Origin of the sequence: Parazoarcus communis SWub3 = DSM 12120 (assembly GCF_003226565.1) — a bacterium.
GTDB classification, from domain to species: Bacteria; Pseudomonadota; Gammaproteobacteria; order Burkholderiales; family Rhodocyclaceae; genus Parazoarcus; species Parazoarcus communis.
In genome coordinates this window covers 1-57,671 of the sequence record NZ_QKOE01000014.1, presented here as the reverse complement: position 1 = coordinate 57,671, position 57,671 = coordinate 1, and the positions used below count along the sequence as shown (strand labels likewise).

Annotated in this window: 49 protein-coding genes and 1 riboswitch (1 of these 50 running past the window's edge); of the genes, 27 read left to right on the top strand and 22 right to left on the bottom strand. The window is 62.1% G+C overall.

What is annotated here, in order from left to right:
* The 6 genes from ettA to DNK49_RS16810 all read right to left on the bottom strand — a co-directional run.
* On the bottom strand, positions 1-1,564 hold the 5' portion of the coding sequence (gene ettA, locus DNK49_RS16835; protein ID WP_110527087.1) for an energy-dependent translational throttle protein EttA. Its footprint begins 101 nt before the window's first position; only the first 1,564 of its 1,665 coding nucleotides appear in the window; the start codon lies at positions 1,562-1,564; the stop codon falls past the left edge of the window.
* 56 nt (positions 1,565-1,620) lie between these two features.
* Positions 1,621-2,880, bottom strand: a complete 1,260-nt coding sequence (locus DNK49_RS16830; protein ID WP_110527084.1) for a YfiM family lipoprotein — start codon at positions 2,878-2,880, stop codon at positions 1,621-1,623.
* A 66-nt stretch (positions 2,881-2,946) separates the two neighbouring features.
* Positions 2,947-3,429 (bottom strand): glutathione peroxidase, encoded by a 483-nt coding sequence (locus tag DNK49_RS16825; RefSeq protein ID WP_110527081.1) that lies wholly within the window; start codon positions 3,427-3,429, stop codon positions 2,947-2,949.
* Positions 3,430-3,715: 286 nt separating this feature from the next.
* Complete coding sequence (locus DNK49_RS16820) at positions 3,716-6,376, bottom strand: EAL domain-containing protein (RefSeq protein WP_243632414.1); 2,661 nt, start codon at positions 6,374-6,376, stop codon at positions 3,716-3,718.
* Positions 6,373-7,404: a cytochrome-c peroxidase gene (locus DNK49_RS16815; protein WP_110527078.1), complete on the bottom strand. Its 1,032-nt coding sequence runs from the start codon at positions 7,402-7,404 to the stop codon at positions 6,373-6,375. Before DNK49_RS16815 ends, DNK49_RS16820 begins: the two co-directional genes overlap by 4 nt.
* Before the next feature lie 103 nt (positions 7,405-7,507).
* On the bottom strand, positions 7,508-8,284 hold the full coding sequence (locus tag DNK49_RS16810; protein WP_110527075.1) for a ferredoxin--NADP reductase: 777 nt from the start codon (positions 8,282-8,284) through the stop codon (positions 7,508-7,510).
* 117 nt (positions 8,285-8,401) lie between these two features.
* Between DNK49_RS16810 and DNK49_RS16805 the strand changes: the two genes are divergently transcribed.
* The 3 genes from DNK49_RS16805 (at position 8,402) to DNK49_RS16795 (ending at position 11,904) form a co-directional block, all read left to right on the top strand.
* Positions 8,402-9,328 (top strand): LysR family transcriptional regulator, encoded by a 927-nt coding sequence (locus DNK49_RS16805; RefSeq protein WP_110527072.1) that lies wholly within the window; start codon positions 8,402-8,404, stop codon positions 9,326-9,328.
* Positions 9,329-9,362: 34 nt separating this feature from the next.
* Positions 9,363-10,697 (top strand): SLC13 family permease, encoded by a 1,335-nt coding sequence (locus DNK49_RS16800; protein WP_243632413.1) that lies wholly within the window; start codon positions 9,363-9,365, stop codon positions 10,695-10,697.
* Between the two features lie 64 nt (positions 10,698-10,761).
* Positions 10,762-11,904 (top strand): methyltransferase, encoded by a 1,143-nt coding sequence (locus DNK49_RS16795; RefSeq protein WP_110527066.1) that lies wholly within the window; start codon positions 10,762-10,764, stop codon positions 11,902-11,904.
* 73 nt (positions 11,905-11,977) lie between these two features.
* Here DNK49_RS16795 and DNK49_RS16790 read toward each other — a convergent pair whose 3' ends face one another.
* Positions 11,978-14,590, bottom strand: a complete 2,613-nt coding sequence (locus DNK49_RS16790) for a glycosyltransferase family 2 protein (protein ID WP_110527063.1) — start codon at positions 14,588-14,590, stop codon at positions 11,978-11,980.
* 256 nt (positions 14,591-14,846) lie between these two features.
* Here DNK49_RS16790 and DNK49_RS16785 point away from each other — a divergent pair, with 256 nt between their 5' ends.
* Positions 14,847-15,248: a hypothetical protein gene (locus tag DNK49_RS16785; protein ID WP_243632412.1), complete on the top strand. Its 402-nt coding sequence runs from the start codon at positions 14,847-14,849 to the stop codon at positions 15,246-15,248.
* Here DNK49_RS16785 and DNK49_RS16780 read toward each other — a convergent pair.
* The 4 genes from DNK49_RS16780 to gcvT form a co-directional block, all read right to left on the bottom strand.
* Positions 15,186-16,799 (bottom strand): glycoside hydrolase family 17 protein, encoded by a 1,614-nt coding sequence (locus DNK49_RS16780; RefSeq protein ID WP_110527060.1) that lies wholly within the window; start codon positions 16,797-16,799, stop codon positions 15,186-15,188. The genes DNK49_RS16785 and DNK49_RS16780 overlap by 63 nt on opposite strands.
* 103 nt (positions 16,800-16,902) lie before the next feature.
* A complete protein-coding gene (gene gcvP, locus DNK49_RS16775) occupies positions 16,903-19,797 on the bottom strand; it encodes an aminomethyl-transferring glycine dehydrogenase (protein ID WP_110527058.1) in 2,895 nt (964 codons plus the stop codon).
* A gap of 99 nt (positions 19,798-19,896) precedes the next feature.
* Positions 19,897-20,280: a glycine cleavage system protein GcvH gene (gene gcvH / locus DNK49_RS16770; protein ID WP_110527055.1), complete on the bottom strand. Its 384-nt coding sequence runs from the start codon at positions 20,278-20,280 to the stop codon at positions 19,897-19,899.
* Between the two features lie 103 nt (positions 20,281-20,383).
* Positions 20,384-21,475, bottom strand: a complete 1,092-nt coding sequence (gene gcvT / locus DNK49_RS16765) for a glycine cleavage system aminomethyltransferase GcvT (protein ID WP_110527052.1) — start codon at positions 21,473-21,475, stop codon at positions 20,384-20,386.
* Between the two features lie 180 nt (positions 21,476-21,655).
* Positions 21,656-21,745, bottom strand: a riboswitch (glycine riboswitch).
* A gap of 205 nt (positions 21,746-21,950) precedes the next feature.
* On the opposite strand from gcvT, the gene DNK49_RS16760 reads away from it, so the two are divergent.
* Positions 21,951-22,688: an S-methyl-5'-thioinosine phosphorylase gene (locus DNK49_RS16760; protein WP_110527049.1), complete on the top strand. Its 738-nt coding sequence runs from the start codon at positions 21,951-21,953 to the stop codon at positions 22,686-22,688.
* A gap of 60 nt (positions 22,689-22,748) precedes the next feature.
* Complete coding sequence (locus DNK49_RS16755) at positions 22,749-23,261, top strand: TIGR00645 family protein (RefSeq protein ID WP_110527045.1); 513 nt, start codon at positions 22,749-22,751, stop codon at positions 23,259-23,261.
* 75 nt (positions 23,262-23,336) lie between these two features.
* Here DNK49_RS16755 and DNK49_RS16750 read toward each other — a convergent pair whose 3' ends face one another.
* Positions 23,337-25,910 carry a [protein-PII] uridylyltransferase gene (locus DNK49_RS16750; protein WP_110527042.1) on the bottom strand — a complete coding sequence of 858 codons (2,574 nt, stop codon included), beginning with the start codon at positions 25,908-25,910 and terminating at the stop codon, positions 23,337-23,339.
* Positions 25,911-25,929: 19 nt separating this feature from the next.
* Positions 25,930-26,748 carry a type I methionyl aminopeptidase gene (gene map / locus DNK49_RS16745; RefSeq protein ID WP_110527039.1) on the bottom strand — a complete coding sequence of 273 codons (819 nt, stop codon included), beginning with the start codon at positions 26,746-26,748 and terminating at the stop codon, positions 25,930-25,932.
* A gap of 279 nt (positions 26,749-27,027) precedes the next feature.
* On the opposite strand from map, the gene rpsB reads away from it, so the two are divergent.
* The 17 genes from rpsB (at position 27,028) to DNK49_RS16660 (ending at position 42,477) form a co-directional block, all read left to right on the top strand.
* Positions 27,028-27,783: a 30S ribosomal protein S2 gene (gene rpsB / locus DNK49_RS16740; RefSeq protein ID WP_110527036.1), complete on the top strand. Its 756-nt coding sequence runs from the start codon at positions 27,028-27,030 to the stop codon at positions 27,781-27,783.
* Between the two features lie 81 nt (positions 27,784-27,864).
* The gene (tsf, locus tag DNK49_RS24440) at positions 27,865-28,770 is read left to right on the top strand and encodes a translation elongation factor Ts (RefSeq protein WP_110527033.1); all 906 of its coding nucleotides are present in this window, start codon (positions 27,865-27,867) and stop codon (positions 28,768-28,770) included.
* Between the two features lie 12 nt (positions 28,771-28,782).
* Entirely contained in the window at positions 28,783-29,499 is a 717-nt protein-coding gene (gene pyrH / locus DNK49_RS24435) for a UMP kinase (RefSeq protein WP_110527030.1), read from the top strand.
* 19 nt (positions 29,500-29,518) lie between these two features.
* Positions 29,519-30,076, top strand: coding sequence for a ribosome recycling factor (frr, locus tag DNK49_RS16725; protein WP_110527027.1), 558 nt, complete (start codon positions 29,519-29,521; stop codon positions 30,074-30,076).
* Positions 30,077-30,127: 51 nt separating this feature from the next.
* Positions 30,128-30,916, top strand: coding sequence for a polyprenyl diphosphate synthase (gene uppS, locus DNK49_RS16720; protein WP_207807017.1), 789 nt, complete (start codon positions 30,128-30,130; stop codon positions 30,914-30,916).
* Entirely contained in the window at positions 30,909-31,736 is an 828-nt protein-coding gene (locus DNK49_RS16715) for a phosphatidate cytidylyltransferase (protein ID WP_110527023.1), read from the top strand. Before uppS ends, DNK49_RS16715 begins: the two co-directional genes overlap by 8 nt.
* A gap of 10 nt (positions 31,737-31,746) precedes the next feature.
* Positions 31,747-32,946, top strand: a complete 1,200-nt coding sequence (ispC, locus tag DNK49_RS16710; protein WP_110527021.1) for a 1-deoxy-D-xylulose-5-phosphate reductoisomerase — start codon at positions 31,747-31,749, stop codon at positions 32,944-32,946.
* Positions 32,946-34,310: an RIP metalloprotease RseP gene (gene rseP, locus DNK49_RS16705; protein WP_110527018.1), complete on the top strand. Its 1,365-nt coding sequence runs from the start codon at positions 32,946-32,948 to the stop codon at positions 34,308-34,310. The genes ispC and rseP overlap by 1 nt, the downstream gene beginning before the upstream one ends.
* A gap of 9 nt (positions 34,311-34,319) precedes the next feature.
* The gene (gene bamA / locus DNK49_RS16700) at positions 34,320-36,647 is read left to right on the top strand and encodes an outer membrane protein assembly factor BamA (protein WP_110527015.1); all 2,328 of its coding nucleotides are present in this window, start codon (positions 34,320-34,322) and stop codon (positions 36,645-36,647) included.
* Between the two features lie 34 nt (positions 36,648-36,681).
* Positions 36,682-37,182, top strand: coding sequence for an OmpH/Skp family outer membrane protein (locus DNK49_RS16695; RefSeq protein WP_110527012.1), 501 nt, complete (start codon positions 36,682-36,684; stop codon positions 37,180-37,182).
* A 15-nt stretch (positions 37,183-37,197) separates the two neighbouring features.
* Positions 37,198-38,223 carry a UDP-3-O-(3-hydroxymyristoyl)glucosamine N-acyltransferase gene (gene lpxD / locus DNK49_RS16690; protein WP_110527009.1) on the top strand — a complete coding sequence of 342 codons (1,026 nt, stop codon included), beginning with the start codon at positions 37,198-37,200 and terminating at the stop codon, positions 38,221-38,223.
* A gap of 5 nt (positions 38,224-38,228) precedes the next feature.
* A complete protein-coding gene (gene fabZ / locus DNK49_RS16685) occupies positions 38,229-38,666 on the top strand; it encodes a 3-hydroxyacyl-ACP dehydratase FabZ (RefSeq protein WP_110527006.1) in 438 nt (145 codons plus the stop codon).
* Positions 38,663-39,433, top strand: a complete 771-nt coding sequence (gene lpxA / locus DNK49_RS16680; protein ID WP_110527003.1) for an acyl-ACP--UDP-N-acetylglucosamine O-acyltransferase — start codon at positions 38,663-38,665, stop codon at positions 39,431-39,433. The genes fabZ and lpxA overlap by 4 nt, the downstream gene beginning before the upstream one ends.
* Positions 39,434-39,437: 4 nt before the next feature.
* Entirely contained in the window at positions 39,438-40,595 is a 1,158-nt protein-coding gene (gene lpxB, locus DNK49_RS16675; protein ID WP_110527001.1) for a lipid-A-disaccharide synthase, read from the top strand.
* Positions 40,582-41,193, top strand: a complete 612-nt coding sequence (gene rnhB / locus DNK49_RS16670; protein WP_110526998.1) for a ribonuclease HII — start codon at positions 40,582-40,584, stop codon at positions 41,191-41,193. Before lpxB ends, rnhB begins: the two co-directional genes overlap by 14 nt.
* Entirely contained in the window at positions 41,190-41,645 is a 456-nt protein-coding gene (locus tag DNK49_RS16665) for a CopD family protein (RefSeq protein ID WP_110526996.1), read from the top strand. Before rnhB ends, DNK49_RS16665 begins: the two co-directional genes overlap by 4 nt.
* Positions 41,646-41,676: 31 nt before the next feature.
* On the top strand, positions 41,677-42,477 hold the full coding sequence (locus tag DNK49_RS16660) for a TrmH family RNA methyltransferase (protein WP_110526993.1): 801 nt from the start codon (positions 41,677-41,679) through the stop codon (positions 42,475-42,477).
* Here DNK49_RS16660 and bioD read toward each other — a convergent pair.
* From bioD to bioA, 5 genes are read right to left on the bottom strand one after another with little or no spacing between them, the layout of a single operon-like run.
* A complete protein-coding gene (bioD, locus tag DNK49_RS16655) occupies positions 42,455-43,138 on the bottom strand; it encodes a dethiobiotin synthase (protein ID WP_110526990.1) in 684 nt (227 codons plus the stop codon). The two genes, DNK49_RS16660 and bioD, sit on opposite strands and share 23 nt — an antisense overlap.
* Positions 43,135-43,944: a malonyl-ACP O-methyltransferase BioC gene (gene bioC / locus DNK49_RS16650; protein ID WP_110526987.1), complete on the bottom strand. Its 810-nt coding sequence runs from the start codon at positions 43,942-43,944 to the stop codon at positions 43,135-43,137. Before bioC ends, bioD begins: the two co-directional genes overlap by 4 nt.
* Positions 43,937-44,677, bottom strand: a complete 741-nt coding sequence (locus tag DNK49_RS16645; protein ID WP_110526985.1) for an alpha/beta fold hydrolase — start codon at positions 44,675-44,677, stop codon at positions 43,937-43,939. Before DNK49_RS16645 ends, bioC begins: the two co-directional genes overlap by 8 nt.
* The gene (bioF, locus tag DNK49_RS16640) at positions 44,674-45,837 is read right to left on the bottom strand and encodes an 8-amino-7-oxononanoate synthase (protein WP_110526982.1); all 1,164 of its coding nucleotides are present in this window, start codon (positions 45,835-45,837) and stop codon (positions 44,674-44,676) included. The genes DNK49_RS16645 and bioF overlap by 4 nt, the downstream gene beginning before the upstream one ends.
* The gene (gene bioA / locus DNK49_RS16635) at positions 45,834-47,168 is read right to left on the bottom strand and encodes an adenosylmethionine--8-amino-7-oxononanoate transaminase (RefSeq protein WP_110526979.1); all 1,335 of its coding nucleotides are present in this window, start codon (positions 47,166-47,168) and stop codon (positions 45,834-45,836) included. Before bioA ends, bioF begins: the two co-directional genes overlap by 4 nt.
* A 183-nt stretch (positions 47,169-47,351) precedes the next feature.
* Between bioA and yaaA the strand changes: the two genes are divergently transcribed.
* A complete protein-coding gene (yaaA, locus tag DNK49_RS16630; protein ID WP_110527229.1) occupies positions 47,352-48,137 on the top strand; it encodes a peroxide stress protein YaaA in 786 nt (261 codons plus the stop codon).
* Between the two features lie 61 nt (positions 48,138-48,198).
* Complete coding sequence (locus tag DNK49_RS16625) at positions 48,199-49,326, top strand: M14 family metallopeptidase (RefSeq protein ID WP_110526976.1); 1,128 nt, start codon at positions 48,199-48,201, stop codon at positions 49,324-49,326.
* Positions 49,327-49,349: 23 nt separating this feature from the next.
* On the opposite strand, the gene serB is transcribed toward DNK49_RS16625, so the two are convergent.
* Both serB and DNK49_RS16615 read right to left on the bottom strand, forming a co-directional pair.
* On the bottom strand, positions 49,350-50,180 hold the full coding sequence (serB, locus tag DNK49_RS16620) for a phosphoserine phosphatase SerB (protein WP_110526974.1): 831 nt from the start codon (positions 50,178-50,180) through the stop codon (positions 49,350-49,352).
* Entirely contained in the window at positions 50,177-51,256 is a 1,080-nt protein-coding gene (locus tag DNK49_RS16615) for a 3-deoxy-7-phosphoheptulonate synthase (protein ID WP_110526971.1), read from the bottom strand. Before DNK49_RS16615 ends, serB begins: the two co-directional genes overlap by 4 nt.
* 262 nt (positions 51,257-51,518) lie before the next feature.
* Between DNK49_RS16615 and DNK49_RS16610 the strand changes: the two genes are divergently transcribed.
* Together DNK49_RS16610 and DNK49_RS25025 are read left to right on the top strand one after the other, a co-directional pair.
* Positions 51,519-52,019, top strand: coding sequence for a putative pterin-binding protein (locus tag DNK49_RS16610; protein ID WP_165843356.1), 501 nt, complete (start codon positions 51,519-51,521; stop codon positions 52,017-52,019).
* Positions 52,016-54,382, top strand: a complete 2,367-nt coding sequence (locus DNK49_RS25025) for a putative bifunctional diguanylate cyclase/phosphodiesterase (protein ID WP_207807016.1) — start codon at positions 52,016-52,018, stop codon at positions 54,380-54,382. Before DNK49_RS16610 ends, DNK49_RS25025 begins: the two co-directional genes overlap by 4 nt.
* Before the next feature lie 47 nt (positions 54,383-54,429).
* On the opposite strand, the gene DNK49_RS16600 is transcribed toward DNK49_RS25025, so the two are convergent.
* Both DNK49_RS16600 and DNK49_RS16595 read right to left on the bottom strand, forming a co-directional pair.
* The gene (locus tag DNK49_RS16600; RefSeq protein WP_110526965.1) at positions 54,430-55,248 is read right to left on the bottom strand and encodes a class I SAM-dependent methyltransferase; all 819 of its coding nucleotides are present in this window, start codon (positions 55,246-55,248) and stop codon (positions 54,430-54,432) included.
* Between the two features lie 70 nt (positions 55,249-55,318).
* Positions 55,319-56,842, bottom strand: a complete 1,524-nt coding sequence (locus DNK49_RS16595; RefSeq protein ID WP_243632417.1) for a putative bifunctional diguanylate cyclase/phosphodiesterase — start codon at positions 56,840-56,842, stop codon at positions 55,319-55,321.
* Positions 56,843-57,671 lie beyond the last annotated feature (829 nt).

Genomic DNA, 57,671 nt, shown 5'->3' with positions numbered 1-57,671 from the left:
AGAAGGTCCATTGCGAATCGCCCTCGGCTGCCAGGATGTGGGTACAGATACGGTCGAGGAACCAGCGATCGTGCGAGATGATCATCGCGCAGCCGGCGAACTCCAGCAGCGCATCTTCGAGCGCGCGCAGGGTTTCCACGTCGAGGTCGTTGGAGGGTTCGTCCAGCAGCAGGACGTTGCCACCGGCGATCAGCGTCTTGGCCAGGTGCAGCCGGCCGCGCTCGCCACCCGACAGGTTGCCGACAATCTTCTGCTGGTCGCCGCCCTTGAAGTTGAAGCGGCCGATATAGGCCCGGCTGGGCATCTCGAAGCGGCCAACGGTCAGGATGTCGGCACCTTCGGAGATGGCTTCGAACACGGTCTTGTCGTTGGCCAGGCCTTCGCGTGACTGATCGACCGCGGCAATCTTGACCGTTGAGCCGATGATCACTTCACCACTGTCGGGCTTGTCCAGGCCCTGGATCATCTTGAACAGGGTGGATTTACCGGCCCCGTTGGGGCCAATGACGCCGACGATGGCGCCAGCCGGAATGTTGAAGCTGACCTTGTCCATCAGCAGTTTGTCGCCGAAGGCCTTGGTGACATCGACGAACTCGATCACCTTGTCACCGAGGCGCTCACCCGGCGGAATGAAGATCTCCTGGGTTTCGTTGCGGCGCTGGTATTCGACACTGGCCATTTCCTCGTATCGCGCCAGGCGGGCCTTGGACTTGGCCTGACGGGCCTTGGGGTTGGAGCGTGCCCATTCCAGCTCGGTCTTCATGGCCTTCATGTGGGCGGCTTCCTGCTTGGCTTCCTGCGCCAGGCGGTCGCCCTTCTGCTCCAGCCAGCTGGAGTAGTTGCCCTTCCAGGGGATGCCGTGTCCGCGGTCCAGTTCAAGAATCCATTCGGCCGCGTTGTCCAGGAAGTAGCGGTCGTGGGTGACGGCCACCACGGTGCCGGGGAAGCGGGTCAGGAACTGCTCCAGCCAGTCGACCGATTCGGCGTCGAGGTGGTTGGTGGGTTCGTCCAGCAGCAGCATGTCCGGCTTGGACAACAGCAGCTTGCACAGCGCGACGCGGCGTTTCTCGCCACCGGACAGGTTGCCGATGACGGCTTCCCAGGGCGGCAGTCGCAGGGCGTCGGCGGCGATCTCCATCTGGGTTTCGACGTCGGCACCGGCCGACGACAGGATGTTTTCGTAACGGGCCTGTTCTTCGGCGAGCTTGTCGAAATCGGCGTCGGGCTCCGCGTAGGCGGCGTAGATTTCCTCGAGTTTCTGGCGTGCTTCGACGATCTCGCCCAGCCCGGCTTCGACTTCTTCCTTGACCGTCTTGGTGGGGTCGAGCTCGGGTTCCTGCGGCAGGTAGCCGATGCGCTGCCCAGCCAGGTGCTGGACTTCGCCGTCGTACTCCTTGTCCACGCCGGCCATGATGCGCAGCACGGTGGATTTGCCTGAGCCGTTCAGACCGAGCAGGCCGATCTTGGCGCCGGGGAAGAAGGAGAGCGAGATGTCCTTGATGATCTGCCGCTTGGGCGGAACGATCTTGGACACGCGAAGCATCGACATTACATACTGGGCCATGGGAATCCGCTTGGGTTGAAACGTGAAGCCGTGGAGTCTACCGCAGCTGGGGCAATTCAGCGATAAAGTGCGAGGGCAGTGATCCGCCGGTCGATGTCGTCGATCAATGCCCGATAGGCGGGGCTGTCGGTCGAGCCGTAGCGGCGACGGAATTCCGCCGCCGGGATGTATTCCGGCAGGCCTGCGAGAGAAGGGAGCAGGTCGCCATCCACGACCGCGCCGGCCAGCAGGATCTCGATGCGGGGATCACGTTCGCGCACGAGCTGGCCGAAACGGGTTCCAGCGCGGTCAGCGGCAAGGTCGGCAAAGGAAAAACCGCTGCCGGCGCGAGCATCCTCAAGCTCCTTCCAGACCCCGATGGCCTCTGCCAGCGGTTCTCCCGCCCAGGCAGCCAGCGCCGCAGAGATGATGAAGTGCTGGGCAATGTCGTTGCGATCGTGCAGGATCAGTTCGCGAGGCACCGGCCGTTTCCAGCCGCCCAGCTCTGGAATGAGTTTGCTCAGATCCTTGCCGCCGAGATAGGCGGCAAGGACCAGTAGTACGGAACGTTGGCGAGCGAAGCCATCACTTTCGTCACCAGCCCTGAGGGCGGGCAGGATCTCGGTCAGACGAATGGGCACGTTTGCGGCGCGGTGACTGAGCATGGCCGAGAGGGCGTCATTGACGCTGCGCAGCTGTTCGGGATCGACTTCTGCGACTGCGCGCGTGCGCAGGCGCTCTAACATCGCCGGGTCCCAGACGTAAGCAATCTGCAGGTTGCGCCCTCCTGGCGCGACGCTGACCGCGACGATTGAACGTCGTAGCAGCTCGGCTTCTTCGCTGACACCGCTCGTCTGGATCGCCAGACGGGTCGCAGTCAGCACCAGTGCGGGGGGCAGTTCGAGCCGTCCGATGCGAAACCCCTGCAGTTCAGGCAGACCGCCTGTGGTGCGGATATCCGCCCGAATATTGACGAACGGGCGCTGGGGTACCCCTGGCAGGCGCAGGCTGGCGTGAACGCGGACCAGATCATCGAGGGTCTCGACCCGCGCCCGGGCGTCGCGAACCCGCGAGGCCAGATGGTTGGCTGCATCGTCGGCAAGGCGGACAGGCAGGATTGCAGCGCGCAGATCGCCGGCCTGCAATCGGCGCGGATCGTTCTGAACGAGGATCTGCCGGGCCTGGGTAATGGACCGAGGCGACAGGCTGGGCTCACGCTCGACGGTCGGGCTGGCTTCCAGGGCACTGGCCAGCAAGGCGAGGGCGGTCAAGGCAAGTGCGAAGCTCAATCCGGCTAGCGCGAGCGCGAGCCACGCCAGAAAACGCAGGATCTTCATGCGGGAAACAAGCCGGTCGATGGATGCTGTTGCGCCAGGCTGCTATGGATCATGCCGGGAGGTTGGTCACAACAAGGCCTCGATATCCTTGCGCAGACTTGCAGGCGTCGTGGTCGGCGCATAGCGTTCGACCGAGCTGGCGTCGCGGGAGACGAGAAATTTGGTGAAATTCCACTTGATGGCTTCGGTACCCAGCAGGCCGCTGGCCTGTTGCTTGAGCCAAAGGTACAAGGGGTGGGCGTGTTCGCCGTTGACGTCGATTCGCTCGAACATCGGGAAGCTGACCTGAAAGCGGGTCTCGCAGAAGCTCGCGATCTGCTCACTGTCGCCAGGTTCCTGAGCACCGAACTGGTTGCACGGGAAACCGAGTACAACCAGACCGAGAGGACCATACTCGCGGTACAGCGCTTCAAGCCCGGCGTACTGAGGGGTAAAGCCGCACTGGCTTGCGGTGTTGACGATGAGCATGACCTTGCCGGCGTGTTCTGCCAGCGTGGTGTCCTGTCCGCTGAGCGTGCGGACGGGGATGTCGTAGGGCACTCGAGTCATGGCTTGACCTTGAGGTGGAGGGGGTTGAGTGTCGCCTGTGGCGGTCGGCCGGTCAATGCATGATGGGCCTGGAAGGTTGCCGGACTTGATGCTGATCGACTGCGTCAGTGGGAGAAATACGCCATGTCTGCCCAATTTTATCTTGCATGGAATGACTGCGCGCTTCAAGAACGGCCGAATCTGTCTTCGTGCTCCCGCCTGGCTCGCCATGGTCACTCAAGCCCGACCGCCTGCTGGGCGTGCCATGGCGAAGGGGCTGAGGCGAAAGCGCTGGATCGTTGGCGCGTCAGGGGATGGACGTCGATAGCAAGCGGGCACCTGAGTGCTGGGTCGCGAGTTGCTGGGCGAACGACGCTGCGGGTTGTGGCCGGCTGAACAGATAGCCTTGCAGCAGGTCGCAGCCATGTCGGGTCAGGAAGCGATGTTGTGCCTCCGTCTCGACGCCCTCTGCCACGACCTTGATGCCAAGGCTGTGCGCCAGTGCAATGATGGCGGCCGCGATCTTGCCGTCAGCACCCCTGACGCGAATGTCGTTGACGAAACTCCGGTCGATCTTGAGTACCTGGACCTGGAACTGCTGCAGGTAGGAGAGTGAGGAGTAGCCGGTGCCGAAATCGTCTATGGCCAGGCTGACACCCATTTCCCTCAGGTGACCAAGCGTGCTCAGGCTGCGGTCGATGTCCCGCATCAGCATGGTTTCGGTCAACTCAAACTCGAGCAGATTGGCGGAGACTCCGCTTTTCGCGAGCGCCTGGGCAACCTGGGTCGTGAGTTCAGGCTGACACAATTGCTGAGCTGACAGATTGACCGCGATCGGTACCGGATTCAAGCCTGCCTCCGACCAGGCAGCGAGCTGACGGCAGGTTTCGCGAATCACCCATTCGCCGATGACGACGATCAGCCCGGATTCCTCGGCGACCGGAATGAAGCGGCCCGGTGCAATCAACCCGAGTTCGGGATGACGCCAGCGCAGCAAGGCCTCGGCACTTTCCAGCTGACCACTCTGCGCGCAGACCTTGGGTTGGTAGTGCAGTTCCAGCTCACCACGCTCGATGGCGCCGCGCAGCTGGTTTTCCAGCAGCAGGTCGCCGAGTGAGGTCCGATTCATGTCCTGGGCGTAGAACTGGAAGCCGTTGCGGCCCTCCTGCTTGGCCCGGCGCATTGCAGTTTCGGCATTGCGGAGCAGTTCGGCTGGCGTGCTGCCATCGCCGTCATACACCGCGATTCCCATGGAGCCGGTGACGCTGATCTGGTGTTCACCCAGCAAAAGGGGGCATTCGATGATGTTCAGCAGCTTGCGTGCGACGTTGGCGGCGTCCTGCGGGTTCTGCAGATCCTGAAGGATGAAGACGAACTCGTCCGCACCCGGGCGGGATAGCGTATCCACATCGCGCAAGGCCTCGCGGCAGCGAACTGCGACCTGTTGCAGCAGCGCATCGCCGCGCTCGTGCCCCAGGCTGTCGTTGATCGCCTTGAATCGGTCCAGATTCAGGAACAGCACGGCGAGATGACAGCCAACCCGCTTGGCCTGCTGGATGGCTTGCTGCATACGATCCTGAAGCAGCATGCGGTTGGGCAGGTTGGTGAGGGCGTCGTGATACGACAGATGGTGAATGCGGGCTTCGGACTGCTTGCGCTCGGTAATGTCCGAGAACAGACCGATGTAGTGCGTGGGTTTGCCATCAGGCCCCCTGACCGCGGTAATCGACAGCCACTCCGGGTAGATTTCACCGTTCTTGCGCCGATTCCAGATCTCGCCTTGCCATTGACCATCTGTGTCGAGCTTGCGCCACATTTCGCGGTAGAAGCTGGGCGGCTGGCGCCCCGAACTCAGAATGGATGGGCTGCGTCCGACCATCTCGGCATTGGTGTAGCCCGTAATCTCCGCAAAAGCGGGATTGACGGCGATCACCTGGCCGCGCTGGTCCGTGATCACCATGCCCTCGGCTGCACGTGTGAAGACGGTGGCATATCGTTTGAGCTCTTCTTCCGAGCGGCGCTGAACCTCGATACGCTCGTTCAGCGCAGCATTGGCCTGCATCAGTGCATTCCGGGTGCGGCCCAGGCGAAGGAACAGCAGGACCAGATAAGCTGCCAGACCCAGTGCAAGGACAAGCAGGATCAGGCGGTAATGATGGGCGTGCCGGTTTGCCTGCTCGTATGCGGCTGCGTAGTGCTCCACCAACTGCTCGGCGATCTCGGCGGTGGGTAGCCCGAGGGTTTCCTGAATCAGGCTTTCCATTGCCGGTTTACGACCGGTCAGCAAGGATGCGTGTGCCAGCGCACTGCGGAGCCGTTCTGCGGTGTTGGGCGGTAGCGTCGCTGCATTGCGTTCAAGTTCGGTGATCAGGGTGCGGATGCTCACCGCGCGCTCGGTTCCGCCATTGACCGCATGGGTCATGACCTCGGCCAGCAGGGTGGCCAGTTGCCGGGCAGCAGGGGTGTCGGTGCCGAGCAGCGGTGTCAGCTCGCTGACGGCAGCGGGAAAGTAGCTGCTGGAGTTGCGTAACACTGCGGTGTCGCTTTTGAACTGTTCGATGTGCTCGATCTTGCGGGCGATCAGGCGCTGTAGTTCGGTGGCCAGGTTGAGCAGCGTGTGGGCTTCCGGCGCCGGCAGGAACTTGGGAATGTCGGTGAGCTGCTGGCTGTTGTCTGACAGGTGCCGGGTTTGCAGTGTCAATGCGTCGAAGTTGGGCTGCAGGTTCAGGCGTGTGGCCAGAAGCAGTGCATCGACCTCCTTGTCAACCTGCCGAATGCTGCGGAGCTCGTAGGCGTAGCGCTGATGCTCGGCAATCGAGACACTATCGGCATGGATGAACACCCAGACGAGCAAGGCGGCTGCGGTCAGGGCGACCGCAATCAGGCGTAGCGAGTGAAGGGGGCCTTGTGCCGGAAGGGGGGTTGGCGTGGTGATGCCGTTCTGCAGGCCATGGACAGCGCGGTTCATTGAAGGGAGGCTCCGCGGTAGTGTCCGGTCAGTGTGTTCAGAAAGGCGACGATCAGGCGCCGGTCCTCGGTGTCGAGCGTGCGGCCAAGCTGGTAGCGCCCCATGATTGCGACCGCTTCGTCCAGTGTCTCGATGCTGCCGTCGTGGAAGTAAGGTGCGGTCAGGGCAACATTGCGCAGTCCGGGAACTTTGAAAACCTGTTTGTCGAGTTCGTTTCCGGTGACGTTGAAGCGCCCCAGGTCGGCTTGGGTACGATGTCCACGATCCTCGAAGTAATCACCCAGAATGCCGAAGCGCTGGTAGAGATTGCCGCCCACATTGACGCCTTGATGGCAGCTTGCGCAGCCAAACTGCGTGAATCGGCGATAGCCTTCCAGCGCATCGGGTCCGATTGCGTCCTCGTCGCCTTTCAGGAACCGGTCGAAGGGCGCATCCGGCGTCAGCATGCTGGCTTCGAAAGTGACGATGGCGTCAGTGATGCTGCTCTGGGTGATGCCTTCGGGGTAGTTTTCCGCAAATGCGAGACGATATTCGGGGATGGCACTCAGACGTTCGATGATCTGCTGCCAGCTGCTGTTCATCTCCACCGGATTATGGATGGGGCCGCTGACCTGCGCGGTCAGATTCGCGGCCCGTCCGTCCCAGAACTGGCGGAAGTTCAGTGCCGCGTTGAATACCGTAGGCGCATTGTGCGTCCCTTGCGCACCGCCCGCGCCGGATGAGAACTTGTGTCCATCATCGCCACCGTTGGCGAGGTCATGGCAAGTGGCACATGAGACGGTCCGATCGGACGACAGTACAGGGTCGTGAAAGAGGCGCTCACCCAGGGCTGCTTTAGCAGGCGAGGCAACGGCAGGCTGCGGAACCGGCACGATCGGACCCGGATTCCAGCCGGCGCTCGCCAGTGTTGTGTCCGTTGGCGTCGGCGTCATGCCAGGTGTGCTGGGAAACCAGATGTACAGCGACACCGCGCCGACGAGCAGTGCGATGAGGATGGATAGCGCGTGATGAGAGGCAATTCGATTCACTGCGGCAGTGTATCGATCTCATCACTCCCCATATTGAGCTTGATCAAGGCTTGCCGTTACAAACTGCAGTTGTGTGACGGCAAGGCTGATCGCTTGTGAGGCGTCACTTCTCCACGAAGGCGCGCTCGATGACGTAGTCGCCGGGCTCCCCGATGCGCTTCGAAATTTCGAAGCCCAGGCCGTCCAGCAGCTTGCAGCTGTCCTCCAGCATTGCCGGACTGCCGCAGATCATTGCGCGATCGTGGCTGGGGTTCAGCTGGGGCAGGCCGATATCGGCGGCGAGCTTTCCACTTGAGATCAGGTCGGTCAGACGGCCATTGTTACGGAAGGGTTCGCGCGTAACGGTCGGATAGTAGATCAGCTTCTCGCGTACGGCATCGCCAAAGTAGGGATTGTTCGGCAGGTGTTGTTCGATGAAATCCGCGTAGGCCAGTTCAGAGATGTTGCGTACGCCATGGATCAGCACCACGCGCTCGAAACGCTCGTAGGTTTCCGGGTCCTGGATGACCCCAATGAAAGGCGCGAGCCCCGTGCCTGTCGACAACAGGTAGAGGTGCTTGCCTGGCTTCAGGTCGTGCAGCACGAGGGTGCCGGTGGGTTTTTTCGACACGATGATGGGGTCACCTGGCTGCAGATGTTGCAACCGGGAGGTCAGGGGGCCATTCGGCACCTTGATGCTGAAGAACTCAAGGTGCTCCTCGTGGTTCGGGCTGGCGATGCTGTAGGCGCGGGTCAGGGGGCGGCCATCGACCTCCAGGCCGATCATGACGAACTGCCCGTTCTCGAAACGCAGACCGGGGTTGCGGGTCGTGCGGAATGAGAACAGCGAGTCGTTCCAGTGGTGGACGCTGAGGACACGTTCTTGTGCGAGGTTGCTCATGGCAGCTTCCGATCGAAGGATGATGAGCCGCAGTCTAGCTGCCAATCTTTACCTGTTTGATGGATAATTCGAATATCTGTTACTTGCTGAATTGATAAAGAGGTTTTTCAGTTTCCAATGCGTTACAGCCTTCGACAGATCGAGGTCTTCGTTGCCATCGCCCAGTGCGAGAACGTGTCCCGTGCAGCAGATACCCTGAGCTTGTCACAGTCGGCCAGCAGTGCCGCGCTGGCTGAGCTGGAGCACCAGTTTGGCCGGCAGTTGTTCGATCGTCACGGCAAACGTCTGCATCTGAACGAAACAGGCAGGATGTTGCTGCCACGCGCGGTAGAGTTGCTGGACCGTGCTCATGAGCTTGAAGCCCTGCTGCGCGGAGAGCACGGACTGGGTAGCCTGAAGGTCGGTGCGACCTTGACCATCGGTAACTACCTGCTACCCCTGATCGTCGCGGGTTTCCTGCAGCGACATCCGGAGAGCGGAGTGCAGTTGCAGGTTCACAATACCGCCATGATTGCGGCACAGTTGCTGCACCACGAGATCGATATCGGGCTGATTGAGGGGCAGGTGCGTGATGCCGATATCGAAGTCGAACCGTGGGTGGACGATGAGCTCGTGGTATTTTGCGCACCCTCGCATCCACTTGCTGCGCGGGGTGAGGCAAGTCTGGCAGAACTGGCCGTCGAGCCGATGATCCTGCGCGAGCGTGGCTCGGGTACCCGGGATACCTTTGAACATGCGGTCAGGCACTGGCCGGGCGGACTGAACACCCGGCTCGAACTCGAACACACCGAGGCGATCAAGCGTGCGGTCGAAAGCGGGCTCGGTTTGGGCTGCATTTCCCGCCTGGCCTTGCGTGATGCGTTTCGGCGCGGCAGTCTGGTGCCGGTCGAAACACCTGAACTCGATCTGCGCCGGCGATTCCAGTTCATCTGGCGTCGGGGCAAGTACCATACTGCGGCAATGCGCACCTTCCTGGAGGATTGTCGGGCCTTGACGGCAGGCGTTGCGCACAGTCATGAGATTGCGCTGCCCGCCGTGCCTTGAGCGGATGGCGGCCACTGGGTTGAGAGGGTTTGTCTTGCGCGGAGTCAATCTTGCCATCGCGGCACTGCTGTTTTTCGGCTTCCTGATCGGGCTGGAACCCGCATTGGGGCCGGTTGCCGCGGGGCTCGCCATCGTCAGTGCGGTGGCCTGGCTCTGGGTCAGTGAGGCCCTGCATGTCAGTGTGACGGCCTTGCTGGTACCCTTGCTCGCCGCGATTGCAGGGGTGCTGCCCTTCGATGAGGGGCTCAAGCAGTTTGCCGATCCGGTGATCTTTCTGTTCCTGGGCGGGTTTGCGCTGGCTGCCGGGTTACATCGGCAGGGGCTGGATCGCCTGATGGCGGGATGGGTCATCGCGCGGGCAGGGCACAGGCTGGGGCAGTGCGCACGCTGGTTGTTCTGGTTGACCGCATTGCTGTCGATGTGGATCAGCAACACCGCGACGGCAGCGATGATGCTCCCGCTTGCGCTTGGCTTGCTGTCGCCACTGGCGCCGGATCAGTATCGCCGGACCTATGCCTATGTGCTTCTTGGCGTGGCGTTTTCGGCCAATATCGGCGGCATTGGAACCCTGGTGGGCAGCCCCCCGAACGCGATTGCTGCTGCCAATGTCGGCCTCGACTTCGTCGGGTGGCTGTGGTGGGGCCTTCCATTGGTGTTGGTGCTGATGCCATTGATGGAACTGGCCCTGCGATGGAGCCTGAAACCGGATCTGCAGATCGAACTTGCGCCGCCTCCTCGCGATGATCAGGTTTGGGGACAGTCTCAGTTCATGATGCTGATGGTATTTGCGCTCACTGTTGGTCTCTGGGTCTTCGGGGCACCGCTGGCGGCCGCACTTGGCATTGGCCGCGGCTTTGATGCGGCGGTGGCCTTGTTCGCACTGTTCTTGTTACATCTGCTCCGGCTTGCCAGCTGGGCCGATGTCGAGAAAAGCGCTGAATGGGGCGTGCTGCTGCTGTTTGGTGGCGGTCTGACGTTGAGCCGGGTACTGACCGACAGCGGGGCCGCGGCCTGGCTGTCGTCACAGCTTGGCGGGCCACTGGAGGTGCTGCCGGCACTGGTCTGCCTGGGCTTGATGATCCTCTTTGCGATGCTGATTACTGAGGTGACCAGCAATACTGCCAGTGCGGCCCTGCTGGTGCCCTTGTTCATCGAGCTTGCGCCGGGCATCGACAATGTTCCGGTCGCCGTGCTGGTGGCGGCGGGCGCCTCCTGCGCCTTTCTGCTGCCGGTGGCAACGCCGCCAAACGCCATCGTGTTCGGTAGTGGTCATGTACCGCAGCGCGAGATGATACGCAGCGGGCTGGGGGTCAGCGCTTTTGCCTTTCCAGTCCTGCTTGTTGCCGGCGCCCTGGCGCTGGTGTTCTGATGATGAGTGTTACAGGGGCGTGCACGGGACCGGCGCAACCTGAACGACTTTGGAGCATGACCCCATGAATGAAGCTCAACTGAGCTGGACTGAACAGGATTGCCCGTGCACCGCACGATGGCATGCAGAAAACGGCATGCCCGCTCCACGGAGGGTGCAATTGGCCGACGATACGATGAATGCAGATACGGCTTACCGGCTGGCGTGCGAGGGTACTGCATTGTTGTGGAGGGGGGATTTCCAGAATGCCCGTCTGCTGCTGCAGGCGATGGCCCGACGCGCGGTGCGCAAGCCCGCCAAGCGCAAGAAGGGGAACGTTGTCAAGAATGCGATCTCGGCCGAAGATTTTCACCTGCACCGTCAGCATCAGGCACAGCGTGCCCGTACGCTCGGTATGCTGCTGATTCCCTTCGACGACGACTATGCGATTCCGTTGCGGCGTGCGCCCGACGTGCGTGAGGCCTGCGAGGAGGCCTATGGTCCGGCCTCGGGGCCCTTTGTTGCGTCCTTGCGCGAACTGCTGGGCGTGATCGGTGCCCACGAGTGGCGGCGCAAGGGGGTTGATATACCTGCGCTGGGGGCGCGCATCCACCCGCATTACGGGGTGTACTCGCCAGTGCGTGGCGAATACCTTGATCTGGTTGCGCAGGCTCCGCTGCCGACCCGAAAACTCGCTTTCGATATTGGAACGGGTACCGGGGTACTGGCGGCTGTGTTGGCAAAGCGGGGCGTTGACCGGATCATCGCCACCGATCAGTCGCCGCGCGCGCTGGCCTGTTGCCGCGACAACCTTCAGCGCCTGGGTCTGCAGCGGCGGGTGGAGATCCAGGAGGTCGACCTGTTTCCGGATGGGCAGGCGCCATTGATCGTATGTAATCCACCCTGGTTGCCAGCACGTGCGACCAGCCCGCTGGAGCAGGCAGTCTATGACCCCGACAACCGTATGCTGAAGGGTTTTCTGGCTGGGTTGGCAGCGCATCTGACACCGGGTGGCGAGGGCTGGTTGATCCTGTCGGATCTGGCCGAACATCTGGGCCTGCGCAGTCGCGCCTTACTGCTCGATGAGATCGAGCGCAACGGGCTGAAGGTGCTGGACCGCCTGGACATCCGCCCACGTCACGGCAAGGCCGCCGATGACAGCGATCCGCTGGCGGCCGCTCGTCAGGCCGAAGTCACCTCCTTGTGGCGTCTGGCGGTCAAGAGCTGAGCTGGATTGGTTCGCCGAAAATGCAACAGCCCGCGATTGCGGGCTGTTGCTGGAGAGACGATGACTCGTACGGTCAGTGTGCCGGCTGCATCTTGATCTCGGAGGCCGGGCTCTGGCGTTCCGGCATGTAGGCCGCAATCTGGCAGGCGATCGAGGCAAGGTAAGGAATGCACTGCAGCCCCAGGATGCCGACCCAAAGCTGGGTTTCCAGATCATTGGCGCCGCGCAGCATCACCAGCGAGACGGCCGCCAGTAGCAGGGCGACCAGCATGCCGATCTCCTCACGGATGGGGCCGAAGAAGGCGAGCGCCCCCTTGGCTTTCCAGCCCTTGGGCGTAACCACGAACACACCTTTCTTCTTGACCAGGCCAGTGAACACGCCGCGGGCGATCGCATGCGCAAGCCCGACCGACAGGATGGAGGCGCCGAGGATGTCCTTCCACGGACAATCCATCGTGCGGCGATACAGGATGGGACCCAGAGCCGCCTTGAATGCCATGAAGCCGAGGATGGGTAGTGCCAGCGCGGTCACCGGCAGGCCGAAGGCCTTCGGGAAAGCGAGGATGCCCAGCGTCCACAGCAGGCTGCCGAAGGCAAACACCAGTTGCAGCGCATCGCCCAGCCACGCGAACCAGCCGGTCAGGAAGTGGTAGCGCTGGGCCAGGTTCAGACTGCTGCGTCCGATCATGTGGGGCAGGTGGGCCTTGAGGATCTGCATTGCGCCAAACGCCCAGCGGAAGCGCTGGCTCTTGATTGCAGCGAAGTCCGATGGCGTCAGCCCGCGGCCCAGGATGTGGTCCACATAGCGGGTGTCGTAGCCCTTCTCGATCAGGCGCAGGCCCAGCTCGGTGTCCTCGCAGATGCACCATTCCGACCAGCCGCCGACTTCTTCCAGTGCAAGGCGACGTACCAGGGTCATGGTGCCGTGTTGAATCAGCGCGTTGCGTTCGTTGCGGTGATGCATGCCGATGCGGAAGAAACCGTCGAACTCCCAGTTGCACATGCGACGGAAAGGCTGAGTTTCCCAGTCACGGTGAGCCTGTGGTGCCTGGACGACGGCAACGTCAGGTTTGTCGAAGTGCGGGATCAGGCAGGAGAGCCATTCCGGATCGACCACGTAATCAGCGTCGACCACACCCACCACTTCGGCACGCGGATCGGTGACCTTCAGACCGTAGTTCAGCGCACCGGCCTTGAAGCCCGGCCAGTTCATCAAATGGAAGAAGCGGAAACGTGGGCCGAGTTCAGCACAGCGTTTTTCCAGCGGTTTCCACTTGGACTCGTCCTTGGTGTTGTTGTCGAGGATGAGGACTTCGAAGTTGGCGTAGTTGAGCTTGGCCAGACTGTCGATGGTGGCGATCACCATCTCCGGTGGCTCGTTGTGACAGGCCAGGTGAATGGACACAAAGGGCTGTTCTTCCGGCGCATGTGCAGGCAGCGGCATGAAACGGCGTTGCCATTTACGCTTGAACAGGATTTCGCCGAATTCGAAGCCGTGTGACAGCAGTACGGCCGCGGTCAGGCAGGTGGCTGCGATCAGCATGCCCAGGCCGATTAGGTCGCGCTGGGTCAGGTAGTAGTCGACGGGGACGTTGAGGCCAACAATCAACGTCGAGACGCAGGCCTGGATCATGCCCGCGAGGAAAACACGGCCGGAGATGCTCCAGTCGGTCAGGAAGAAGGCAATCAGGAACATCGGCAGGAAAGCCAGTACGGCCGCATTGCTGGCCTTCTTGCTCCAGTGCGGGTCACGCTGAACCAGCCCCTCCAGCGCATACTTGGGCTGACGATCGGCGTTGAACATGCCCCAGTAAGGACCCGCCCAGCCTTCGATGTCGACCTTCCAGGGCTGGTCGATGGCCTCCATCAGGAAATAATCGAGCCGCGGCGTGCGGGGATGGGCAATGAATTCGCGGATGAAGCGGGCCTGGTTGTCCAGCGATGGCACCGCAGCGCCGATCACCGGCCCCTTGCTGGGCCAGCCGATCTCGCCGATCACGATCTTCTTCTTCGGGAAGGTCCTGACCAGTTCGTCATAGCGCTGAAAGGCGTATTCGACGGCCGCTTCGACCGGGACACCCTCGTGGTACGGCAACAGGTGAACGGTAATGTAATCCACGTGCTTGGCGAGCTCGGGATTCTTCAACCATACATGCCAGGGTTCGGCGGTGGAGATCGGCTTGCGGATCAGCTTGTTGGCCTTGTCGAGGTAGACGATCATCTGTGCAGGCGTCAGGTCGCCGCGCAGGATGGATTCGTTGCCGATCATGACGCGTTCGATGTGGCGCATCTTCTTTGCGGCCTCAACGACAGCAGCGATTTCACGCTCGTTCTTGTCCTTGTCTGCATCCAGCCAGGCGCCGGCCGTGACCAGCAGATCCCGGGTACCGGCAATGGCCAGCAGGTTGGGGATGTCGAGCACCCCGTAGGTGCGCAGGTTGTCCGCCGAACTGGCGAGCAGGTCCAGGTCGTTGGCAATGTTCTCGTCATTGGGAAACTTGCCTGTCAGCGGGCTTTGATCACGCTGAAATCCGTTGTAGGCAAAACCCTTGATGCTCTGCGTGGCGCCGGCATAATCGGCGCCTCGGTTGAACTGCTGCCAGATCCAGTACTGGGCGACGGCGACCAGAACTGCGATGGCAAACGCGAGCGCCAGGCGATAGGTAAGCGAGGCAGCGTCCTTCATGTTCGATAGATTCCTTGAAGGGAATAAAACCCTGTCGTGCTACGAAAGTGGGATGCGGACCCTGAATTGCCCGGCCGGTTCAGGCACAGGGCAAATGCCGAAAGCAGTCGATCTGTGACAGAATCCGCCAGCTTCAGGGTCATCGGTGAATTGCATTTTATGCGCGATTTCAAGCCGTTAGATAGTGATTCGCAAGTTGAGTTGCAACAGGAAATAATCGCCGCAGGCGGTAATTGATTTGTAAGGGAAAAGCGGGATGGGGCGAATTAATTTCTGTAAATATGGTGGTGCTGTGGTGTGGACCGCCGGTCTTGCCATGCTGCTGGCGGTATTGTCGCTGCGTTACGGCGTCATCGAGAACAACCTGTTGCCCAGAAACTGCGATGCGGGCGCGGTCAGCGATCCCGCCTGGCAGTGCGCGCTGAAATGGGGTCTTGTACAGACCTTTCATGATCAGCGCCTGGGGTGGTTCAGCCTGGCTTGTGGCCTTGGGGCGTTTGCGCTGTCGTGCCGTCGGCTGGCCTGGGCTGGCTGGCTATCCGGCATCGCCGGCCTGGTGCTTTACAGCTACGACTATGCGGCCGTGGGGGCCCTGTCAGCCTTGTTGGTGCTGCTGCGGTCGCAGGGCGGGCAGGGCGAGTGCCAGACCCGTCAGTAGCCAGGCGATGGCCTGTGGGTTGGCGGGTTCAGGTAGCCAGCGGCCAACCACGGTGATGGCGATGAGGGCAGCGCAGATCTTCTCTGCCCGACCGCATTGGCCGGTCCAGGCCGCAATGAGGAAGACCATCGCCGGCGCCAGATAAAGCATGACCGGAAAGTCGCGATAGCGGGAATCGACAAACAGCAACAGGGCGGCGATTGCGGCGGAGAACAGCAGCACACCGTGCAACACCGACAGCAGATCGCGGGCGATGAAAGGACTGCTGCGGGCACGCAGGTTCTGCCATGCCGAGGCTGTGGACACCAGCGGCTGACCATGCCAGCAGGCCAGTACGCCGCAGCTGATACTGCCGAGTACTGCCACCGCGCCCAGTACGGTCCACTCGATCATGTTGCGGTAAGCCAGCATTGCGTGCTCCCAATGCAGGATGGCAACCAGGCCGCAGAGCGCACCGCTGAGGGTCAGCGCAGCCAGCCGTATCGGGCCACCTTGACCACGTGCGGAGAGGCTGGCCAGCAGTAGCGCGATGAGTGCGCCGATGGCGGTGCCAAGTAAGGGTTTCTGCAGGGTTTCGCGTTCGGCCACCGGGCCGGCAAGCGGAAACTTGGGGGCCAGGGTGTGGGCGTCGAGCATGCCCCAGAAACCGCCTACGGTTCCTTCCAGCCGACGTTTCCAGGGTTGGTCGATGGCTTCGATCAGGTTGTAGTCCCAACCCTTATCATGCGCCTGATGGATGAATTCACGAATGTAGCGTGCCTGATTGACGCGCGAAGGCTTGGATTCTTCACGCTGGCGGCCCGCGCTGGGCCAGCCTGTTTCTCCGATCAGAATGCGATGTCCGGCAAACCGTGCGCTGACCTCGGCGTGAATATCGGCGACATGCTCGAGCGCATGGACGATGTCCACCGGTTCGTCCTCCCAGAAGGGCAGGATGTGAACCGTGACGAAGTCGACCGACTCGGCCAGGCCGGCGTTCTGCATCCAGAACTCCCAGACATCGGCGTAGGTCACGGGGACTTCGGTGCGGGCCTGGGCGTAGTCGATCAGCGCCTTCATCTCGTCATAGCTGCGTTCGCGACGCAGCAGGACTTCGTTGCCGACGATCAGCGCACTGACGACGTCCGGGTTTGCGTTGGCGAGGGCGATGGCCCGGTCGAGCTCGATGGCGTTCTTCTTGCGCTCGTGACCGATCCAGGCGCCGACCAATACCTTGATGCCGACCTCGCGTGCCACTTCCGGGACTTGGTCCAGACCTTGGTCTACCGAATAGAGCCGGACGCAGTCAGTGATTTTTGCCAGCGCGGTCAGATCTTCGACGATCTGGCTGCGTTCAATGTAGCCCTGCTCGTTGAACGGCGTCTGGCCGGGACGGTGATAGGGTGCGTAAGACACGCATTTGAGCTTCTCGCCACTGCCCAGATGAAGATCGTGCATCTCCACCGGGCGCGTCTGACCAAGAACCCAGGCCAGCAGGGCGGTCAGCCCCAGAAGGTGGGTGAGCAGCAGGGTAATCCAGAGTGTGCGGCGGTTGACAGGGGCAAGGTGCATGGTTGGGCGGCAGAGGGTTACGCGCAGGGTGCAGGTGCAAAAAAGCCACGCCCGGAGGCGTGGCTTCGTGTCGAAGCGTGCGGATTCTACCGCGTATGCGGGCTCAGTCTGCGTAATCGCTCATGGGCACGCAGGCGCAGAACAGGTTGCGATCGCCATGGACATCGTCGATGCGGTTTACGCTCGGCCAGAACTTGTTGTCCGCCACCCAAGGTAGCGGGAACACCGCTTGCTCGCGGGTGTAGGGACGATCCCAGTCGCCCATGATGTCGGCCTGAGTATGCGGAGCATGCTTGAGCGGGTTGGCGTCGGCGCTCCATTCGCCTTGCTCGATGCGGGAGATCTCGTTACGGATGGAGATCATTGCGTCGACGAAGCGGTCCAGTTCGGCCAGATCCTCGGATTCGGTGGGCTCGACCATGATCGTGCCGGGCACCGGGAAGGACATTGTCGGCGCGTGGAAGCCGTAGTCCATCAGGCGCTTGGCAATGTCCACCTCACTGATGCCGGTGGCGGCCTTGATCGGGCGGATGTCGAGGATGCACTCGTGCGCCACGCGACCTTGCGTGCCGGTGTACAGCACCGGGTAGTGCTGACCGAGGCGGGCAGCCAGGTAATTGGCGTTGAGGATGGCGACCTCTGTGGCGCGCTTCAGGCCGCTGCCGCCCATCATCGCGATGTACATCCACGAGATCGGCAGGATGCTGGCCGAGCCGAAGGGGGCTGCCGACACGGCGCCCTGTCCCTTGTTCGGCCGCTGCTCGTCACCGGTGGGGCTGACGACATGATCCGCCATGAAGGGGGCGAGGTGGGCAGCGAGGCCGATCGGTCCCATGCCCGGTCCGCCGCCGCCGTGCGGAATGCAGAAAGTCTTGTGCAGGTTCATGTGCGACACGTCGGCGCCGATGGTGGCCGGCGAGGTGAGGCCGACCTGGGCGTTGAGGTTGGCGCCGTCCATGTACACCTGTCCGCCATGGGCGTGGACGATGTCGCAGATCTCGCGCACGGCTTCCTCGAACACACCATGGGTGGACGGGTAGGTGATCATCAGTGCGGCCAGTTCGTCGGCGTGCTGCTGGGCCTTGGCGCGCAGATCGGTGACGTCGACGTTGCCGTTGTCGTCACAGTCCACCACCACGACCTTCATGCCACACATCTGCGCGGTGGCCGGGTTGGTGCCGTGGGCAGATCGGGGAATCAGGCAGACATTGCGTCGAGCCTCGCCACGGCTGGCATGGTAGCGCGCAATGGCCACCAGGCCGGCGTACTCGCCCTGGGCGCCGGAGTTGGGCTGCATGCAGATGGCGGGGAAGCCGGTCACCGCCCGCAGGTAGTCGGCCAGACCTTCGATCATCTCGAGGTAGCCCGCAGCCTGCTCACGCGGCACGAACGGGTGCAGGTTGGCAAATTCCGGCCAGGTGACGGGAATCATCTCGCTGGTGGCGTTCAGTTTCATCGTGCACGAACCGAGCGAGATCATTGAGTGATCCAGCGCGAGGTCGCGATTCTGCAGCTTCTTCAGGTAGCGCAGCATCTCGTGTTCGGTGTGGTGCGTGTTGAACACCGGGTGCGAGAGGATGGCGTCGCTACGCAGCAGGCCGGCCGGCAGGGCGCCACCTGCCGCAGCAACACGGCGGTCGAGTTCGGACAGGTCCGTGTTGATGCCAAAGGTCGCCAGCACGGCGCTGACGTCGCCGGCGGTGGTGGTTTCATCCACTGCAATGCCGACACGGGTGCCGGACACCTGGCGCAGGTTGTAACCCGCTGTCGCGGCGTTTGCCACGATCTGTGCAGTGCGTGCACCGGTGTCGACCACCAGGGTGTCGAAGAAGCTGGCACTGGCCAGCGCGAAGCCGCCGGTCTTCAGGCCCTCGGCCAGCAGCGCGGCGTGGCGATGGATGCGTGCAGCGATGGTCCTCAGCCCCTGCGGACCGTGATACACCGCGTAAAAGCCGGCCATGTTGGCGAGCAGTACCTGCGAGGTGCAGATGTTGGAATTGGCCTTTTCGCGGCGGATGTGTTGTTCGCGCGTTTGCAGTGCCATGCGCAGCGCCGTCTTGCCGCGCGCGTCCTTGGAGACGCCGATGATGCGGCCGGGCATCGAGCGGACGTGGGCTTCGCGGGTGGCGAAGAAAGCCGCATGTGGGCCACCGAAGCCCATCGGCACGCCAAAGCGTTGAGCAGAACCCAGGGCGATGTCGGCACCGAGGCTGCCGGGGCTCTTCAGCAGCACCAGTGCCATCAGGTCGGAGGCGACGGCAACCACTGCACCGCGCGCTTTCAGCGCGGTGATCGGTGCCTGCAGGTCGGTGACGGCGCCGTTGACGTCGGGATATTGCAGCAGCGCGCCGAAAACATCATGCTGGCCTGCATCCGTGGCGCTGCCAAAGACCAGTTCATAACCGAAGTAAGCGGCGCGGGTGCGCACCACATCGATGGTCTGCGGGAAGCAGGCCTGGTCGATGAAGAACGCGTTGGACTTGGCTCTGGAGACCCGGCGGGCCATCGTCATGGCTTCGGCCGCCGCGGTGGCTTCGTCGAGCAATGAGGCGTTGGCCAGTTCCAGACCGGTCAGGTCGATGACCATCTGCTGGTAGTTCAGCAGGGCTTCCAGGCGACCTTGGGCAATCTCCGCCTGATAAGGCGTGTAGGCCGTGTACCAGCCAGGGTTTTCCATGACGTTGCGCAGGATCACCGCAGGCGTGTGGGTGCCGTAGTAGCCCATGCCGATCAGCGACTTCTTGACCACGTTCTTGCTCGCGATCGCACGCAACCGGGCCAGCGCCTCGTGTTCGGGTTGCGGCGCGCCCAGTGGCAGTGGCTGCGCCAGCCGGATGGCGGCTGGCACGGTCTGGTCGATCAGCGTATCGACATCGGCAAGGCCGATGGCCGCACACATGCGGGCGATTTCGGCTGGATTGGGGCCAATGTGGCGATGAATGAAGGCGTCGCGCTGTTCGAGGTCGGCGAGCGGGGCGGAGAGGAGCGTGTCGGTCATGGTCGTGCGCAGCGGAGCGGGCAAGGCAAAGGGCCCAGCAGAATTGGGCCGGGGGTGCCGGGGGCGGAAGATCGTGCCTCCCGGCAGACTGGGTCGTGCTTACTGGGCGATCTCGGCTTCGTAACCGGCGGCGTCGAGCAGGCTGGACACATCGGCGGCGTTTGCCGGCTTGATCTTGAACAGCCAGGCAGCATAGGCGTCGGTGTTGACGCTTTCCGGCGCGTCCACGGCATCCTGATTGGCGGCAATCACTTCACCCGCGACCGGGGCATAGATGTCGGATGCGGCCTTGACTGATTCGATCACTGCGCAGGCTTCGCCGGCGGCGAGTTGGCGACCGGCTTCCGGCAGTTCGAGGAAGACGACGTCGCCCAGCGCTTCCTGGGCGTGGTCCGTCACGCCGACGGTCAGGCTGCCATCGGCTTCGACGCGGATCCATTCGTGGGACTTGGTGTACTTCAGGTCGGCAGGCGTGTTGCTCATGTTGTTTCTCCGCAGTGGGCTGGATTCAGGAAAAGCTTGGAACAGCTGTGTGTGGGCCGGGACAGGCTTCGGCATGCCGGAGTCTGCCTCAAATGACGATGCTTCAGACCAGTGCCTGACCGTTGCGGGCAAACGGCAGTTTGACGGTGCGTGCCTTGAGACGCTTGCCGCGGATGTCCACTTCGACACTGGTGCCCGGTTCGACCTCCAGAGGCAGACGGGCAAAGGCAATGGATTTCTCCAGTGTGGGCGAGAAGCTGCCGCTGGTGGTTTCACCTTCGCCTGCGGAGGTGAAAACCCTCATGTGCGCGCGCAGCACGCCTTTGTCTTCAAGAATGAGTCCCAGCACACGGCGACTTGCTGGCTTGACGGCCAGTGCGGCGCGGCCGACGAACAGACGGTGTTCGTCCTTGAGATCCACCGTCCAGGCCAGACCAGCGTCGAGCGGGGAGACGGATTCGTCCATGTCCTGGCCGTACAGGTTCATGCCGGCCTCAAGGCGCAGGGTGTCGCGCGCACCCAGCCCGCAGGGCGCGACGCCAGCCGCCTGCAGCGCGGCCCAGACCGCAGCGGCACGCTCGGCCGGCAGCGCAATCTCGAAGCCGTCTTCGCCGGTATAGCCGGTACGACCTACAAAAATGTCACCGATCTGCACACCGGAGAACACGGTCAGTGCTTCGCTGCCGGCGCGCAGCTCGGGCAGGGTCTGCCAGGTGCGGGTGCGGGCATTGGGGCCCTGGATCGCAATCATGGCCAGGTCGCGGCGGGCGCTGAGGCTGACGTTGGCGCCGGTAAGGGCGATATGCTTGCGCATCCACGCCACATCCTTGTCCGCAGTGCCGGCATTGACGACGATGCGGTACTGGCTATCGGACAGACGATAGACGATCAGGTCGTCGATGACGCCGCCGTCTTCGTTGAGCATGCAGGAGTAGAGAGCCTTGCCAGGCGTCTTGAGTTTGGCAACGTCGTTGGCCAGGAGCGCACGCAGCCAGCGCGTGGCATCGGCGCCTTCGAGGTCGAGCGACAGCATGTGCGACACGTCGAACATGCCTGCATCACGTCGAACAGCGTGGTGCTCCTCGATCTGCGAGCCGTAGTTGACCGGCATGTCCCAGCCGGCAAAGTCGACCATGCGTGCGCCAGCGGCGACGTGGGTGGCGTGAAGCGGGGTGTGGCAGACGGGGGCGTTCATGGCAGCTCCGGCAAAGTGAACGAAAAAAGGGCGGTACGACGCGGCCATTCGAAGAATGTCAAACGTGTCGTGCTCGCCCCATCTGTCCCTTGTACCTGAGAGATTCCGGACGGATGTGCCGGGTGCCCCTTCGGTGGATGTGCGGCACCCTGAGTGCCCACGTCGCTCTCCAGACTTTTACTGCCGTGCGCGGTCCTTTTGCCTGAGCGATTCCGGGGGGTTACGCCTTCGGCGACTCTCTGTGGGAGAGTGCTCTCCCGCGCAGCAGTGCGGACGATAGCATTGAGACCGGTAGTCTGCAACCGGCTTGTTGCGCTGCGCAAGTTGCGGCTGCTCATATGTGCCGCCGATGCGCCCTGGCAGGCCATCATCCCGCTTCGGCCTTCACTGCAAGTATCGGCGCGATGCAAGCAGGAGCCAGTCCTCATTAGGCTCCGTGCTAGAATCCGCGCCGTTTTCAGACGAGGTGCATGCGATGCTCGCAATCATTGGTGGAAGTGGCCTGACCCAATTGTCCACGCTGGAAATCGTGCGTCGCGAGGTGGTGCGCACGCCGTATGGCGAGCCTTCGGGGGCGCTGACCTTTGGCGAATTGTGCGGCCGGCCGGTCGTGTTTCTGGCACGGCATGGTTATGGACACACGATTCCGCCGCATCTGGTCAATTACCGCGCCAACATCTGGGCGCTCAAGCAGGCCCGGGCCGACGCGGTGGTGTCTGTCGCATCGGTGGGTGGGATCCGTGCCGACTTTGCGCCGGGTACGCTGCTGATTCCGGACCAGATCATTGACTATACCTGGGGGCGCAAGAGCACCTTCTTCGAAGGAGGAGATCAGGCGGTCCACCATGTCGATTTCACCCATCCTTACGACGAAAGTCTGCGTCAGCGCCTTCTGCAGGCGGGAAAGCAGGCGGGCGAAGCCGTGTTTGATGGGGGGGTGTATGCTGCAACGCAGGGTCCGCGGCTCGAAACGGCCGCTGAGATCAACCGTTTCGAGCGCGATGGTGCTGATGTCGTCGGCATGACGGGCATGCCGGAAGCGGTGCTTGCGCGTGAGCTGGAATTGCCATACGCCGCTGTCAATGTTGTGGTCAATTTCGCTGCGGGACGAGCTTCAAGTGAGCATGGCATACATTTCGACAGCATCGAACCGATCCTGCAGGAATCCATGGTCAGGGTACGCAACCTGCTGGATCATCTGTGCCGGGTTTGATCGGGGCGGCATGGTGCACTGCTACAATCGTCGATATTTGCTGAATCGCTGGAAGCCCACATGAAACGTATCGAAACCGCTTTCGAGCATCTGCTGTTCTCCAGTCGCTGGTTGATGGCGCCGGTCTATTTTGGTCTGGTGCTGGCCATGGTGGTGCTGTTGATCAAGTTCACCAAGGAGGTGTTCCACATCTTCTCGGAGATCATGACGGCGACGGGTGGCGAGCTGATCACCGGGGTGCTTTCCCTGGTGGATATTGCGCTGATCATGAATTTGCTGATCATCATCATGTTCAGTGGCTACGAGAACTTCGTGTCCAAGATGGAAGATCTTCACAGCCATCGGGATCGTCCCGACTGGATGGGGCATATCGGTTTTTCCGACCTCAAGATCAAGCTGATCGGTTCGATCGTGGCGATCTCGGGGATTGAGCTGCTGAAGGGGTTCATGAATGTGGCGAAGCTGGAAGACCGTGAGCTGGCCTGGATGGTGGGTATTCACGTGACCTTCCTGGCGTCGGGGGTGCTGTATGCGCTGATGGACCGGCTGCATGGCGGTGGCAAGGGGCACTGAGGCACAGTCCGTCTTCTGAAAAAAAAACGGCGCGGCGGGGATTCCCGGTCGCGCCGTTTTTTGTCCGGACCCTGGCTACACCTGCAGGCGGTCCAGTAGTTCCCGCTCGACCTTGAGTACCCGTGAATCCTGAGACAGTCCGCCGCCGGTCAGCAGGAAGGTATCTTCAACCCGCTCGCCCAGGGTGGCGATCTTGGCAGTCTGCACGCTGATGCCATGGCTCGCCAGCACCTGCGCCACGTCGAACAGCAACCCGGGGCGGTCGGCGGCGATCAGTGACAGGATGTAGTGGCGACCGGCTTCGTCGGCGCGCAGGCTGACCTGGGGGGTGATCGGGAAGTGCTTGACCTGGCGCGACAGCCGGCCGCTGCCAGGGCGTCGCGGCTCTCCACCGGTCTGAAGCATCTGTGTCAGCTCATGCTCGATCAGGGTGACGATGTCGCGGTAACTGGCGCTGTTGCCGGTGTCCTGAAGGATGAAGCTGTCCAGTGCATAGCCGTGACGGGTGGTGTGCACCTTGGCGTCGAGAATGCTGAGTCCCATGCGGCCGAAGAACCCGGTCAGGCGGACGAACAGGTCGGTCTCGTCGCGTGAAAACACCATGACCTGTACGCCTTGCTCCTCGTCGGAGACCCGTGCCTTGACCACCGGTTCATCGGCGCTGGGACGGAAGTAAAGCACACGGGTGTGCCAGGCGATCTCGTCAGGTGAGTGGCGCATGAAATACACCGCATCCAGTTGCGCCCACAGCGCATCTTCGACACCAGGGCGCAGGCCGTGGTAGCGCAGCAGGTGGCGGGTGTTCTCCTGGCGGTCGTCAAGACCCAGGGCCTGCTGTGGGGTCGCGCCGCGCAGCAGGCGCTGAGTGGCGAAGAACAGGTCTTCCAGTAGCTTGCCTTTCCAGCCATTCCACACTTTGGGGCTGGTGCCGCGGATGTCTGCGTGGGTCAGCAGGTAGAGCGCAGTCAGCCGCCGCTCGTTGCCGACGATACCGGCAAAGTTGCGGATGACCTCGGGGTCGGAGGTGTCCTCCTTCTGAGCGACATGCGACATCGTGAGGTGATGCTGAACCAGCCACACCACCAGTTCGACATCGTCTGCTGGCAGGGCGTGCTGTTCGCAGAACTCGCGTGCGTCGACCATGCCCAGCGTGGAGTGGTCTCCGCCGCGGCCCTTGGCGATGTCGTGAAACAGCGCCGCAATGTAGAGCAGCCAGTAGCGGTCAAAACTGAGGATCAGCCGGGTCATCAGCGGATACTCGTGCGCGTGCTCACCCATCGTGAAGCGGCGCACATTGCGCAATACCATCAGGATATGCTGGTCGACCGTGTAGGCGTGAAACAGGTCGTGCTGCATCTGGCACAGGATCTTGCGCCAGGGTGGCAGGTAGCGGGACAGGATGCCGTACTGATTCATGCGCCTGAACGCATGCACCACACCGCGCTTCTGGCTGACGATCTCGATAAACAGCGCGCGGTTGGCCGGGTCGGCGCGGAAGGCTGCATTGATGCGGTTACGGTTCAGCCACAGCGCACGCAGTGTGCGTGCGGTCATGCTCTTGAGTTCGGAGCGCTGCTGCAGTAGCAGGAAGCACTCGAGCAGGGCAGAGGGGTGGCGTTCGAAGACATCTTCGTTACGGATGTCGAGCAGCTCGCGAACCGCCTGGAAGCGTGCGTTGATGACGATGGCCGGGGCGCTGCGGCCGGGGAAGATTTCGGTGCCGTAGTTCTGCAGCAGGATGCCGTTGATCTGGGTGACCTTCTTGGCGGTCAGGTAGTACCGTTGCATCAGCGCTTCGGATGCGCGTTTGGCGGCGGTCGGCTCGAAACCCATGATCCGTGCGAGTTTTTCCTGGTGATCGAACAGCAGGCGGTCTTCGGCACGGTTGGTGAGATAATGCAGGCGGATGCGAACATGCTGCAGGAATCGCTCCACGCTGCGCAGGTCGCTTGCCTCCTCGCCGGTGATCAGGCGGCGGCGGGCCAGTTCCCGCCAGTTGCGACCCAGTCCTGCAGCCTGGGCAATCCAGCCCAGCATCTGCAGATCGCGCAGCCCGCCGGGGCTTTCCTTGCAGTTGGGTTCGAGTGCGTAAGGGGTGTCCTGGTACTTGGCGTACCGCTGTTCCTGCTCGAGTTGCTTGGCCTTGAAGAAGGCACGGACGTCCAGTTGCTCGCGGTACCGGGCAGAAAAGTCGGCGAACAGCTCGGCGTTGCCGGCCAGTAGCCGGGCTTCCAGCATATTGGTCTGCACCGTGATGTCGGCGATGGCGGCATCAAGGCATTCTTCAATGGTGCGCACGCTATGGCCGATGTCCAGCCCGACATCCCAAAGCGCACCAATCAGCTCCGACAGCAGGCTTTGCAGGTCGGCATCCGGTGGCTCGGGCAGCAGGATCAGCAGGTCGACATCAGAGCAGGGAAAGAGCTCGCCCCGTCCATAGCCGCCAACTGCGAGCAATGCGGCATTGGCTGGCAGTCGGCCTGTCTTCCATAGACGTACGATCGCCGTATCGACAAGTTTTGCACGGCCGTGAAGCAGGCGGGCGGTAAGTGGGTGGGCCTCGTAGGTGGCGCGCAGGCTGGCGTGGCCTTCTGCGAGCTGCTGGCGTACTTCGACGATGGCATGCTGGAGCGGAGTGGGCGTCGTCACGGTGCGAGGAATCCGATGATCAGGCAAGGCGGGAAGCCACCAGAGGTGGGGGTGGCGGGCAATTGGCCGACAAGGTCAGGACTTCGACGCCGGTGTCGGTGACGACCAGAGTGTGCTCCCATTGTGCCGACAGACTGCGATCCTTGGTGACGATGGTCCAGCCATCGGGCAGTTCGGAGATTGCAGCCTTCCCGGCGTTGATCATGGGTTCGATGGTGAAGATCATGCCTGGCTGGAGTTCGACGCCGGTTCCAGCCTTGCCGTAATGCAGCACCTGGGGCTCTTCGTGAAACTTGCGGCCGATGCCGTGGCCGCAGAACTCACGCACGACCGAAAATCCGTTGCCTTCTGCGTGACGCTGAATTGCCTGTCCGATGTCTCCCAGGCGTGCGCCGGGCCGGACTTCGGCAATGCCCAGCCACAGGCATTCGAAAGTGACCTGGCACAGCCGTTTTGCCAGGATGGAGGCTTCGTTGCCGACAATGAACATCCGGCTGGTGTCACCGTGAAAACCGGCCTGGGTGATGACGGTGATGTCCAGATTGACGATATCGCCTTTCTTGAGCGCCTTGTCACCTGGGACGCCATGGCATACCTGATGGTTGACCGAGGTGCAGATCGACTTGGGGTAGGGGCTGTAACCGGGGGGCGCGTAATTGAGCGGTGCAGGTATGGTGTTCTGCACCTCCACCATGTAGGTGTGGCACAGGCGGTCGAGTTCTGCGGTGGTGATGCCGGGTTTGACAAAGGGCTCGATGTAGTCGAGCACCTCGGCTGCCAGGCGGCAGGCGAGACGCATTTCCTGTATTTCTTCTGCGGTCTTGAGAACGATGCTCATTGTGTGTCAGGACTGGGTGGCGCCGAAAGGTCGACAGGCTAGCGCATGAGGCCCGCCCGGGCAAACCACTTGCGAGGTTCGCGCTTGAGCATGTCATCAGATCAGTGCTATCATCGCGGGCTTGTCTGTACTTGCAGGCAAAATCCACACGCCGAATCAATCGGGGTCCGCGCACAGAGTCTGTGTGGCGGCGCAGGTGCGAAGCAGTCGTTCAGGGAAAGCCCGTCGCTGTTTCGTTGCCGGTTCGGCGGAGGCTAACCCTTGAAATTGGAGTTTCACATGTCTGTCACTATGCGTCAGATGCTCGAAGCGGGCGTTCACTTTGGCCACCAGACCCGTTTCTGGAATCCGCGTATGGCCCCGTACATCTTCGGTCATCGCAACAAGATCCACATCGTCAATCTCGAAAAGACGATGGTGAAGTACAACGAAGCCATGGACTTCGTGCGCAAGCTGGCCGCCAATCGCGGCAATATCCTGTTTGTCAGTACCAAGCGTCAGGCTCGCGAGATCCTCGCCGAAGAAGCGCGTCGCGCCGGCATGCCTTACGTTGACGAGCGCTGGCTCGGCGGCATGCTGACCAACTTCAAGACCGTCAAGCAGTCGATCAAGCGCCTGAAAGAAATGGAAGCCATGGTTGAAGATGGATCCATCGAGCGTCTGTCCAAGCGCGAAGCGCTGACCGCCCGTCGTGAAATGGAAAAGCTGCAGAAGTCGATCGGCGGCATCAAGGATATGGGCGGTCTGCCCGATGCACTGTTTGTCATCGACGTCGGTTATCACAAGATCGCCATTACCGAAGCTCAAAAGCTGGGCATCCCGGTTGTGGCCGTGGTTGACACCAACCACTCGCCGGAAGGTGTGGACTACGTGATTCCGGGTAACGACGATTCGTCCCGCGCGATCCGTCTGTACGCCCGCGGCGTGGCCGATGCCGTGCTGCAGGGTCGCAGCCAGGTTCTGCAGGAAATCGTTGCCGCCGGTGGCGACGAGTTTGTCGAAGTCGAAGAAGAAGGCTCCGAAGAGCAGGCCTGATTCCGACGTCGTCGAATCCAGTCATCTTTGCGCGGCGGGCAGGTGCCCGCCGTGTGCTGTAAACAATATTCAGGAGTGAGCATGGCCGAAATCACCGCAAGCATGGTCAAGGAACTGCGCGAAAAAACCGACGCGCCGATGATGGAGTGCAAGAAGGCGCTGACTGAAGCAGCAGGCGACCTGGCCAAGGCGGAAGAAATTCTGCGTATCAAACTGGGCAACAAGGCTTCCAAGGCCGCTGCCCGTGTGACCGCCGAAGGCATCGTCGGTACCTTCCTGTCGGCTGACGGCAAGCTGGCCGCAATGGTCGAGCTGAACTGCGAAACCGACTTTGTCGCGAAGAACGATGACTTCATCGCGCTGGCGGCTTCCCTGGCAACCCTCGTTGCTGAAAAGAGCCCTGCCGACGTCGAGGCGCTGTCCGCGCTCGAGCTGTCGGGTCAGACCGTCGAGCAGTTCCGTACTGCACTGGTCGGCAAGATCGGTGAGAACATCACCATCCGCCGTTTCGTGCGTACTGAAGCCAAGGGTACGGTTGCCAGCTACATTCACGCAGGTTCCAAGATTGGCGTGCTGATCGACATCGTTGGTGGTGACGAGCAGCTGGGCAAGGATCTGGCCATGCACATCGCCGCGTCCAAGCCGAAGTCGCTGGATTCGAGCGGTGTGTCCGCCGACCTGATCGACGCAGAGCGCCGTATCGCGATCGAGAAGGCGCGTGAAGCCGGCAAGCCGGAAGAGATGCTCGAGAAAATTGCCGAAGGCACGGTGCAGAAGTTCCTGAAGGAAGTCACGCTGCTGGGTCAGGTCTTCGTCAAGGCGGAAGACGGCAAGCAGACCGTCGAGCAACTGGTCAAGGCCAAGGGCGCGTCGATCGCTGGTTTCACCCTGTTCATCGTGGGTGAAGGCATCGAGAAGAAGGTCACCGACTTCGCCGCCGAAGTGGCAGAGCAGGCTGCTGCCGCTGCAGCAGCTGCACAGAAGTAAGAGGTACTCAAGATGACCGCTGCCGCTTACTCGCGCATCCTGCTCAAGCTTTCGGGCGAAGCCCTGATGGGCGATGACGCCTATGGCATCAATGAAGAGGTGGTCAGTCGCATCGTCTCCGAAGTCGCCGAGGTCAATCGTCTGGGGGTGCAGGTTGGCGTGGTGATCGGTGGCGGCAACATCTTTCGTGGCATGAAAGGGGCAGCGTCCGGCATGGATCGGGCGACTGCCGATTATATGGGCATGCTGGCCACGGTGATGAACGCGATGGCGCTGGCGGATGCCATGCGCCGCGTCGATCTGGAGGCGCGCGTGCAGTCCGCGCTGCGTATCGACCAGGTGGTCGAGCCTTACATCCGCGGTCGTGCCATTCGCCATCTTGAAGAGGGGCGGGTGGTGATCTTTGCCGCCGGTACGGGCAACCCCTTCTTCACCACCGATACAGCCGCAGCCTTGCGTGGCGCGGAGATCGGTGCGCAGATCGTGCTGAAGGCGACCAAGGTCGATGGTGTGTATACCGCGGATCCCAAGAAGGATCCGGCTGCACAGCGTTATCACCGGATCAGCTTTGATGAAGCGATCGGGCGCAATCTGGCGGTGCTGGATTCGACCGCGTTTGCACTGTGCCGTGACCAGAAGCTGCCGATCAATGTGTTCTCGATCTTCAAGCCCGGTGCGCTCAAGCGCGTCGTGATGGGTGAGGATGAGGGCACGCTGGTCCATTCCTGAGTCTTCCGAGGATAGAGCAATGATTTCCGAACTCAAGAAAACGACCGAGCAGAAGATGCACAAGTCGGTCGAGTCGCTGAAGGCCGATCTGGCCAAGGTGCGTACCGGTCGTGCCCACACCGGTTTGCTCGATCATGTGATGGTGGAGTACTACGGCAGCATGGTGCCGGTCAATCAGGTGGCCAACATCACCCTGATCGATGCCCGCACCATCGGTGTGCAGCCGTGGGAAAAGCCGATGATGAACAAGGTCGAGAAAGCGATCCGTGATTGCGATCTCGGGCTCAACCCCGCCAATATGGGCGAGATCATCCGGGTGCCGATGCCGGCCTTGACCGAAGAGCGTCGCCGCGACCTGACCAAGGTCGTGCGCCAGGAAGGCGAGGCAGCGAAAATTGCAGTGCGCAATCTGCGCCGCGATGCCAATCAGCAGCTCAAGGACGCGGTCAAGGAAAAGCTGATCTCGGAAGACGACGAGCGTCGTGCCGAGGACGAGATCCAGAAGCTCACCGATCGTCATGTGGCCGAGATCGACAAGCTGCTGGCCCAGAAAGAGCAGGAGCTGATGCAGATCTGATCTGCCGGAACCGAGTGGCTTCCGCAGAGAAGCCATGCGTGGAGGTCGAGAATGGCAGATTCAGGTTTTTCCAGTTCCACCCGCGCGGTACCTGCCGTCAGCGGAGTGCCCCGCCACATTGCCGTCATCATGGATGGCAACGGGAGGTGGGCGCGCAAGCGCTTCCTTCCACGTGTTGCCGGCCACAGTCGCGGCGTGGAGTCTGTACGGGCGACAATCAAGTCATGCATGGCCCGGGGGGTCGAGTATCTGACCCTGTTCGCCTTCAGTTCCGAGAACTGGCGTCGTCCGGCGGACGAAGTGTCCTTTCTGATGCAGCTGTTCATCAAGTCGCTCGAGAAAGAGGTCGGGCGCATGCATCAGAATGGCATTCGGTTGCGGATCATTGGCGACCTGAGCCGGTTTGATACCGAGTTGGTGCGCGTCATCGAATCGGCAGAGGCGCTGACCGCGGCCAACACGCGTTTCAACCTGACGATTGCTGCAAACTACGGCGGCCGCTGGGATATTCTTCAGGCCGTGCAACGTGCTGCCGCCAAGAATCCCGAGGGAATGCAGGGGCTGACAGAGGACGTCCTCGCTGCCGAGCTGTCGATGGCATTCGCGCCTGAGCCGGATCTGTTCATCCGCACGGGGGGGGAGCAGCGCATCAGCAACTTCCTGTTGTGGCAGCTCGCGTACACCGAACTGTTCTTCACCGACACGCTATGGCCTGATTTTGACGAGAAGGCCCTGGATCTTGCCATCGCATCCTACAAGGGACGTGAGCGACGCTTTGGGCGTACCAGTGAGCAGGTTCAGGCGGCAGCAGCCGGTGCCAATGCGGGGAACCATGCTTAGGACGCGGATCATCACCGCGTTCGTGTTGTTGTTCGGACTGCTGGCGGCCTTGTTCTTGTTGCCGTCGGCAGGCTGGTTAGTGTTCTGCGCGCTTGTCTGTGGCGGAGCCGCCTGGGAATGGGGCGCACTCGCCCGTTTTGCGCCTGCGCTGCGTATCGTGTTTGCGTTGTTCACCGGAAGCTTCTGCCTGATCACCGGGGCGCTTGCCGGTCTGGGGGCCGGCAACGTGCCGGCTGCGCCGGTGCTGGTGCCGCTCTATCTCGTCAGTGCCCTGTTCTGGGTGTTGTGTGTGCCGCTTTGGTTGCGGGGCAAGTGGTCCCTGTCTTCGGTCGGTGTTGGCGCGGTCGTCGGTCTGGTCGTCATGGTTCCGCCGGCGCTTGCCTTGGCTCATTTGCGGGAGTTGGGGCCATGGTTTCTGCTCGGGGTCATGGCGATGGTCTGGATCGCCGATATCGCGGCCTATTTCAGTGGTCGTGCGTTCGGGCGTCACAAGCTCGCACCCGCGATCAGTCCGGGCAAGACCTGGGAGGGGGCGTTTGGTGCGGCGCTTGGGGTGACGGTATTCGGTTATCTTTTGCTGGGGGTCGTTGGTTTCGATGCGTTTCCGGCGTGGGTGGTCTATCTGGCCTTGCCTGCACTGATCGGCTTCACCGCAGTCAGCATCATTGGCGACCTGTTTGAATCCCTGCTGAAGCGCCAGGCTGGCATGAAGGACAGCGGTAGTGTGCTGCCTGGCCATGGTGGGATTCTCGACCGCATCGACAGCCTGACGTCCACGCTTCCCATGGCTGGCCTGCTATTGCTCTGGCTCGCGCGCTAACTTCACGTTCATGCCCAATACTCGTCCGCAGCAGATCACCATTCTGGGGGCTACCGGCTCCATCGGCGTCAGCACACTCGATGTCATTGCCCGTCATCCTGAACGGTTTTCAGTCTTTGCGCTTACTGCTTTTCGTCAGGCCGACAAGTTGCTTGAGCAATGCCTGTTGCATCGTCCGCGTTTTGCGGTGCTGGGCGACGAGATTGCGGCCCTGCGTCTGCGCGATGGGCTGGCTGCGGCTGGCCTGTCTACTGAGGTATTGGTTGGCAGCAAGGCGCTGGCCGACGTCGCGGCCGCGCCAGAGGTGGACGCGGTCATGGCGGCGATTGTCGGTGCAGCAGGTCTGGAGCCGACATTGGCAGCCGCGCGTGCCGGCAAGAAGGTTCTGTTGGCCAACAAGGAGGCGCTGGTCCTGTCCGGACAGTTGTTCATGGATGCGGTGGCGACATCCGGAGCCTGTCTGTTGCCAATCGACAGTGAGCATAATGCGGTATTTCAGTCATTGCCGGCCGATTACCGACGGAATCCCGCAGCGTCCGGTGTCAGACGTGTGCTGCTGACGGCATCGGGTGGCCCTTTCCGTGCCACGCCAGTGGAGCAGCTGGAGGCCGTGACACCTGATCAGGCGTGTGCGCATCCCAACTGGGTGATGGGCCGGAAAATCTCGGTTGATTCTGCGACCATGATGAACAAGGGGCTGGAGGTCATCGAAGCGCATTGGCTGTTCGGTGTTCCTGCGGAGCAGATTGAAGTCGTCGTGCATCCGCAGAGCGTCATTCACTCGATGGTGGATTACGTCGATGGCTCGGTGATTGCCCAGTTGGGCAATCCGGACATGCGTACGCCGATTGCGCATGCGCTGGCTTGGCCTGAACGCATCGACTCCGGCGTCCGTGCACTTGACCTGATCGAAATTGCCAGGCTGACATTTGAACGTCCGGACTTTGACCGCTTTCCGTGTCTTGCACTGGCCTTCCAGGCCTTGCGGCAAGGGGGCGTGGCGCCTGCCGCGCTCAATGCGGCCAACGAGGAGGCGGTGGATTGTTTCCTGTCGGGAAGGCTGGGATATCGCCGTATCGGTGACGTGATTGCGGCGACGCTTGAACGTATTGGCGCGATGGCGGTCGATTCGCTCGAGGCGGTGCTGGCTGCCGATGCCCGCGCGAGATCCATCGCGCAAGACGAAATCCGTAAGCGTTCGCAAAACTGATGTCCCTGCTAGATTATCTGATTCCTTTTGTCGTGGCCCTCGGGCTGCTGATCCTGGTCCATGAGCTGGGTCACTATCTGGTGGCGCGCTGGTGCGGGGTCAAGGTGCTGCGTTTTTCGATCGGTTTCGGCAAGCCACTGATCGCCCGGCAGTACGGTCCTGATCGTACCGAATGGGTGCTGGCCGCCTTGCCGCTGGGTGGCTACGTCAAGATGCTGGATGAGCGTGAAGGCGAGGTGCCTGCAGCAGACCTGCATCGTGCTTTCAACCGTCAGAGTGTGTGGCGGCGTTTCGCCATTGTCGCTGCGGGGCCGCTCGCCAATTTCCTGCTGGCGATTGCGCTTTATTGGGGCATCTTCGTTGTTGGCAGTGACGAACTGCGCCCGCGTGTGGCGCTGACCGAAACGACCAGTCCGGCACAGTCAGCCGGCGTGCGTGAGGGTGATCTGATCCTGGCCATCGACGATGAGCCTGTCCGCAGCTGGCAGGATCTTCGCTGGGTGCTGCTGCGCCACGCGCTCGACAGCCGTCAGGTGGTGCTCAGGGTGCGCACGCTGGACGAGGTCGAGACCTTTCGTACGCTGGATCTTCGCGGCGTGGAGATCGACGACGGCAGTGTCGATCTGATTGCGCAGGTCGGACTCAGGCCTTGGCGCCCCTTCATTCCCGCCGTGATCGGTCGTGTGGTGCCGGGCGGTGTGGCCGACCGTGCCGGCGTTCGTCCGGGAGATACGGTGGTTGCGATCGATGGCGCCCCTGTCGACTCCTGGAGTGACATGGTCGCAAAAGTACGTGAAGCCGCGGGTCGGGAGCAGGTCTTCCTGCTGGCGCGCGAAGGTGTGAATCTGCAGTTGGCGATGGTGCCGGAAGAGGCCAGCGAAGGTGGTCAGCGATTCGGTCGCATCGGCGTCGGTGTGGCCGAGCCGGTACAAGGAGGACTGTCGATGTTCGCCGAGGTGCGTTACGGGGTGGGCGAGGGGCTGGCCAAGGCCGTGCGCCAGACCTGGGAAACCAGTGTGCTCAGCCTGCAGATGATCGGTCGCATGATCACCGGAGAAGTGTCGTGGAAGAACCTGTCCGGGCCTGTGACCATTGCCGACTACGCCGGCCAGTCGGCCCAGCTGGGCTTGGGGCATTACATCAAGTTCCTGGCCCTGATCAGCATCAGCCTGGGGGTGTTGAACCTGCTCCCCATCCCGGTGCTGGACGGTGGGCATTTACTGTATTATGTGATCGAAATCATCAAGGGTGGACCTGTGCCGGAGCGTGTCATGGAAATCGGGCAGCAGGTAGGTCTGGCGCTGCTGATCATGCTCATGGCGTTCGCCTTTTTCAACGACATCAATCGTCTCATCTCCGGCTGAAACTAACGAATGAATCGCAAGCGCATCTCCGGGCTGATCGCAGCCCTTTTTGCTTCAGTTCCCGCATTCGCCTTCCAACCCTTTGTGGTCAAGGATATCCGTGTAGAGGGTATTCAGCGGACCGAGGCCGGTACCGTCTTCAACTATCTTCCGGCTCGTGTGGGGGATACCTTCACCGAGGCACAGGCGGCCGAAGCAATCCGCGCGCTGTTTGCCACGGGTTTTTTCCGCGACGTTCGCATTGAAACCGAGAACGATGTGCTGGTAGTGCTGGTTGATGAACGGCCGGCCATCGCCCAGATCGACTTTGTCGGCGTCAAGGAATTCGACAAGGACGCGCTCAAGAAAGGGCTGCGCGAGGTCGGTCTGGCCGAGTCACGCATCTTCGACCGTGCCTTGCTCGATCGTGCGGAGCAGGAGTTGAAGCGTCAGTACCTCAGTCGTGGCAAGTACGCTGCCTCGGTGACCACCACGGTGACACCGCTCGAGCGCAACCGGGTGGGCATCAACTTTGCGGTCGAGGAGGGTGATGTCGCCCGTATCGCCAGCATCAACATCGTTGGCGCAAAGGCGTTCAAATCCAAGGATCTGCTTGACCTGTTCCAGCTCACGACCCCGGGGTGGCTGACCTGGTACACCAAGAACGATCAGTATTCACGTCAGAAGCTTTCTGCCGACCTCGAAAACCTGCGCTCCTACTATCTGGATCGCGGCTACCTCGATTTCAATATCGATTCCACCCAGGTCTCGATCACGCCGGACAAGAAAGATATCTACGTGACCGTCAACATCACGGAAGGTGAGCAATACACCGTGACTGGCGTGCGCTTCACCGGTGACCTGATCCTGCCGGAGTCCGATTACCTTGCGCTCAGCACGATACGTCCGGGCGAAATCTTCTCGCGTGAACGCCTCACTGAAACCACCAAGGCAGTGACCGACAGACTGGGTAACGAGGGCTACGCCTTTGCCAACGTGAATGCGGCGCCCGAGGTCAACAAGGAAAAGCGTGAGGTTGCCTTCACCATTTTTGTTGATCCGGGTCGCAGGGTTTACGTGCGTCGAATCAACGTGGGTGGCAATACCAAGACCCGCGATGAGGTCATTCGTCGCGAGATGCGCCAGATGGAAGGGGCCTGGTACGACGCTGCGGCCATCAACCGCTCGCGTGAACGGGTCGACCGTCTGGGCTTCTTTGACGAGGTGACGGTCGAGACGCCACCGGTGCCGGGCGCAACCGATCAGGTGGACGTCAATTTTGGGGTGAAGGAACGCGCCACTGGCAACCTGATGCTGGGTGCGGGTTTCTCAAGCTCCGAGAAGATCGTGCTGTCGGCGTCGATCTCGCAGCAAAACCTGTTTGGTTCCGGCAACGCAATGACGCTGGGTCTGAACACCAGTTCGTCGAGCCGCACCTACGCCTTGTCCTTCACCAATCCTTACTACACGGTTGATGGCGTCTCCCTGGGCTGGGATGTGTATCACCGTACTTATGACCCTTCGGAGTCTTACTCCGTTGCGCGCTACAAGACGGTGTCGACGGGCGCTGGGCTACGTCTGGGGTTCCCGATTGCCGAGGATGACAGCATTTCGTTTGGACTGAGTGCCGACCGTACAAAGATCACGACTTATGACGAGAGTCCGAGCCAGTACAAGGATTTCTGCATCGACTTCGGTTGTAGCGATGCGAGCGGTGTAGGTAATGTCACTGTCAGCAGCCTGCTGCTGACGGCGGGGTGGTCTCGTGATAGCCGCGACAGCTTCCTGTACCCGCGCAAGGGTGTGTATCAGCGCGTGTATGGTGAGATCTCCATGCCGCCGGGCGATCTGCGTTACACCAAGCTGAACTATCAGTACCAGCACTGGTTCCCGATCGGGCGTGACTACGCGCTGATGCTCAATGGCGATATCGGCTGGGCCAATGGCTATGGCGGCAAACCGGTGCCGTTCTACAAGAACTTCTACGTGGGCGGTATTGGCTCCGTTCGCGGCTTCGACCAAAGTTCGCTCGGCCCCAAGGATGCCGAGGGCGATGCGACCGGCGGAACGCGCAAGTTGGTGGGGAATGCAGAATTCTTCTTCCCGATGCCGGGTTCTGGCAAGGATCGCTCGTTCCGTATCTCGGCCTTCCTCGATGCGGGCTACGTCTGGGGTGAAGATCCCGTCACCGGCAAGGATCAACGTATCAACATCGGCGATTTGCGCTACAGTACCGGCCTTGCGTTCGCCTGGAGTTCGCCGATCGGTCCGCTGAAGTTCAGCCTCGGCTTGCCGCTGAAGAAGGAAAGCGGTGACGATATCCAGCGCTTCCAGTTCCAGCTTGGCAGCGTGTTCTGATCGCGCCCGGCACCTGTTTCTCGTGGAGATATTTGTGAAAGTCAGTACCCTCTCCGTTCTCGCCCTTACCCTGATCGGCCTGTCGCAGGCGGCTGCTGCGGAAACCAAGATCGGTTTCGTGAATTCCGACCGCGTGATGCGCGAAGCCGGGCCTGCCGTGCGTGCCCAGCAGCGCCTGGAGAAAGAATTCGAAAAGCGCGATCAGGAAATGCAGCGCATGGCCAAGGATCTGCAGGTTCTGCAGGAGCAGCTCGAGCGCAACAGCACGACCATGGCCGAGGGCGAGCGTCGCGAAAAGGAACGTGCGTTCAATGATCTGAACCGCGATTTTCAGCGCAAGCAGCGCGAGTTCCGTGAGGATCTCAACCAGCGCCGCAACGAAGAACTTGCCTCGGTGCTGGAGAAGGCCAATCGCGCGGTCAAGCAGATCGCAGAAGCCGAAAAGTATGATGTGATCCTGCAGGAGGCGGTCTACGCCAGCCCGCGTATCGACATCACCGACAAGGTCGTCAAGGCATTGTCCGACGCCAAGTAAGGACGATCGCAAGCGATGATGCGTGTCGACGCGCTGGTCGCGCAGCTGGGCGGTGAGCTCGTCGGTGACGGTAGTGTTCTGGTGCGTCGGGTGGCGACGCTGGATCAGGCCGGCGAGGGGGATTTGTCCTTTCTCGCCAATCCGAAATACCTCGGAAGGCTGAAGTCGAGTGCTGCTGCTGCCGTCATTCTTGGGGTCAGGAGTCGCGATGCACTGACCGACCGGCCACGCATCGTCGTAGACGATCCTTATCTGTATTTCGCTCGCGTTGCCAGGCTGTTCAATCCGGCCCCCATGGTCGTGCCTGGCGTGCACCCTTTGGCCAGTGTCGCTTCCACTCTCCCGGCCTCGGTCGCGGTCGATGCGGGTGCGGTCATTGGCAAGGATGTGGTGCTGGGCGAAGGGGTCAGCATTGGTGCGGGCTGCTGCATCGGTGACGGTGTGCAGATCGGTGCAGGCAGTCGCATCCTGCCGCGGGTGACGATCTACGCCAACTGCCTGCTTGGTCGTGATTGTCTGGTCCATTCAGGTGCGGTCATCGGCTCCGACGGCTTTGGTTTCGCACGGGAAAAAACCGGTGCCTGGGTGAAGATCCCCCAAGTCGGGCGAGTCGTCATCGGAGACGATGTCGAGATCGGGGCCAATACCACGATCGATCGTGGTGCGCTCGATGACACTGTGATTGGCAACGGCGTCAAGATCGACAATCAGATCCAGATCGGCCATAACGTACGAATTGGCGACTACACCGCAATTGCCGGTTGTGTGGGCATTGCCGGCAGTACCCATATCGGCGCGCGCTGCATGATCGGGGGGCAGGCCGGCATCATCGGTCATCTGACGATTGCCGATGACGTGGTCGTTTCCGCCGGTACCCTGGTGACAAAGTCGATCCATCAGCGCGGTGTCTATACCGCCAATCTGCCGGTCCAGCCGCACGCCGACTGGGTCAGGAATTTCTCGCATCTCCGCCATCTCGACGCGTTGGCGGATAGAATACGCGCCCTCGAAAAACGCCTCGAAGAACGGGACTCTAGCTGAACATCATGGACATCAACGAAATCCTCGAATACCTGCCGCACCGCTATCCTTTCCTGCTGGTGGACAGGGTGCTTGAGCTCGAGCCCAACAAGCGCATCCTCGCGCTCAAGAACGTCACCATGAATGAGCCCTTTTTCCCGGGGCATTTCCCGCATCATCCGGTGATGCCCGGCGTGCTGATCGTCGAAGCCATGGCGCAGGCGGCTGCGCTGCTGTCGTTCAAGAGCATGGGCGTGAAGCCCGACGAGAACTCGGTGGTGTATTTTGCGGGCATCGACAACGTGCGCTTCAAGCGTCCGGTCGTGCCGGGCGATCAGTTGCTGTTCGACGTCGAGATCCTGCAAAGCAAACGCAACATCTACAAGTACAAGGGTGTTGCCCGCGTCGGTGACCAGATCGCAACCGAAGCAGAACTGATGTGCGCGTTGAAGACCAAGCCATGATCCACCCCACTGCCATCGTTCACCCGAACGCTAAGATCGGCGCGAATGTGTCGATCGGCGCCTATTCCATCATCGGCGGAAACGTCGAGATCGGTGATGGCACGCGGATCGCTTCGCATGTCGTTGTCGAAGGGCATACCCGCATTGGACGTGACAACGAGATCTTCCAGTTCTGCTCGATCGGCGCCCAGCCGCAGGACAAGAAGTATGAGGACGAGCCGACCCGGCTTGAGATCGGTGATCGCAACACGATCCGAGAATTCTGCTCGTTCAACGTGGGCACCAGCCAGGATGCGCATGTCACCCGTATGGGTAGCGACAACTGGATCATGGCCTACGTGCACATCGCGCACGATTGCCAGGTGGGTGATCACACCATTTTCGCCAACAATGCGACGCTGGCGGGGCATGTGCACGTTGGGGACTGGGCCATCCTGGGTGGCTTTACCGGCGTGCACCAGTTCGTGCGTGTCGGTGCGCACAGCTTCTGCGGGGTCGGTACGGTACTGCTGCAGGACCTGCCGCCTTGCGTTACTGTGGCGGGCAATCCCGCAGCCCCTCACGGTATCAACAGCGAGGGGCTGCGCCGTCGCGGCTTCAGTGCCGAAGGCATCAGTGCGATCAAGCGTGCCTACCGCATCCTCTACCGTTCTGGTCTGAAGCTGGACGAGGCCCGTGAGCAGATTGCCGCGCTCGCGGGCGAGTTTGCCGAGGTGCAGGCTTTCAGCGACTTCATCAACCAGTCCGGGCGCGGCCTGGTGCGGTGACGACATGGCGCCCAGAATCGCCATGGTGGCAGGGGAGGCCTCCGGCGATCTCCTGGCGAGCCACCTGATCCGAGCCATCCGCAAGCGTCTCCCCGAGGCCGAGTTCTACGGCATCGGCGGACCCAAGATGCAGGCTGAAGGTTTTGACGTACGCTGGCCATGCGAGTTGCTGGCCGTGCACGGCTATGTGGATGCGCTCAAGCGTTATCGTTCGCTGTCATCCATCCGCAAGCAGTTGCTGGCGCAGATCCTGCGTGACCGGCCGGCGGCTTTCATCGGCGTCGATGCACCCGATTTCAATCTCTGGCTGGAAGGGCGGGTCAAGGATGCCGGCATGCCGTCCATTCATTTTGTCAGCCCGTCGATCTGGGCCTGGCGTGGTGGGCGGATCAAGAATATCGCCCGTTCCGTCAGCCGTGTGTTGTGCCTGTTTCCGTTCGAGAAGCCGATCTACGACAAAGCGGGTGTTGCCGCGAGTTATGTCGGACATCCACTGGCGGACGTGTTCCCGCTGCAGCCTGATCGCGCCGCGGCGCGCGAGCGGCTTGATCTGCCTGCGCAACGACCGGTGATCGCGCTGTTGCCCGGCAGCCGGCAGTCCGAGGTCCGCAATCTGGCTGACACCTTCATCGATACTGCGGCATTGCTCGCGCAGCGTCACCCTGACGCGATCTTCTTGGTGCCCTTGGCCACCCGCGAGACGCGAGCCTTGTTCGAGGAGGCCCTGCACCGCCGCCAGGCAACAGAACTGCCGATCCGCATGCTGTTTGGTCATGCTGTCGATGCAATGACTGCAGCCGACGTGGTGCTGGTGGCCAGTGGTACCGCTTCGCTCGAGGCCGCACTGCTCAAGCGTCCGATGGTGATCAGTTATCGCATTGGCAAGTGGCAGTATCGCCTGATGATGCGCATGGCCTATCTGCCCTGGGTGGGTTTGCCCAACATCCTGTGCAATGAGTCGCTGGTGCCCGAACTGTTGCAGGATGAGGCCACGCCGCTGAAACTGGCCGACGCGATCGATCACTGGTTGGGTGATGCCGGGGCGCGTCAGCGTCTGGTGGAGCGTTTCACCGATCTGCACCATCAGTTGCGTCAGGACACCGCAACCAAGGCGGCCGACGCTATTCTTCCGCATCTGCAGGCGGCGCATGTCACGGCCTGAAGGTATTCGCCTGATCTGTGGCGTGGATGAAGCGGGCAGGGGACCGTTATGCGGCGCAGTGGTTGCTGCTGCGGTCATCCTCGACCCGACGCGGCCAATCGATGGCCTCAACGACTCAAAAAAGCTCAGCGAGAAGGCACGGGACAGGCTTGCGCTGCTGATTCGCGAGCGGGCACTCGCCTGGGCCGTGGCCGAAGCTTCGGTTGCCGAGATCGACCGCCTCAACATCCTGCACGCCAGCATGCTGGCGATGAAGCGCGCGGTAGAAGCGCTGACCTTGCGCCCCGACGAGGTGTTGATCGACGGTAACCGCTGCCCCGATCTGGCGCTGCCGATGCGCGCGATCGTGCAGGGCGATGCGCTGGAGCCCTCGATTTCGGCGGCGTCGATCCTGGCCAAGACGGTACGTGACGAGCAGATGCGCGAACTTGACCGCCAGTATCCCCAGTTTGGTCTGGCCGGGCACAAGGGCTACCCGACGGCCGCACATCTGGCGGCGATCCGCCGCCATGGCGTTCCGGATTTTTACCGTCGCAGCTTCGCGCCGGTACGCAAGATCCTGGACAACCCGCCCTTATGGACGGAGGACGAAACATGACGCTGCATCACCTGATGTTGTTCCTGCATGTGCTTGGCGTTGCGGTATGGGTGGGCGGCATGGCCTTCGCCTGGCTGTGCCTGCGACCGGCCGCGATGCAATTGCCGCCCGATCGTCGGCTGACGCTATGGTGTGCCGTGTTGCAAGGATTTTTCCCGCTGGTCTGGCTGGCGATTGCGTTGATCCTGGTGTCCGGTGTTGGCATGCTGACCGAGGTCGGGTTTGCCCGTGCGCCGCTGGCCTGGCATGTGATGACCTTGACCGGCGGTGTGATGATTGCGGTTTTCGCGTCGATCTGGTTCGGGCCGTGGCGGGAGATGCGTACCGCGGTGGTGGCGGAGGACTGGGCGCGTGCCGCGGTAGCAATGAACCGCATCCGCCAGCGTGTGGGCTTCAATCTGGGGCTGGGCGTGGCGACGATCGCGGTGGCCACCCTGGGTCTGGGGTTCTGAGCCTGAACCCGGGTGGAAGCGGAGCATCCCTGTGAGAAACCTCAGTTCGCGTGACAATCCGCGGATCAAGCTGGTGCATGCGCTCGCCAACCAGGCGCGTGAGCGGCGCAAGCTGGGGCAGACGCTGCTTGACGGTACGCATCTGATCACGGCGGCAATCGAAGCCGGGGTGACCGTGCTTGAGGTGTTCGTGTCGGAGAGTGGCCTGAACAATGGCGAGATACTGGACCTGCTCGAGCGTCTGCCTGCTGATGTGCAGCGTAATCTGGTGTCGGATGCCTTGTTCGCCCACTTCAGTCCGGTTGAGACGCCGTCCGGCATCCTTGCCTTGATCGCAATACCCAGCGTATCCACGGAAGTGGCGCGTGGGGGATCCATCGTCATCCTGGATGCGGTGCAGGACCCCGGCAACCTCGGTACCATCCTGCGAACCGCCGCTGCGGCTGGCATTGCCGCTGCCTGGCTGACCCCGGGCTGCGCCCAGGCGTGGTCGCCAAAAGCCTTGCGTGCCGGCATGGGCGCGCATTTTCACCTGCCGATTGCCGAACAGGTGGATGCCTTCGCAGCCTTGGCCGATTTTTCAGGGCGCGCTCTGGCAACCGGGCTGGGGGCGAATGCCCGCTCGGTCTACGAGACCGATCTGAGTGGGCCGATCGCCTGGCTGTTCGGCGCCGAGGGGCAGGGCTTGTCCGCATCCTTGTTCGCGCGCGCCGACGGCGTTGTGACCATTCCGATGGCAGCCGGTATCGAGTCGCTCAACGTCGGCGCAGCGGCGGCAATCTGCCTGTTCGAGCAACGGCGGCAGTCGGCTATTGAATCACCGGCAGGGTGAGGCGGTTGGCCACAGTTGCCGGGTTGCCATCTGTGACCCGGGGCAGGACGCCCAGTAGCGGGGCATTCAGGCGTGAGCGCAAGGCGTCGATATTCTGCTCCACCCGCAGCATGGCGGGATCCACTTGGTTGCCGATCCAGCCTGCCAGACGCAGACCACGGGCGGAAATGGCCTCAGCGGTCAGCAGGGCGTGATTGATGCAGCCCAGACGCAGACCGACGACCAGAATGACGGGCAGATCCAGGTCGCGCGCCAGATCGGCGGTGTCGTAGTCGTCGCCGAGCGGTACGCGGAAACCGCCAACGCCCTCGACAAACAGGCAGTCAGCTTGTGTCGCCAGCATGTCGAAAGCGGTGCGGATGAGCCGGGTGTCGATGCTGCGCCCTTCTTCGGCAGCGGCGATATGGGGTGCGATGGGCGCCTGCAGACAGATGGGGTTGAGCAAGGCGATACCGGGGTCGAAGCTGCCGGCGGCCCGCAGGCGGGCAGCGTCCTCGTTGATCAGTTCGCCATCCATCCAGTCCGCGCCAGCCGCGACCGGCTTCATGCCGATCGCGCGCAAATGGCGTGCGCGGGCCGCATGAATCAGCGCGCAGGTGGCGAAGGTCTTGCCGATTTCAGTATCGGTGCCGGCAACGAACCAGGCGTGTGCAGTGCTCATTCGGGTTTCCTCAGGATCAGCAGGATCAGATCATAGGTGGCGGGCAGGCTGCCGTCGGCGCAGCGAAATGACTCGTAGGCCGTTTGAAGACGGAGCCAGGCGGCCTTGCCAAGTGGTGCACGCCGACGACCTGGGCCGACTGTCTGTGCGCCAATGGCCTTGATGTCGGCAAGCAGGCTGCGCAGATCGGAGGCGCGCGCCAGGACGTCCATATTGTCGCTGGCGATGACCTCGAGGCCTGCGGATGTGGCGGCTTCACGCCACACCAAAGGTGGTTCAAAGTCGACCACATGGCTGGCGTCATCGATGGTCGAAAAGGCGGTGCGCAGCTCGTGCAGGGTACGTGGGCCGAGGGTGGCGATGCAGGCCTGTCCACCGGGTCGCAGCACGCGGGCCAGCTCCCCCAGCACCGGATGTGGCGGACACCACTGCACCGCCAGGCTGGACCACAGCAGGTCGATGGTGTTGCCGTCGAGTGCAATGTGCTCGAGATCGGCGCACAGCGGATGGACATGTCCTTCATGCTGCTGTCGTGCCCGTATCAACATCGCTGGCGAGAAATCAAGCGCCAGGAGCTGGGCTTGCGGAAACTGCCGGTTTAGCCAGTTGATGGCATGGCCGGTGCCGCAGCCGGCATCGAGCAGGCGTGCCACCGGACGCTGTGGAGGATGGGCCAGCGCAAGCGCGGCGAGCCGGGCACAACATTCACGTTGTACAGCGGCAGCGCGGTCATAGCTTGCTGCGGCCCTGTCGAAGGCGGTGCGAACCGCTTTCTTGCGGGCGCGGTGCTTGGCTTGATCAGACACCCGCGTGCGCCCGGATCAGTTCTGCACAGCGTTGCGGCTGGCTCAGCAGCGGCGCATGACCGCAGGATTCGAGAATTTCACAGCGCCCATGGGGAAGCGCCGCTGCGCAGCGCAGGGCGGCCTCGACCGGCATCAATGCGTCCTGACGACCCTGTATCAGCAGGCAAGGCTGGTCGACCTGGGCAAGGTGGTCACGCAGGTCGGTGTTGGCCAGCAGCTCAAGCCCATCGACCAGCGCCGGCAGTGCTGCGTCATCAGGGTGAGGCTGACGGGCAGCATCAAGCTCGGCCTGCAGCGTGCGCCTTGCAGGCTCGCCGAGCAATTGCAGACCAAGGAAGCGCTTCAGGGTTGCGCTGCAGGCTTCGGCATAGCCTTTGCGAAACGCGTCGACGGTGTCGGCTGGCAGCGCGCAAGGCCAGTCTGCAGTACTGACAAAGCGTGCGGTGGCACCGATCAGGACCAGCCGTGAGACCTTTCGCGGGTGACGCACGGCGATGTCGAGCGCGAGCATCGCTCCCAGCGACCAGGCGCACAGCATCCCATCGTCCGGCAGTTGAGAAGCGATGGCGTCTGCCCAGGCGCGGAGCTCTGGTGCCACCGCAGCGGCACCCGCGTGGCCAGGCAGTGCCGGCGCATTGACTGTAAACGCGTCACCGAGCGCAGCGGTCAGCGGCGCCCAGGCCTGGGGGGTCATCGCCCAGCCATGCAGCAGGGTCAGCGTTGGGCGGCTCACCGTATGTGCTCCAGCCGGTTGAGGGCTTTGATCAGGCGGTCGACATCTGCCATCTGGTGGGCAGCGCTGAGCGAGATGCGCAGTCGTGCCGTACCGACAGGGACTGTGGGCGGGCGGATGGCCGGTACCCACAGGCCTTCAGCCCACAGTGCCTGCGCAACGGCCAGTGCTTCGGCATTGTCGCCGATCTGGACGGGTTGAATGGGGGTGCGCGAGGGCAGCAGTTGCCAGCGCTGCAGCGACAGGCCTTCACGCAGACGGCTGATCAGTGCCTGCAGGTGAGCGCGTCGGCTGTCGCCGTGCTCGATCTGCTCGATGGCAGCGAGCAGCGTATGGGCGAGGGCGGGCGGACTGCCGGTGGTAAAGATGTAGCTGCGCGTCTTCTGCATCAACCACTCGATCACGTCCTGTTCGCCCGCAACGAAAGCGCCATAAACGCCCGCTGCCTTGCCCAGCGTGCCAACCTGGATCAGGCGCCAGTGCGCAAGGCCCGCTTCGGCAGCTGCGCCGCGTCCTTGAGGGCCGAGCACGCCAAATCCATGCGCATCGTCCACCATCAGCCAGGCATCGTGGCGCTCGGCCAATTGAAGCAGGTCGGCCAGCGGGGCGATATCGCCATCCATGCTGAATACGGTGTCGGAGACGATCAGCTTGCGCTGTGCGCTGCTGGACTCGAGCATGTGCGCCAGTGCATTCAGGTCAAGATGAGGGTAGCGGTGCAGATCCGCGCGTGACAGCAGCATGCCGTCGACTAGCGAGGCGTGATTGAGACGATCGGCGAAGACCGCATCGCCACGACCGACCAGCGCCGGTATCACGCCGCTGTTGGCCATGTAACCCGTGGAGAAATACAGCGCCCGCGCACAGCCGACAAAGGCCGCCAGGCGTGCTTCCAGCGCCTCCTGCACGGTGTAATGGCCGCTCACCAGGTGGCTGGCACCGCTGCCGCTACCCCAGCGACGGGCACCGTCGGCCAGCGCGTCGGCCAGTAAGGGTTCGCCGGCCAGGCCCAGATAGTCGTTGCTGCAGAAGGCGAGCATGTCCCGCCCATCGACCCGGGCGTGCGGTGCGCAGGGCAGGTCATTGTTGCGGCGGTGGCGACGCAGGTGGCCGTCGTCGAGCGCAGCAAGCTGGCTGCGCAGGCGGTCGAGCTGGTTCATCGCTGCGCCAGGTCGAGCGCGCGAGCGGCGCCGTCGATCAGTTGATGCATCTCGTCATCGTCAAGCACATACGGTGGCATGAAATACACCGTGTTGCCGATTGGCCGCAGCAGCACCTCGAGCTCAAGTCCCGCAGCAAAGAAGCGCCGTGCGAAGTCCGGCGCGGCCGTGGTCACATCGAACGCCAGGATCATGCCGCATTGGCGCAGGTGAGCGACATCCGGACGGTCGCCGAAGCGTTCGCGGGCCAGTTTGCCAAGGTGTGCCGCACGCAGACGGTTGCTTGCGATCACGTCATCCTGTTCGAAGATCTCCAGCGTGGCCAGTGCGGCACGACAGGCGAGTGGGTTGCCGGTGTAGGAATGCGAGTGCAGGAAGCCGCGTGCAGTGGTGTCGTCATAGAAGCTGTCGAACACTGCGTCGCTGCTCAATACCAGGGACAGGGGCAGATAGCCGCCCGAGATCCCCTTGGACAGGCAGATGAAGTCCGGCCAGCCGCCATCATCGCCGGCAACCTGCTCCCAGGCGAAGAAGGTGCCGGTACGGCCGCAACCCACGGCGATCTCGTCGGCGATCAGGTGGACCTCATAGCGGTCGCACAGGGTTCGGGCCAGACGCAGGTACTCGGCGTCGTACATCACCATGCCGGCGGCGCCTTGCACCAGCGGCTCGACGATCAGTGCAGCGGTTTCGGCATGGTGCTGCTGCAGATGGGCTTCAAGGGCGGACGCAGCTTCGCGGGCCAGGTCGGCTGCGCTGCGCCCCGACCCGGCCAGGCGGGCATCGGGTGTCGGAACGGTGCTGCCCATCCGGACCAGCGGCGCATAGGCATCGCGGAACAAGGCGACGTCGGTGACCGCGAGTGCGCCCACCGTCTCGCCGTGATAGCTGCCGGCCAGGCTGATGAAGCGGTTCTTCTGCGGACGGCCGCGGTTGCGCCAGCTGTGTGCGCTCATCTTCAGCGCGATTTCGGTGGCCGAGGCGCCATCGGATGCGTAGAAAGCATGGCCGAGGCGATGCCCGGTGAGTGCAGCAAGCCGCTCTGACAACGCCACCACCGGCGGATGGGTGAAGCCGGCCAGCATCACGTGCTCGAGCTGTTCGAGCTGGTCGCGCAGCGCAGCGTTGATGCGCGGGTTGCAGTGGCCAAACAGGTTGACCCACCACGAACTGATGCCGTCGATCAGGCGGCGGCCATCGGCATCGATCAAACAGGCGCCTTCGCCCCGCACGATGGGCACCAGCGGCAGGGTTTCATGGTGTTTCATCTGCGTGCAAGGGTGCCAGACGGCAGCGCGGGAGCGCTCGAGCAGGGTGGTCGACTTGGGCATCGTGATCCGGGAGAAGCAAAACCGGACAATGTTGCGGAATCGGGCGAGCGGTGTCAAACCCGGCAGTGGATGGAGGACGGGTACGCGGAAATCCGGCTTCGTCCAATGCGGCCGCCCGTGCTTTGCGCGTCGAAACCGGCACAGTTTGCTAACATCGGCCATCCCATACGTTTCCTGCCCAACATGCTGCTCGTCATCTCTCCCGCCAAGGCGCTCGACTACGAGACGCCGCCTACCGTCAGTACCTATAGCCAGCCGGATTTCCTTGATCAATCGGCTGCCCTGATCGACATCCTGCGCGAGCGTACGCCGGCACAGGTTGCCGAATTGATGGATCTGTCCGATGCCCTCGCGGCGCTCAATGTAGCCCGCTACGCTGCCTGGTCCCGCCCCTTCACGCCGGAAAATGCCAAGCAAGCGGTGCTGGCCTTCAATGGCGATGTCTACGAAGGGCTCGACGCCGCCACGCTGAGCTCGGCCGATCTCGACTGGGCCCAGTTGCATCTGCGCATCCTGTCAGGGTTGTATGGCGTGTTGCGTCCGCTAGACCTGATGCAGGCCTATCGCCTCGAAATGGGTACTCGACTGTCCAACCCCGCGGGCAAGGACCTGTATGCTTTCTGGGGAGAGCGCATCACCGCCGAGCTGAACGGCTTGCTGGACGCCGAGGAGGGTGCCGGAAGGGCGCGCGTGTTGCTCAACCTGGCGTCCGAGGAATACTTCAAGTCGGTCAAGCGCAAACAGCTCAAGGGTCGCATCGTGACCCCGGTGTTCGAGGACTGGAAGGGTGGCCGCTACAAGGTCATCAGTTTCTACGCCAAACGCGCGCGGGGCCTGATGAGCCGCTATGTCATCCAGCATCGCGTGGATGAGGTGGATGCGCTGCACGGGTTCAACAGCGAGGGGTATGTCTTTGCCGCAGAGGCGTCCGACGGCGACACCCTGGTATTTCGTCGGCGCCAGGATTGACGGCCAGACCGACAATGCAGCGCGTGCGCTTGCGCCGTGTTTTCGAGATCAAGGAGTGGCAATGAGGATCAGCAGTGGTTTCGATTCCGGCTCGATCGAGGTGCTGTGTGCGGACGATCCGCTGGACGTCCGTCTGCGTCTGCGTGCCGACAACGCGGCCGAATTTCGTCAGTGGTTCCATTTCCGTGTGCAGGGCGTTGCCGGTACGCCCTTGCGGATGGTGTTCGAGAATGCTGCGGACGCAGCTTATCCAGATGGATGGCCGGGTTATCGCTGTGTGGCCTCCTATGATCGCCAGCACTGGTTCAGGATTACGGATACGCATTACGAAAACGGGCAACTGGTGGTGGCCCACACCCCAGAGCGCGACAATATTTACTATGCCTATTTTGAGCCCTATTCGCACGAACGGCATCTCGATCTGGTCGCGCGGGCAGGCTGTTCGCCCTATGCGCGGGTGAGCAGCCTGGGCCAGACTGTCGAAGGGCGTGAGCTCGATATCATCACGATCGGGCAATCCGGTGATGATCGTGCGCCGGTATGGGTCATTGCCCGTCAACACCCGGGCGAGACCATGGCCGAATGGTTCGTGGAAGGGCTGCTCGAGCGCCTGCTCGATGAGGCCGATCCGGTCGCGCGTGCGGTACGTGCGGCAACGCAGATTCACATTGTGCCCAACATGAACCCGGACGGTGCGGTGCATGGCAATCTGCGCACCAATGCGGCAGGGCGCAACCTGAACCGGGAGTGGCGTGCGCCGGATCCTGTGGCCAGTCCTGAGGTATTTCTGGTGCGCGAGGCGATGGAGCAGCGCGGATGCGGTCTGTTTCTGGACATCCATGGTGATGAGACGCTGCCCTATGTCTTCTTCTCCACTGCCGAGGAGGTGCCGGGCTTCAGCGCCGAAATGGCACGACAGCAGGCCGACTTCATCGAGTGCTTGCGCGAGACCAGTCCGGACTTTCAAACCAGACACGGCTATGTCGCCGGTCGTTTTGGTGAGGAGTTGCTGTCACTGGCCAGCAAGTGGGTGGCACACCGTTTTGCCTGCGTGTCGCTGACGCTGGAAATGCCGTTCAAGGACAATGCGGTGCTACCTGATGCACGGGTTGGCTGGAACGGTGCCCGCAGCAAACGCCTGGGGGCGGCGATGCTCAACCCGATCCTGAGGCACTGCCAGCGCGCTTGAGTGCAGCAAAGCTGCAGGCTTGCTCAACCGAACAGGGTCAGGATTCCATCCAGCCCAACATGGTTTAGGCAACAGTCGGCCTCTTCGCGCAGGATGGGTTTGGCGCGATAGGCTACGCCAAAGCCCGCTGCGCGGAACATCGGAATGTCATTGGCGCCATCGCCTGCACAAATGACCTGTGCCGGCTGCAGGCCAAGCTGGTCGCGATAGCGCTGGAGGTGTTCGGCCTTGGCCTGTCCGTCCACAATGTCGCCGATGACACGGCCAGTCAGGCGCCCATCGACGATTTCCAGTTCATTGGCCCAGGCTTCATCGAAACCGAGCGTGTGCTGCAGCCGGCGGGTGAAGTAGGTGAAGCCGCCGGACACCAGCATGGTCCGGATGCCGGCGGCTTGCAGGCCACGCATCAGCCTTTCGGCGCCCGGATTCAGCTGCAACCTTTGGGTGTAGACCGCCTCCAGCGCCTGTTCAGGCAGGCCGGCCAGCAGGGCGACGCGGCGGCTGAGCGATTCGCGGAAATCGATTTCGCCACGCATCGCTGCCTCGGTGATCTCGGCCACCTCGGTCTTCAGGCCCTGCATGTCGGCGATCTCGTCGATGCACTCGATGTTGATCAGGGTCGAATCCATATCGGTGACGAACAGCCCAAAATCGTTCAGCTTGCGGCTGCTGTCGACCCAGGCCCAGTCCAGCCCGGCCTGCGCGCACAAAGTTGGCACGCCGGCATCGTGGCGAGCGCCGACCAGACGGAAGGCCTGTGGATGAATCTGCTCGATCGCAGTGGCAGCAGTGAGCCTGGCCAGTGATTTCAGCGCAACGGTGTCGACGTCCAGCCCTTGCACGACCAAGGTCATTCGGCGCACTCCCGCTGGGCCAGCGCCTCGCGCAGCACGCCGGCTGCGTTGTTGATCATGTCGACGGTGGTGTCCCAGTCGACACAGCCATCGGTCACCGAGCAGCCGTACTTCAGCTGCGACAGGTCGGCCGGAATGGGTTGGTTGCCGGCGACCAGATTGCTCTCGATCATCAGGCCCACGACCGATCGGTTGCCTTCACGGACCTGGTGGATGACATCCTTCATCACCAGGGGCTGCAACTCGGGCTTCTTCCAGGAGTTGGCGTGCGAGCAATCGACCACGATGTTGACTGGCAGTTTGGCCTTGTTCAGGGCTTGCTCGGCCAGCGAGATCGACACCGTGTCGTAGTTCGGGCGGCCACCGCCGCCGCGCAGCACGGCGTGGCCGTACTTGTTGCCGCGGGTGCGGAGGATGGCCGACTGCCCCTTGCCATTGACCCCCAGGAAACTGTGCGGGCTGGCAGCAGAGATGATGGCGTTGATCGCGACCTCCATGTCACCGTCGGTGGCATTCTTGAAACCGACCGGCGTGGACAGGCCGGACGCCATTTCGCGATGGGTCTGTGATTCGGAGGTGCGGGCGCCGATCGCCGTCCACGAAATCAGGTCGCCGTAATACTGAGGGGCAATCGGGTCGAGCGCTTCGGTGGCGATCGGCAAGCCGGTTTCCGCTACATCCAGAAGGAAACGGCGGGCCTTTTCCATACCTTCGTCGATGCGGAAGGAGTCGTTCATGTAAGGGTCGTTGATGTACCCCTTCCACCCTGTCGAGGTACGCGGCTTCTCGAAATAGACCCGCATCACGATCAGCAGCGTGTCGGCAACCTGATCGGCCAGCGCCTTGAGGCGGCGGGCGTAATCCAGTCCGGCAACCGGGTCATGGATCGAGCATGGGCCGACCACCACGAACAGGCGCTTGTCCTTGCGGTCGAGGATGTCCATCAGCGCACGCCGTCCAGCCAGCACCGAGGCCGCCGCGGCATCGGTCAGCGGCACGCGGGCCTTGATCTCCTCGGGCGAGGGCATGTGGTCGACGGCGACGATATTGAGGTTTTCGGTCTGGGCGACTGGCATCGGGCGCTCCGCTATGCACCATGAAAGCTCGCGATTGTAACCCGAAGCGGGTTCCAGGCAGATTGCGGATTGTGGTGCTGGGCTGCATGGAGACTCAGTGAGGTGTGACGCGCGTGAAAAATAATCCATAACACAAGGATTAAGTCACGTCACGTCTGGCCCAAGCTCGCTACAATCGCGCGTTAGCCCGATTTTTCTATTACTTTAGTTAATGAATCCAGCGCCTTGTCTTACCGCCTTGTCCTTGCGGATGCTCGTCTTCGTGCTCCTTGCAATATTGCTGTTGCCAGTGTGGGCCGCTGCAGGGGCGGGCCCCGTACCCGTCCGTGTCGATCTTCCGTTGTCGAAGGATGACAGATCAGTGCTGGTCGTCCAGACAGGTGCGGGCGAGCACAGCTTTTCGCTGGCGCAACTCGAGGCACTTGGGCTGTACCGCGTCAGCACGAGCACTTTCTGGCCGGGCGACGAGGGCGTGTTCGAGGGACCTCTGCTGGCCGACGTGTTGAAGGCTGCTGGCTTGGACGACGTTGCCGAAGTCCGGGTCTCGGCGCTGGACGGGTTCACCCAGCAGATTGCGCGTGAGGACTGGACGCGCTGGCCAGTCATGCTGGCGACGCGGAAGAAGGGTCAGCCGATGACGACCCGCAACAAGGGGCCGATCCGTATCGTTTATCCGCGTGATATGGATCCGCAGTTGGCCGATGCGCGTTATCGCTTGCGCTGGGTGTGGCTGGTGAAGCAGATCGAGGGTGTGTCGCGTTGAGCACCTTGATTACCATCCTGCGTCGATTGCTGCGCTTGCCATTTCATGTGGCCTCAGCCATCGTACTGCTGGTTGCGGTGGCCGGCATTCATCAGCTTTGGGATAACGTTTCACGCATTGAGTCCGCCTTGCCGCTGGATTCGCTCTATCGTGAGCGTGATCTGTCTGCAATGCTGCAAGACCTCAGCCGGCTGGAGAAAGCCGTTGCGCTCGCCCAGATTCAGCCGTCACCGGCCAATCTGGAAGCGCTGCATTTCGCACTGGATGTCGCGTTTCTTCGTCATGCGGACAAGGTGGCGGCCTATCGAGGCGGGATCATCGCTGGCAGTGATGTGTTTGCCACGGATCTGGAGAAGGCGCTTAATCAACTGGACATGACCTTGCAGGCCCGTCCGGTCACGCGGGCGACCCTGGCTCCGCACGTGGCGCGCATCGAGGAGGTGCGTCAGCGTTTGAAGGTGCTGAGCGATGCCGTTTTCCAGCGGTCGATGGAGCAGGCCAGCGCGCAACGTAGCGAGTTGCGCAGCCTCCAGTCCAGTACCTCTGCGATGATCTTTCTCCTGGGAGCCTTCGGCCTGGGGCTGGTGGCCTTGCTGCTGCGTCAGCAGTCCATCATCCGCGCGCTTGAATGTCGCGACCGGGAACTGCAGGACAGCGAGCGGGCAGAGCGTGAGTTGCGCGAGCGTCAGGAGCGCATTGCCGACAATGTGCCGGGCGTGATCTTCCAGTTGCGACTGGAGGCCGATGGCAAGTTGGTGTTTCCCTATACGAGCAAGGGACTGGCCAAATTCTTCGGTGTTACACCGGAAGCGGCAGCAGAGGATGGCTCGCGGGTACTGGATGCCCTGATTGCCGAGGACCGTGGCCGGGTACGACGGGCATTGCAGCGTTCTGCCGAAAGCCTGCAGCCGTGGACCAGCGAATGCCGGGTTCAACGTCCGGATGGCCGCATCGTATGGCTCAGCAGCTTTGCGACACCGCAGCGCAAGCCTGACGGTGCCGTATTGTGGCATGGTCATTGCCATGACATTACCCGCTACAAGGCGGCCGAAGAGGAGATCCGCAATCTCGCTTTCTTTGACCCCTTGACCGGTCTGCCCAATCGCCGTTTGCTGACCGATCGCCTCAGTCATGCGCTTGCGACCCATGGGCGTAATCGTCAACATGGTGCGCTGCTGTTCATCGATCTGGACAACTTCAAGACCCTCAACGATACCCAGGGGCACCAATATGGTGACCAGTTGCTGTGCCAGGTTGCTGCACGGCTGTCGGCCTGTGTGCGTGAGGCCGACACCGTGGCACGCCTGGGCGGTGACGAGTTTGTGGTCATGCTGGAGGAACTGGGCACGGATGTGGCTTCTGCCCTGCCGCGGGCGGAGACTGCGGGCGAGAAGATCCTGGCGGCGCTCAATGGCGCCTACCTGCTCAATGGCCAGGAGGTGCACAGCACTCCAAGCATCGGCATCACCTTGTTCGATGCGCGCGACAGCCGGGTGGACGAGCTGCTGAAGCGAGCCGACCTGGCGATGTACGAGGCCAAGGAGGCCGGTCGCAATACCTTGCGCTTCTTCGACCCGGTGATGCAGGCGACGGTCGAGGCCAGTTCGGCGCTGGAGTCGGATCTGCGGCGCAGCCTGCGCGAGGGTGGGTTCGCGCTGCATTATCAGCCGCAACTTGACCGCGACGGCAATCCGACCGGTGCGGAGGCCCTGGTTCGCTGGCTGCATCCGGAAAAAGGCATGATTTCACCAGCGGATTTCATTCCTTTGGCCGAGCGCACCGGCTTGATCGTCCCGCTCGGCAACTGGGTGCTGGAGGCGGCCTGTCGACAGCTTGCTGCCTGGCAGCAAGATGCGCATACCGCGTCGCTGAGCCTGGCGGTCAATGTCAGCGTGCGGCAGTTCCGCCACCCGGACTTTGTCGAGGAAGTCGAAGGGGTAATCCGTCGCACGGGTGCCAATCCGGCACGTTTGAAGCTGGAATTGACCGAAAGCCTGCTGCTCGACGACGTCGAGGAGATCATCAGCAAGATGACGCGTTTGCGCCAGCTTGGCGTGTGCTTCTCGCTGGATGACTTTGGAACCGGCTATTCGTCACTGGCGTATTTGAAGCGTCTGCCGATTGATCAGTTGAAAATCGATCGATCATTTGTACGCGATGTGCTGACCGACCCGAATGACGCGGTGATTGCCCGCACCATCATCGCCCTTGGCCACAGTCTGGGACTGAATGTGCTGGCCGAAGGGGTGGAAACCGAAGCCCAGCATCGATTCCTGCTGGAACATGGTTGCCACCATTTCCAGGGTTTCCTGTTCGGGCGTCCGCGACCCGTGTGGCGTGAAGCGGGGGTAGTAGTGGTTTGACCACGCAGCAAGCCGCCCTGGAGTGCGGTTTGCTGCGGCGCTGGCGCTCAGTAAAGGAAGCGGGGGGCCAGCGATCTTAGCCGGAGCTCGTCGAGCAGTGCCTCGATGCGCGCTCGCGCGTTCCCGCGGGGGTGGTCGTTGCGCCGGGCGATGATCAGCTCGTTCTTCATTGAATGTTCCCAACCCACCAACTCGGTCACCGTGACGCTGTAGCCGTGTGCTTCGAGCAACAGGCAGCGCAGCACGTTGGTGATCTGGCTGCCGAATTCACGCGTATGGATGGGGTGGCGCCAGATCTCGGCCAGTGGTGTCTGCGACAGCGATTCCGATTTGTACTTGCGCAGTTCGGCGGCGACCTCGGCCTGGCAGCAGGGCACCAGCACGATGGAGCGCGCCTGCTTGTGCAACGCAAAGCGGATGGCGTCGTCGGTGGCCGTATTGCAGGCGTGTAGCGCGGTCACGATGTCCACCGTGGGTGGCAGCACTTCGGCATCGATCGAGGCCTCTACCGACAGATCGTAGAATCGCATCCGCTGGAAACCGAGCTTGTCCGCCAGGCGGCGCGACGATTGCACCAGTTCGGCACGCGTCTCGATGCCGACGACCTTGCCGGCATCGCGTGATTTCAGGAAAAGATCGTACAGAATGAAGCCAAGATAGGACTTGCCCGCGCCGTGGTCGACCAGTACCGGCTCCTGCGATGCGGAGAAGGCTTCATCGAGCAGCGGCTCGATGAAGTTGTACAGGTGATAGACCTGCTTGAGCTTGCGCCGACTGTCCTGGTTGAGCTTGCCGTCGCGGGTGAGGATGTGCAAGGCCTTGAGCAGTTCGGCGGACTGTTCCGGGCGGATGTCTGGGATGGTCATGGCAGGGGGCGTTGGCGACAGGCAGCGCATTCTATCAGCCGGTCAGCGCCCGCGCCCGGATATGCCCTGATCAGGCCTGCTCCGCCATCGTGCCCGATCGCAATAGTTCGACCATGCTTGCTGCGGCAGCTGGCTTGTGAAAATAGTAACCCTGAACCTCGTCGCAGCCCGCAATGCGCAAGTGCATCAGCTGTTCGCGCGTCTCCACGCCTTCGGCGATCACGGTCAGGCCAAGGTTGTGGCCCAGCGCAATGGTCGAAGCGACAATGGCTGCGTCGTTGCCCTGCTGGCGGATATCGCTGATGAAGCTGCGATCGATCTTGATGATGTCGATCGGCAAGCGTTTCAGATAGCTCAGGCTGGAAAAACCGGTACCGTAGTCGTCCAGCGCGATCTTCATGCCGAGGGCGGATAGGGTTTCCAGGGCCTGACGCGGGCGCTCGAAGTCTTCGACCACGCAGCGTTCGGTGATCTCGAGCTCCAGCAGGCTGGCCGGAAAACCATAGTGAGTCACGGTTTCACGGATGACGTCGACAAAACCTTGGTCACGCAACTGCTTGGGCGAAATGTTGATTGCGACCGGGACCACCTCGACGCCTGCAGCCAGCCATTCTGCTATTTGCCGGCATGCTTCACGGACCACCCAGTTGCCCAGTTCGATCACCAAGCCTTCCTGCTCGGCATAGTCGATGAACTCGCCGGGGAATACCAGCCCGCGCTCTGGATGCTGCCAGCGGATCAGGGCTTCCAGGCTGGTGACCCGGTAGCCACTCAGCGAGATCCTTGGCTGATAGTGCAGCACGAATTCATCGCTCAGGATTGCGCGCCGAAAGCGGGCACTCAGCTCAAGATGCAGTGCCGAGCGAGCGTTGAGTGACGGGTCGTAGAAGCGGAAACAGCCTCGGCCCGCACGTTTGGCTTCGTACATTGCAGCGTCGGCATGCTGCATCAGTAGTTCAAGTTGCAGTCCGTCGCGTGGATGAACCGCAATGCCGATGCTGGGCCGTGTTTCGATCTCCTGGTTGTCGATCAGATAAGGGCGGGCGATCGCGTCAATCAGCTTGCGGGCCACCTTGGCGGCGTCCTCGATCGAGTCGAGTTCGGTCAGTAGTACGACAAACTCGTCGCCGCCCAGACGTGCGGCAATGTCTGATTCACGCAGGCTCTCGGTCAGCCTGCTGCCGACCGCTTGCAACAGCAGATCGCCAATATGGTGACCCAGGCTGTCGTTGATCAGCTTGAAGCGGTCCAGATCGAGAAAAAGCAGTACCTGGGGGCCATGATTGCGGCGCGCACGGCTCAGGTGGCTGCTTGCCAACTCGGTGAACAGGCGCCGGTTTGGCAGCTTGGTCAGTGCGTCGTGTGAGGCGAGCTCGTAGACGGCTTCCTTGTCTGCCTGCAACTGGCGACTATGCACGGTCTGATCGCGCAGGGCAGTCACCGCGGCCTGATGCATCTGCTTGAGCTGGCCAATGCCAAAAGCCAGCGCAATCGCGAGCAGCGCATGCAGCGTGTTCAACACGGGTGAGGCCCACGTGTCTTCGCAGGGCAGGGTCGCACACGACGACATGTTCATCAGCACGACCAGCAGCATGAGCACCAACGGAATCCATGGCAGGAGCCCGGTCCAACGCAATTGCGCATTCCGCACCACCGTTCCCGCAAGCGGTGCGCAAGCGTCTGCGTGCTGAGTCTGACCGGATGTTCCTGTGCGGGGCTGAGTCACGGTGAGGCGAATTTTCGGAATAGGCCGACAGTGGCCGGATCCGCAGTATCTGACAACCGTGTTACCGCGGTGTTGCATGTCATGGATCTGCAACCGGGGCGTGGGGCCGACACAAGGTTCAGATATGGGGTATGTTGCTTGATGCAATGTGCATTATTTGTGACAATGATTACATTGACATTTTTTCATGCCTTGCCGTTCATGCTCGACCAGTCTACGTGTCTTCCCTCTGGCAACGCCCGCGTAATCGGCGGAGGTACATGTCTGCTGCTGCCGGATCGTTCGGTGTGCCGCTTCGTCGCGACGTTGCCATTGCCGGGTGTGGTTATTCTGGTGCACGGAGTCAATTCCGACGGCGAGTGGTATCCACGGCCTTCTCGGAGCGATTGGAGGGGGCGGAGGCACTACCACGCCAACGCCTTACCACCACCGAGGTGCCGCAGGAACTGGTCCAGCTGGCCAAGGACATCCGTGCGGCGAGCCAGCGATCGACGTTTGGGTCGAGAAGGCCAACAAGGATCACCGACCCGAGAGCCACAAGCTCACCAAGGCCAGGAACCAGGACTGGACCGGAACAAGTCAAGATAGTTGTCGCCTGATTCATGCAACCAACTGCGCTATATCTTCAGCATTCACCTGCTCGCGCACGACTGCGTCGCGCTCCGGATTGAGCGTGACCGCGCCGACCGGCGTCCAG

Bases quoted from the DNA above. Each gene is read 5' to 3' on its own strand.
- DNK49_RS16830 (WP_110527084.1), bottom strand. From the start codon at position 2,880: ATGAAGATCCTGCGTTTTCTGGCGTGGCTCGCGCTCGCGCTAGCCGGA.
- DNK49_RS16825 (WP_110527081.1), bottom strand. From the start codon at position 3,429: ATGACTCGAGTGCCCTACGACATCCCCGTCCGCACGCTCAGCGGACAG.
- DNK49_RS16820 (WP_243632414.1), bottom strand. From the start codon at position 6,376: ATGAACCGCGCTGTCCATGGCCTGCAGAACGGCATCACCACGCCAACC.
- DNK49_RS16810 (WP_110527075.1), bottom strand. From the start codon at position 8,284: ATGAGCAACCTCGCACAAGAACGTGTCCTCAGCGTCCACCACTGGAAC.
- DNK49_RS16805 (WP_110527072.1), top strand. From the start codon at position 8,402: ATGCGTTACAGCCTTCGACAGATCGAGGTCTTCGTTGCCATCGCCCAG.
- DNK49_RS16795 (WP_110527066.1), top strand. From the start codon at position 10,762: ATGAATGAAGCTCAACTGAGCTGGACTGAACAGGATTGCCCGTGCACC.
- DNK49_RS16790 (WP_110527063.1), bottom strand. From the start codon at position 14,590: ATGAAGGACGCTGCCTCGCTTACCTATCGCCTGGCGCTCGCGTTTGCC.
- DNK49_RS16785 (WP_243632412.1), top strand. From the start codon at position 14,847: ATGGGGCGAATTAATTTCTGTAAATATGGTGGTGCTGTGGTGTGGACC.
- DNK49_RS16780 (WP_110527060.1), bottom strand. From the start codon at position 16,799: ATGCACCTTGCCCCTGTCAACCGCCGCACACTCTGGATTACCCTGCTG.
- gcvP (WP_110527058.1), bottom strand. From the start codon at position 19,797: ATGACCGACACGCTCCTCTCCGCCCCGCTCGCCGACCTCGAACAGCGC.
- gcvH (WP_110527055.1), bottom strand. From the start codon at position 20,280: ATGAGCAACACGCCTGCCGACCTGAAGTACACCAAGTCCCACGAATGG.
- gcvT (WP_110527052.1), bottom strand. From the start codon at position 21,475: ATGAACGCCCCCGTCTGCCACACCCCGCTTCACGCCACCCACGTCGCC.
- DNK49_RS16760 (WP_110527049.1), top strand. From the start codon at position 21,951: ATGCTCGCAATCATTGGTGGAAGTGGCCTGACCCAATTGTCCACGCTG.
- DNK49_RS16755 (WP_110527045.1), top strand. From the start codon at position 22,749: ATGAAACGTATCGAAACCGCTTTCGAGCATCTGCTGTTCTCCAGTCGC.
- map (WP_110527039.1), bottom strand. From the start codon at position 26,748: ATGAGCATCGTTCTCAAGACCGCAGAAGAAATACAGGAAATGCGTCTC.
- rpsB (WP_110527036.1), top strand. From the start codon at position 27,028: ATGTCTGTCACTATGCGTCAGATGCTCGAAGCGGGCGTTCACTTTGGC.
- tsf (WP_110527033.1), top strand. From the start codon at position 27,865: ATGGCCGAAATCACCGCAAGCATGGTCAAGGAACTGCGCGAAAAAACC.
- pyrH (WP_110527030.1), top strand. From the start codon at position 28,783: ATGACCGCTGCCGCTTACTCGCGCATCCTGCTCAAGCTTTCGGGCGAA.
- frr (WP_110527027.1), top strand. From the start codon at position 29,519: ATGATTTCCGAACTCAAGAAAACGACCGAGCAGAAGATGCACAAGTCG.
- uppS (WP_207807017.1), top strand. From the start codon at position 30,128: ATGGCAGATTCAGGTTTTTCCAGTTCCACCCGCGCGGTACCTGCCGTC.
- DNK49_RS16715 (WP_110527023.1), top strand. From the start codon at position 30,909: ATGCTTAGGACGCGGATCATCACCGCGTTCGTGTTGTTGTTCGGACTG.
- ispC (WP_110527021.1), top strand. From the start codon at position 31,747: ATGCCCAATACTCGTCCGCAGCAGATCACCATTCTGGGGGCTACCGGC.
- rseP (WP_110527018.1), top strand. From the start codon at position 32,946: ATGTCCCTGCTAGATTATCTGATTCCTTTTGTCGTGGCCCTCGGGCTG.
- bamA (WP_110527015.1), top strand. From the start codon at position 34,320: ATGAATCGCAAGCGCATCTCCGGGCTGATCGCAGCCCTTTTTGCTTCA.
- lpxD (WP_110527009.1), top strand. From the start codon at position 37,198: ATGATGCGTGTCGACGCGCTGGTCGCGCAGCTGGGCGGTGAGCTCGTC.
- fabZ (WP_110527006.1), top strand. From the start codon at position 38,229: ATGGACATCAACGAAATCCTCGAATACCTGCCGCACCGCTATCCTTTC.
- lpxA (WP_110527003.1), top strand. From the start codon at position 38,663: ATGATCCACCCCACTGCCATCGTTCACCCGAACGCTAAGATCGGCGCG.
- lpxB (WP_110527001.1), top strand. From the start codon at position 39,438: ATGGCGCCCAGAATCGCCATGGTGGCAGGGGAGGCCTCCGGCGATCTC.
- rnhB (WP_110526998.1), top strand. From the start codon at position 40,582: ATGTCACGGCCTGAAGGTATTCGCCTGATCTGTGGCGTGGATGAAGCG.
- DNK49_RS16665 (WP_110526996.1), top strand. From the start codon at position 41,190: ATGACGCTGCATCACCTGATGTTGTTCCTGCATGTGCTTGGCGTTGCG.
- bioD (WP_110526990.1), bottom strand. From the start codon at position 43,138: ATGAGCACTGCACACGCCTGGTTCGTTGCCGGCACCGATACTGAAATC.
- bioF (WP_110526982.1), bottom strand. From the start codon at position 45,837: ATGAACCAGCTCGACCGCCTGCGCAGCCAGCTTGCTGCGCTCGACGAC.
- bioA (WP_110526979.1), bottom strand. From the start codon at position 47,168: ATGCCCAAGTCGACCACCCTGCTCGAGCGCTCCCGCGCTGCCGTCTGG.
- yaaA (WP_110527229.1), top strand. From the start codon at position 47,352: ATGCTGCTCGTCATCTCTCCCGCCAAGGCGCTCGACTACGAGACGCCG.
- DNK49_RS16625 (WP_110526976.1), top strand. From the start codon at position 48,199: ATGAGGATCAGCAGTGGTTTCGATTCCGGCTCGATCGAGGTGCTGTGT.
- serB (WP_110526974.1), bottom strand. From the start codon at position 50,180: ATGACCTTGGTCGTGCAAGGGCTGGACGTCGACACCGTTGCGCTGAAA.
- DNK49_RS16615 (WP_110526971.1), bottom strand. From the start codon at position 51,256: ATGCCAGTCGCCCAGACCGAAAACCTCAATATCGTCGCCGTCGACCAC.
- DNK49_RS16600 (WP_110526965.1), bottom strand. From the start codon at position 55,248: ATGACCATCCCAGACATCCGCCCGGAACAGTCCGCCGAACTGCTCAAG.
- DNK49_RS16595 (WP_243632417.1), bottom strand. From the start codon at position 56,842: ATGCTGCTGGTCGTGCTGATGAACATGTCGTCGTGTGCGACCCTGCCC.